The organism is Candidimonas sp. SYP-B2681, assembly GCF_003971065.1.
Classification (GTDB): domain Bacteria; phylum Pseudomonadota; class Gammaproteobacteria; order Burkholderiales; family Burkholderiaceae_B; genus Pollutimonas.
The window spans coordinates 113,507-169,639 of record NZ_RYDV01000006.1 but is presented as its reverse complement, the minus strand read 5'-3'; the positions used below and the strand labels follow the sequence as shown (position 1 = coordinate 169,639).

55 protein-coding genes and 1 pseudogene (2 of these 56 only partly in view) are annotated in these 56,133 nt (G+C 56.5%); 25 read left to right on the top strand and 31 right to left on the bottom strand.

From position 1 onward, the window contains the following. Positions 1-1,072: the 3' portion of a dihydroxy-acid dehydratase gene (gene ilvD / locus EKL30_RS13695; RefSeq protein WP_126707792.1), read on the top strand. 614 nt of this gene lie to the left of the window's left edge; only the last 1,072 of its 1,686 coding nucleotides appear in the window; the start codon falls outside the window, past its left edge; the stop codon is at positions 1,070-1,072. Here ilvD and EKL30_RS13690 read toward each other — a convergent pair. Further along, the gene (locus EKL30_RS13690) at positions 1,069-1,767 is read right to left on the bottom strand and encodes a pirin family protein (protein ID WP_126707791.1); all 699 of its coding nucleotides are present in this window, start codon (positions 1,765-1,767) and stop codon (positions 1,069-1,071) included. The genes ilvD and EKL30_RS13690 overlap by 4 nt on opposite strands. Before the next feature lie 152 nt (positions 1,768-1,919). Between EKL30_RS13690 and EKL30_RS13685 the strand changes: the two genes are divergently transcribed. Further along, complete coding sequence (locus EKL30_RS13685) at positions 1,920-2,816, top strand: LysR family transcriptional regulator (RefSeq protein WP_126707790.1); 897 nt, start codon at positions 1,920-1,922, stop codon at positions 2,814-2,816. Positions 2,817-2,921: 105 nt separating this feature from the next. Here EKL30_RS13685 and EKL30_RS13680 read toward each other — a convergent pair whose 3' ends face one another. Next, a complete protein-coding gene (locus EKL30_RS13680; protein WP_126707789.1) occupies positions 2,922-4,121 on the bottom strand; it encodes an MFS transporter in 1,200 nt (399 codons plus the stop codon). Positions 4,122-4,272: 151 nt separating this feature from the next. On the opposite strand from EKL30_RS13680, the gene nadE reads away from it, so the two are divergent. After that, a complete protein-coding gene (nadE, locus tag EKL30_RS13675; protein WP_233583120.1) occupies positions 4,273-5,109 on the top strand; it encodes an ammonia-dependent NAD(+) synthetase in 837 nt (278 codons plus the stop codon). A gap of 54 nt (positions 5,110-5,163) precedes the next feature. Here the strand turns inward: nadE and EKL30_RS13670 are convergent, their stop codons facing one another. From EKL30_RS13670 to EKL30_RS13655, 4 genes are all read right to left on the bottom strand, one after another. After that, a complete protein-coding gene (locus tag EKL30_RS13670) occupies positions 5,164-6,711 on the bottom strand; it encodes an acetolactate synthase large subunit (protein WP_126707788.1) in 1,548 nt (515 codons plus the stop codon). A gap of 54 nt (positions 6,712-6,765) precedes the next feature. Further along, the gene (locus tag EKL30_RS13665) at positions 6,766-7,764 is read right to left on the bottom strand and encodes a tripartite tricarboxylate transporter substrate binding protein (protein WP_126707953.1); all 999 of its coding nucleotides are present in this window, start codon (positions 7,762-7,764) and stop codon (positions 6,766-6,768) included. Positions 7,765-7,804: 40 nt separating this feature from the next. Continuing rightward, positions 7,805-9,355, bottom strand: a complete 1,551-nt coding sequence (locus tag EKL30_RS13660) for a gamma-glutamyltransferase family protein (protein WP_126707952.1) — start codon at positions 9,353-9,355, stop codon at positions 7,805-7,807. A gap of 87 nt (positions 9,356-9,442) precedes the next feature. Next, a complete protein-coding gene (locus EKL30_RS13655; RefSeq protein ID WP_126707787.1) occupies positions 9,443-10,411 on the bottom strand; it encodes a tripartite tricarboxylate transporter substrate binding protein in 969 nt (322 codons plus the stop codon). A 153-nt stretch (positions 10,412-10,564) separates the two neighbouring features. On the opposite strand from EKL30_RS13655, the gene EKL30_RS13650 reads away from it, so the two are divergent. The 6 genes from EKL30_RS13650 to EKL30_RS13625 all read left to right on the top strand — a co-directional run bounded on the left by EKL30_RS13650 (position 10,565) and on the right by EKL30_RS13625 (position 16,447). Beyond that, positions 10,565-11,389, top strand: a complete 825-nt coding sequence (locus tag EKL30_RS13650; RefSeq protein WP_233583111.1) for an IclR family transcriptional regulator — start codon at positions 10,565-10,567, stop codon at positions 11,387-11,389. Next, positions 11,379-12,248 (top strand): LysR family transcriptional regulator, encoded by an 870-nt coding sequence (locus tag EKL30_RS13645; RefSeq protein ID WP_126707785.1) that lies wholly within the window; start codon positions 11,379-11,381, stop codon positions 12,246-12,248. The genes EKL30_RS13650 and EKL30_RS13645 overlap by 11 nt, the downstream gene beginning before the upstream one ends. Positions 12,249-12,430: 182 nt before the next feature. Next, entirely contained in the window at positions 12,431-13,105 is a 675-nt protein-coding gene (locus EKL30_RS13640; RefSeq protein ID WP_126707784.1) for an RraA family protein, read from the top strand. A 22-nt stretch (positions 13,106-13,127) separates the two neighbouring features. Continuing rightward, positions 13,128-14,156: a hydroxyacid dehydrogenase gene (locus tag EKL30_RS13635; RefSeq protein WP_126707783.1), complete on the top strand. Its 1,029-nt coding sequence runs from the start codon at positions 13,128-13,130 to the stop codon at positions 14,154-14,156. A gap of 24 nt (positions 14,157-14,180) precedes the next feature. Then, complete coding sequence (locus EKL30_RS13630) at positions 14,181-15,179, top strand: tripartite tricarboxylate transporter substrate binding protein (RefSeq protein WP_126707782.1); 999 nt, start codon at positions 14,181-14,183, stop codon at positions 15,177-15,179. Positions 15,180-15,232: 53 nt separating this feature from the next. Beyond that, positions 15,233-16,447 carry an alpha-hydroxy acid oxidase gene (locus EKL30_RS13625; protein WP_126707781.1) on the top strand — a complete coding sequence of 405 codons (1,215 nt, stop codon included), beginning with the start codon at positions 15,233-15,235 and terminating at the stop codon, positions 16,445-16,447. Positions 16,448-16,490: 43 nt separating this feature from the next. Here EKL30_RS13625 and EKL30_RS13620 read toward each other — a convergent pair whose 3' ends face one another. Then, on the bottom strand, positions 16,491-16,913 hold the full coding sequence (locus EKL30_RS13620) for a PaaI family thioesterase (RefSeq protein ID WP_158618422.1): 423 nt from the start codon (positions 16,911-16,913) through the stop codon (positions 16,491-16,493). Between the two features lie 159 nt (positions 16,914-17,072). Here EKL30_RS13620 and EKL30_RS13615 point away from each other — a divergent pair, with 159 nt between their 5' ends. Both EKL30_RS13615 and EKL30_RS13610 read left to right on the top strand, forming a co-directional pair. Beyond that, positions 17,073-18,059 carry a tripartite tricarboxylate transporter substrate binding protein gene (locus tag EKL30_RS13615; protein ID WP_126707779.1) on the top strand — a complete coding sequence of 329 codons (987 nt, stop codon included), beginning with the start codon at positions 17,073-17,075 and terminating at the stop codon, positions 18,057-18,059. Positions 18,060-18,460: 401 nt separating this feature from the next. Continuing rightward, complete coding sequence (locus EKL30_RS13610) at positions 18,461-19,204, top strand: sulfite exporter TauE/SafE family protein (protein ID WP_158618421.1); 744 nt, start codon at positions 18,461-18,463, stop codon at positions 19,202-19,204. 23 nt (positions 19,205-19,227) lie between these two features. Here the strand turns inward: EKL30_RS13610 and EKL30_RS13605 are convergent, their stop codons facing one another. The 4 genes from EKL30_RS13605 to EKL30_RS13590 form a co-directional block, all read right to left on the bottom strand. Further along, complete coding sequence (locus EKL30_RS13605) at positions 19,228-19,725, bottom strand: CinA family protein (protein ID WP_126707777.1); 498 nt, start codon at positions 19,723-19,725, stop codon at positions 19,228-19,230. 83 nt (positions 19,726-19,808) lie between these two features. Then, positions 19,809-20,741 carry a 3-hydroxyacyl-CoA dehydrogenase family protein gene (locus tag EKL30_RS13600; RefSeq protein WP_233583109.1) on the bottom strand — a complete coding sequence of 311 codons (933 nt, stop codon included), beginning with the start codon at positions 20,739-20,741 and terminating at the stop codon, positions 19,809-19,811. A 67-nt stretch (positions 20,742-20,808) separates the two neighbouring features. Further along, positions 20,809-21,783: a tripartite tricarboxylate transporter substrate binding protein gene (locus EKL30_RS13595; protein WP_126707776.1), complete on the bottom strand. Its 975-nt coding sequence runs from the start codon at positions 21,781-21,783 to the stop codon at positions 20,809-20,811. Positions 21,784-21,867: 84 nt separating this feature from the next. Continuing rightward, a complete protein-coding gene (locus EKL30_RS13590) occupies positions 21,868-22,992 on the bottom strand; it encodes a mandelate racemase/muconate lactonizing enzyme family protein (RefSeq protein WP_126707775.1) in 1,125 nt (374 codons plus the stop codon). A gap of 178 nt (positions 22,993-23,170) precedes the next feature. Between EKL30_RS13590 and EKL30_RS13585 the strand changes: the two genes are divergently transcribed. Beyond that, a complete protein-coding gene (locus EKL30_RS13585) occupies positions 23,171-24,034 on the top strand; it encodes a LysR family transcriptional regulator (protein ID WP_126707774.1) in 864 nt (287 codons plus the stop codon). Here the strand turns inward: EKL30_RS13585 and EKL30_RS13580 are convergent. After that, positions 24,024-24,965, bottom strand: a complete 942-nt coding sequence (locus tag EKL30_RS13580) for a 2-hydroxyacid dehydrogenase (RefSeq protein ID WP_126707773.1) — start codon at positions 24,963-24,965, stop codon at positions 24,024-24,026. The genes EKL30_RS13585 and EKL30_RS13580 overlap by 11 nt on opposite strands. 42 nt (positions 24,966-25,007) lie before the next feature. Next, complete coding sequence (locus EKL30_RS13575) at positions 25,008-25,943, bottom strand: dihydrodipicolinate synthase family protein (protein ID WP_126707772.1); 936 nt, start codon at positions 25,941-25,943, stop codon at positions 25,008-25,010. Positions 25,944-26,073: 130 nt separating this feature from the next. Between EKL30_RS13575 and EKL30_RS13570 the strand changes: the two genes are divergently transcribed. Further along, complete coding sequence (locus EKL30_RS13570) at positions 26,074-26,949, top strand: LysR family transcriptional regulator (protein ID WP_126707771.1); 876 nt, start codon at positions 26,074-26,076, stop codon at positions 26,947-26,949. Positions 26,950-26,986: 37 nt separating this feature from the next. Here the strand turns inward: EKL30_RS13570 and EKL30_RS13565 are convergent, their stop codons facing one another. Together EKL30_RS13565 and EKL30_RS13560 are read right to left on the bottom strand one after the other, a co-directional pair. After that, positions 26,987-28,735: an IlvD/Edd family dehydratase gene (locus EKL30_RS13565; protein WP_126707770.1), complete on the bottom strand. Its 1,749-nt coding sequence runs from the start codon at positions 28,733-28,735 to the stop codon at positions 26,987-26,989. A gap of 19 nt (positions 28,736-28,754) precedes the next feature. Further along, positions 28,755-29,696 (bottom strand): tripartite tricarboxylate transporter substrate binding protein, encoded by a 942-nt coding sequence (locus EKL30_RS13560; RefSeq protein ID WP_233583149.1) that lies wholly within the window; start codon positions 29,694-29,696, stop codon positions 28,755-28,757. Between the two features lie 261 nt (positions 29,697-29,957). Between EKL30_RS13560 and EKL30_RS13555 the strand changes: the two genes are divergently transcribed. From EKL30_RS13555 to EKL30_RS13540, 4 genes and pseudogenes are all read left to right on the top strand, one after another. Beyond that, positions 29,958-30,314: a PsiF family protein gene (locus tag EKL30_RS13555; RefSeq protein WP_126707768.1), complete on the top strand. Its 357-nt coding sequence runs from the start codon at positions 29,958-29,960 to the stop codon at positions 30,312-30,314. Between the two features lie 161 nt (positions 30,315-30,475). Next, the gene (locus EKL30_RS13550; protein WP_126707767.1) at positions 30,476-30,985 is read left to right on the top strand and encodes a DUF1993 family protein; all 510 of its coding nucleotides are present in this window, start codon (positions 30,476-30,478) and stop codon (positions 30,983-30,985) included. Positions 30,986-31,008: 23 nt separating this feature from the next. After that, entirely contained in the window at positions 31,009-31,686 is a 678-nt protein-coding gene (locus tag EKL30_RS13545; RefSeq protein WP_126707766.1) for a nitroreductase, read from the top strand. A gap of 131 nt (positions 31,687-31,817) precedes the next feature. Further along, positions 31,818-32,195: pseudogene (locus tag EKL30_RS13540) on the top strand (CoA transferase); the annotation flags it as partial. Between the two features lie 57 nt (positions 32,196-32,252). On the opposite strand, the gene EKL30_RS13535 reads toward EKL30_RS13540, so the two are convergent. The 10 genes from EKL30_RS13535 to EKL30_RS13490 all read right to left on the bottom strand — a co-directional run bounded on the left by EKL30_RS13535 (position 32,253) and on the right by EKL30_RS13490 (position 42,332). Further along, the gene (locus tag EKL30_RS13535) at positions 32,253-32,534 is read right to left on the bottom strand and encodes a hypothetical protein (RefSeq protein ID WP_126707764.1); all 282 of its coding nucleotides are present in this window, start codon (positions 32,532-32,534) and stop codon (positions 32,253-32,255) included. Positions 32,535-32,565: 31 nt separating this feature from the next. Then, positions 32,566-33,492, bottom strand: a complete 927-nt coding sequence (locus EKL30_RS13530) for a pirin family protein (RefSeq protein ID WP_126707763.1) — start codon at positions 33,490-33,492, stop codon at positions 32,566-32,568. Positions 33,493-33,560: 68 nt separating this feature from the next. Next, positions 33,561-34,445, bottom strand: coding sequence for a LysR family transcriptional regulator (locus EKL30_RS13525; RefSeq protein WP_126707762.1), 885 nt, complete (start codon positions 34,443-34,445; stop codon positions 33,561-33,563). After that, entirely contained in the window at positions 34,442-35,455 is a 1,014-nt protein-coding gene (locus EKL30_RS13520; protein WP_126707761.1) for a phosphonate dehydrogenase, read from the bottom strand. Before EKL30_RS13520 ends, EKL30_RS13525 begins: the two co-directional genes overlap by 4 nt. A 28-nt stretch (positions 35,456-35,483) precedes the next feature. After that, positions 35,484-36,281: a phosphonate ABC transporter, permease protein PhnE gene (gene phnE / locus EKL30_RS13515; RefSeq protein ID WP_126707760.1), complete on the bottom strand. Its 798-nt coding sequence runs from the start codon at positions 36,279-36,281 to the stop codon at positions 35,484-35,486. Between the two features lie 17 nt (positions 36,282-36,298). After that, positions 36,299-37,159: a phosphate/phosphite/phosphonate ABC transporter substrate-binding protein gene (gene phnD, locus EKL30_RS13510; protein ID WP_126707759.1), complete on the bottom strand. Its 861-nt coding sequence runs from the start codon at positions 37,157-37,159 to the stop codon at positions 36,299-36,301. A 24-nt stretch (positions 37,160-37,183) separates the two neighbouring features. Beyond that, a complete protein-coding gene (gene phnC, locus EKL30_RS13505) occupies positions 37,184-37,996 on the bottom strand; it encodes a phosphonate ABC transporter ATP-binding protein (RefSeq protein ID WP_370246272.1) in 813 nt (270 codons plus the stop codon). A 290-nt stretch (positions 37,997-38,286) separates the two neighbouring features. After that, entirely contained in the window at positions 38,287-39,534 is a 1,248-nt protein-coding gene (locus EKL30_RS13500) for an MFS transporter (RefSeq protein WP_126707950.1), read from the bottom strand. Between the two features lie 147 nt (positions 39,535-39,681). Continuing rightward, positions 39,682-40,608: a dihydrodipicolinate synthase family protein gene (locus tag EKL30_RS13495; RefSeq protein ID WP_126707757.1), complete on the bottom strand. Its 927-nt coding sequence runs from the start codon at positions 40,606-40,608 to the stop codon at positions 39,682-39,684. Positions 40,609-40,637: 29 nt separating this feature from the next. Next, entirely contained in the window at positions 40,638-42,332 is a 1,695-nt protein-coding gene (locus EKL30_RS13490; RefSeq protein WP_233583108.1) for a thiamine pyrophosphate-binding protein, read from the bottom strand. A gap of 213 nt (positions 42,333-42,545) precedes the next feature. Here EKL30_RS13490 and EKL30_RS13485 point away from each other — a divergent pair, with 213 nt between their 5' ends. Then, positions 42,546-43,535, top strand: a complete 990-nt coding sequence (locus tag EKL30_RS13485; RefSeq protein ID WP_126707756.1) for a tripartite tricarboxylate transporter substrate binding protein — start codon at positions 42,546-42,548, stop codon at positions 43,533-43,535. On the opposite strand, the gene EKL30_RS13480 is transcribed toward EKL30_RS13485, so the two are convergent. Next, a complete protein-coding gene (locus tag EKL30_RS13480) occupies positions 43,532-44,476 on the bottom strand; it encodes a LysR family transcriptional regulator (protein ID WP_126707755.1) in 945 nt (314 codons plus the stop codon). The two genes, EKL30_RS13485 and EKL30_RS13480, sit on opposite strands and share 4 nt — an antisense overlap. Positions 44,477-44,503: 27 nt before the next feature. Continuing rightward, positions 44,504-45,406 (bottom strand): LysR family transcriptional regulator, encoded by a 903-nt coding sequence (locus EKL30_RS13475; protein WP_126707754.1) that lies wholly within the window; start codon positions 45,404-45,406, stop codon positions 44,504-44,506. Positions 45,407-45,597: 191 nt separating this feature from the next. Here EKL30_RS13475 and EKL30_RS13470 point away from each other — a divergent pair, with 191 nt between their 5' ends. The 4 genes from EKL30_RS13470 to EKL30_RS13455 all read left to right on the top strand — a co-directional run bounded on the left by EKL30_RS13470 (position 45,598) and on the right by EKL30_RS13455 (position 50,148). Beyond that, positions 45,598-46,794: an alpha-hydroxy acid oxidase gene (locus EKL30_RS13470; protein WP_126707753.1), complete on the top strand. Its 1,197-nt coding sequence runs from the start codon at positions 45,598-45,600 to the stop codon at positions 46,792-46,794. Positions 46,795-46,820: 26 nt separating this feature from the next. Beyond that, the gene (gene garD / locus EKL30_RS13465) at positions 46,821-48,383 is read left to right on the top strand and encodes a galactarate dehydratase (protein ID WP_126707752.1); all 1,563 of its coding nucleotides are present in this window, start codon (positions 46,821-46,823) and stop codon (positions 48,381-48,383) included. A gap of 40 nt (positions 48,384-48,423) precedes the next feature. Beyond that, a complete protein-coding gene (locus EKL30_RS13460; RefSeq protein WP_126707751.1) occupies positions 48,424-48,822 on the top strand; it encodes a VOC family protein in 399 nt (132 codons plus the stop codon). 168 nt (positions 48,823-48,990) lie between these two features. Then, positions 48,991-50,148 carry a DJ-1/PfpI family protein gene (locus EKL30_RS13455; RefSeq protein WP_126707750.1) on the top strand — a complete coding sequence of 386 codons (1,158 nt, stop codon included), beginning with the start codon at positions 48,991-48,993 and terminating at the stop codon, positions 50,146-50,148. 10 nt (positions 50,149-50,158) lie between these two features. Here EKL30_RS13455 and EKL30_RS13450 read toward each other — a convergent pair whose 3' ends face one another. Both EKL30_RS13450 and EKL30_RS13445 read right to left on the bottom strand, forming a co-directional pair. Continuing rightward, a complete protein-coding gene (locus tag EKL30_RS13450; RefSeq protein ID WP_126707749.1) occupies positions 50,159-51,046 on the bottom strand; it encodes an NAD(P)/FAD-dependent oxidoreductase in 888 nt (295 codons plus the stop codon). A gap of 49 nt (positions 51,047-51,095) precedes the next feature. Then, the gene (locus EKL30_RS13445) at positions 51,096-51,731 is read right to left on the bottom strand and encodes a UdgX family uracil-DNA binding protein (protein ID WP_233583106.1); all 636 of its coding nucleotides are present in this window, start codon (positions 51,729-51,731) and stop codon (positions 51,096-51,098) included. A 335-nt stretch (positions 51,732-52,066) separates the two neighbouring features. Between EKL30_RS13445 and EKL30_RS13440 the strand changes: the two genes are divergently transcribed. Genes EKL30_RS13440 through EKL30_RS13430 form a run of 3 tightly spaced genes read left to right on the top strand, consistent with a single transcriptional unit; the run spans position 52,067 to position 54,767 of the window. Continuing rightward, the gene (locus EKL30_RS13440) at positions 52,067-53,341 is read left to right on the top strand and encodes a 3-isopropylmalate dehydratase large subunit (RefSeq protein ID WP_126707748.1); all 1,275 of its coding nucleotides are present in this window, start codon (positions 52,067-52,069) and stop codon (positions 53,339-53,341) included. Then, positions 53,341-53,859: a 3-isopropylmalate dehydratase gene (locus EKL30_RS13435; protein ID WP_126707747.1), complete on the top strand. Its 519-nt coding sequence runs from the start codon at positions 53,341-53,343 to the stop codon at positions 53,857-53,859. The genes EKL30_RS13440 and EKL30_RS13435 overlap by 1 nt, the downstream gene beginning before the upstream one ends. Before the next feature lie 50 nt (positions 53,860-53,909). Then, complete coding sequence (locus EKL30_RS13430; RefSeq protein ID WP_370246271.1) at positions 53,910-54,767, top strand: oxaloacetate decarboxylase; 858 nt, start codon at positions 53,910-53,912, stop codon at positions 54,765-54,767. An 18-nt stretch (positions 54,768-54,785) separates the two neighbouring features. Here EKL30_RS13430 and EKL30_RS13425 read toward each other — a convergent pair whose 3' ends face one another. Together EKL30_RS13425 and EKL30_RS13420 are read right to left on the bottom strand one after the other, a co-directional pair. Next, positions 54,786-55,553: a GntR family transcriptional regulator gene (locus tag EKL30_RS13425; RefSeq protein ID WP_126707745.1), complete on the bottom strand. Its 768-nt coding sequence runs from the start codon at positions 55,551-55,553 to the stop codon at positions 54,786-54,788. Positions 55,554-55,561: 8 nt separating this feature from the next. Next, positions 55,562-56,133 carry the 3' portion of a tripartite tricarboxylate transporter substrate binding protein gene (locus EKL30_RS13420; RefSeq protein ID WP_126707744.1) on the bottom strand. The gene runs 397 nt beyond the window's last position, so only the last 572 of its 969 coding nucleotides appear in the window; its start codon lies beyond the right edge, outside the window — the gene reads right to left on this strand; the stop codon is at positions 55,562-55,564.

The following is a 56,133-nucleotide window of genomic DNA, read 5'->3' as shown; positions in this document are numbered from 1 at the left end:
CATGAGCTCCTCGTTCGAGGCGCTGGGCATGAGCCTGCCGTATTCGTCGACCATGGCGAACGTGCACGACGAAAAAACGCTTTCGGCCGCCGAATCGGCCCGTGTACTGCTTAAAGCCATCGAGCTTGATCTGAAGCCGCGCGATATCGTGACGCGCGAATCAATTGAAAACGCCGTAAGCGTGATCATGGCCACGGGTGGATCGACCAATGCCGTGCTGCATATTCTGGCCATTGCCCATGCCGCTGAGGTGGAATGGACCATCGACGACTTCGAACGGGTGCGCAGGCGTGTGCCGGTTATTTGCGATTTGAAGCCTAGCGGCCATTTCCTGGCGGTCGATTTCCACAAGGCTGGCGGTGTTCCACAAGTCATGAAGATATTGCTGGATGCCGGCCTCATCAATGGGGATTGCATCACCATTACCGGACAGACGATCGCAGAACTTTTGAAAGACGTTCCCAGCACGCCGAGTGCGGATCAAAATGTTATTTTCCCGATCGACAAGGCGCTTTACAAAGAAGGCCATCTGGCCATCCTGAAAGGAAACCTGTCGCCCGAAGGTGCTGTCGCCAAAATCACCGGCCTGAAGAATCCCGTCATAACAGGGCCGGCGCGGGTGTTCGACGACGAACAGTCCGCCTTGCAGGCCATTCTTGACGGCAAGATCAAAGCCGGCGACGTCATGGTCTTGCGCTACCTCGGGCCCAAGGGTGGTCCCGGCATGCCCGAAATGCTGGCGCCAACGGGGGCTCTGATCGGCGCCGGTCTAGGTGATTCCGTTGGTCTTATCACCGACGGCCGCTTTTCAGGTGGAACCTGGGGCATGGTGGTGGGCCACGTTGCCCCCGAGGCCGCTGCGGGTGGTGTTATCGCCGTTGTGCACGAGGGCGATTCAATCACCATCGATGCGCATCAGCAACTGCTGGAACTTAACGTGCCAGCGGAAGAGATTGCAACGCGCCTTGCCAAGTGGAAGGCACCGGCACCTCGTTACACTCGCGGCGTTCAGGCGAAGTTCGCCTTCAATGCGTCCACCGCGAGCACGGGGGCGGTACTCGACCGGTTCTAAACCAGGTCGAACAGTAGTACTTCTGCCTTGTTGCCGTCGGACAGCGTAAGCATGGTTTCGTCGGAAATTTTCACCCCATCGCCGGCGGTGAGCGCTTGACCGTTAAGCGTCAATTCGCCGCGGGCGACATGCAGGTAGGCGTGGCGGCCGACTGCGATGGCGTGTTCGATACGTTCGGCGCCATCCAGCAAGCCCGCATATACCTTGGCATCCTGCGCGATGGTCAATGATCCGTCGCCGCCATCGGGCGAAGCGACCAAGCGCAATGTGCCGCGCTTTTCTTCCTGTGAATAACGTTTTTCCTGATAATTCGGCTTAATGCCGGAAAATTTGGGCGTGATCCAAATTTGCAGGAAGTGGACCGGTTCGGTGTGTGAGTGGTTGAATTCACTATGACGCACACCGGTGCCCGCGCTCATGACCTGGACATCGCCTGGACGGATAACGGAACCTGACCCCATCGAGTCTTTGTGTTCCAGGGCGCCTTCCAATACATAAGAAATGATCTCCATGTCGCGGTGGGCATGGGTGCCAAAACCCTCGCCAGGCTGCACGGTGTCGTCATTGATCACACGCAAATTGCTCCAGCCCATATGGCGCTGGTCGTAGTATTCGGCAAATGAAAATGTGTGGTGGCTGTTTAACCAACCGTGTCGTGCATGGCCGCGGTCAGCCGCTTTACGGATTTCGATCATTAGTTTCTCCAGTTTTGTAGAAGTTCTGCTCCAATGAATCCAGTTTAATATTTATTTAATTGATAAAATAGCGCAAAATACTGGCGTTAAATATCGATTAATTCGATGTTTAAGTGGCTCAGAACGGCATTCAATTACTAAAAGGACGTGCCATGCAAGGGCTGAAGACCACACTGGAGCAGTGGCGTGTACTGCAGGCCATCGTGCAGTACGGCGGCTTTGCGCAGGCGGCCGAAGCGCTGCATCGCAGCCAGTCGTCCATCAGCTATACGGCAGCCCGGCTGCAGGAGCAGTTGGGTGTATCGCTCTTGATCATCGACGGCCGAAAAGCCCGGCTTACTGAAAACGGCAAAGCGTTGCTCGCCGCTGCGCGCGAGCTCTTATCCGATGCGCAGCAACTGGAGCAGCTGGCCAGACGGCTCGAACAAGGCTGGGAGGCCGAGCTAAGGCTAGTCGTCGACGTGGCGTTTCCCACTCCGGTGCTATTGCAGGCCTTAAGTCAGTTCACGCGGGTGGCGCCGCAAACCCGCGTACAACTAAGCGAAGTGGTGTTGTCTGGGGCTGATGAGGCGCTTTTGGAACAACGCGCCGATATCCTGGTCGGTACGCGTGTGCCCGCCGGATACTTGGGCGATCTGCTGCTTAATGTCGATTTTATTGCTGTCGCGCACCCCGACCATGCTCTGCATCGCTTGGGGCGAAGCTTAAGTTCTGAAGACCTGAAGCGAGAAATGCAGATAGTCTTGCGGGATTCGGGCACCATTAGCCCGCGCGACGAAGGCTGGTTGGGATCGGCGCAGCGCTGGACGGTAAGCAGCATGGAAACTTCCGCCGCCATGGTTGCAGACGGACTGGGTTTTGCGTGGCTACCGCGCCATTTGATCGCTAAGCATTTGGAACAGGGCAGCTTATGGCCGCTACCCTTGAACGAAGGGCAACTGCGACGCGTATCGCTATACCTTACCTTCGGAAACGAAGCCAATATGGGCCCGGCTGCCCGGCAATTGGCCAAGATTCTTCAAACGGCAGTGCAGGGCGATGGCGACTGATTCCTTCCGTCCCGGAATCAAACGTGAACGCCATGTCGAAGCAGCGGCATTACTGCCGTAAGGCAAGCAAAGCCGACAAACTGCACGTTCGCCATAGCGACCGGACTACTTGATGAAGGCCGCCCGGTCGCGTAATAGTAGCCACAGGCACAGGCCCGCAGGTACGATCAGCGACGCATAGGCCAAGCTGTAGCTGCCGAAAACCGTGGCGATCACCCCAAACAGAGGCGGCCCCACGACGACACCGAGAAAGGTCATGGACAACGTACCGCCGGTGGCAACGCTGGCCTGACCCGTGGGGGCCTGGCGTGCGACTTCAGCCAGGTACACGCCATTCCAGCCTACAGCACTGCTGCCAAACAGCGACAGCACTACGATAATGACGACTTTCGAATCCGTGTACTGCAGCAGGGCCGTCGCAACCGCGCAGACCGCGATCAAAACCGCAAGAACGGCCAGCATATTCGCCGAACCCAGAAATCGGTCGGCCATATAGCCCCACAGAAGCCGGCCCGCGACGCCGGCCGCCTGCGCGATGGCTAACGTAAAGCCTGCCACGATCAGCCCGATGCTCAGGTCTTCGTGTAAAAACGTGACCAGATAGGTGGTCAGGGACAGTTGTGTGATCGAAAAAAGGAAAGAGACTGCTGCCAGGATGGTCAGGCTACGATGGCTGAACACCAGCTTCAGGGGCGCGGTCAATCCGTTGCCAAAAGATAATCGCTGGCTGCGGTCTTTGTCGGCGTCGAGCGGGGCACATAACGGCTGGATAAGCGCAGCGCAAAGCATGGTCGCAGCGGCTACGGCCAGGAATGCGCCTTGCCAGCCAATCAGTTCGGCCAAGCTGGGGACGATTACGCCGGCCAGCACACCGCCTAGCGGCACGCCCGTTTGCTTGATGGAAAAGACGAGCGACATGCGATGTGCGGGAGTGCTGCGTACCAGCAAATGGGAACTGGAAGGTGTGATGGGGCCATAGCCCAGCCCGACCAGGACGGCCCCAATGGCCATCGCCAGCGCAGATTCAATCGTGCTCATGGCGACGCCTGTGGCGCATAGCATGAGGCCAATCTGGCTCATGCGGATTGCGCCAAACCGCCTGACCGCTCCTCCGGCCAGCAAACTGGCCGCCATTGCGCCTGCATAGGCCAAGGCAATGTACAAGCCGACGTAGGCGGGCGATATGCCCAGGGCCGCAGCGACCGAGGGGGCCACGACGGGAAGGGTCAGCAAGGCCATGGCGGCCAATGATTGGACCGTTAAGGTGGCAGCCAATACAACGGATGCCGAGGGGGTAGAGCTCATGACGCAAATCCTGTTTTAGGTCTCGGATTGAGTTGCGGATCATGCCGTCATGATGCCGTGGCCGGACTTTACTTCGCGTATCATAACCTTCTGCTGCAGGGCGGATCGCCCGACTCTTTTTTGTATTGAGACCAACCGGAAAGGACATATCGTGTTAACTCCCGAGCAACGCGCCACGCAGCGCGACATCATTACCGAACTTCGTGTAAGCAGCGCTTTCGATGCCAAGCAGGAAATTGAGCGCCGTACAAACTTTCTAGCCGATTACCTCATATCGACCGGGCATCATGCCCTTGTTCTGGGCATCAGCGGCGGAGTGGATTCCCTGCTCGGCGGCTTGCTGTCGCAACGCGCCGTGCAAACAGCACGCCAACGCGGTCATAAGGCCACATTTATTGCCATGCGCCTGCCTTACGGCGAGCAGCGAGACGAGCATGACGCCCAGGCATGTATCGATGTCATTAAGCCTGACGAGATCGTTAAGGTGAACATCAAGCCGGCAAGCGACGCCATGCTTGCGAAGCTGCTCGAAGGCGAGGTGGAGTTTCGTGATGTCGCCCACCAGGACTTTCTATTGGGCAACATCAAAGCGCGACAGCGCATGATCGCCCAGTATGCCGTGGCCGGCGCGCACAGCGGATTGGTGGTGGGTACCGATCACGCCGCCGAGGCCCTGATGGGCTTCTTCACTAAATTCGGAGACGGCGCCGCCGACATCACGCCTTTGGCTGGGCTGGTGAAACGCCGGGTGCGGGCACTGGCGCAAACAATGGGGGCGCCGGACAAACTGGTCTTCAAGGTGCCGACTGCCGATCTGGAAACCTTGGCGCCTTTGAAGCCGGATGAAGATGCCTTCGGCATGACCTACGACGAGATCGACGACTTCCTGGAGGGCAAAGACGTTGCGGAAAAGGTGTACGACGTTGTGTTGCGAACGTACCGGAATACCGCGCACAAGCGTGCCTTGCCGGTGGCTCCGTCTGCCTAGAGTGTCTGAAACGGCGGCAAATGCCGCCGTGCTTTCTTTTTGCAGGTCTGGTCGCTAGATCACCGCTTCGATCAGAAACGGGCCCTTGCGCGCGAGTGCCGAGCGCAACAGGTCGGCGAAGCCGGTGGCATCGGTGGCGCGGGCCGCCTCGACGCCGGCGGCCTTGGCCATATGTACCCAATCGAAGGTGGGGTTATCCAGATCCAGCATCCGGCGAGCATTGCGCCCCGGTTCGCCAGCGCCGACCATTTTCAATTCGTTGTGCAGAATGGCATAACTGCGGTTCGCGAAAATGATGGTGATGACGTCAAGTTGCTCGCGGGCCTGGGTCCATAGGCCTTGCAAGGTATACATGCCACTGCCGTCGGCCTGCATCAGTATGACTTTTCGGTCGGGGCAGGCCACGGCTGCGCCGGTAGCCATGGGGATGCCAATACCGATTGCACCACCGGTAATCTGCAAAAAATCGTGAGGTGCTGCACCAAAGGTAGATTTGAACGAATCACGTCCGGAACTGACCGATTCATCACAAATAATGGCGTTTTCAGGGCTTAGCACGCCGATGGTCTGAATAATGGCCGCGGCGTTCAGTGCTCCGGTGGGTAATTGCGTTGCTGTGCGCTCCGACGTGAACGGAACGATGGTACTGTCGGCGCCTACCGCGTCGGCGAGCGCTTCCAGTGCCTGGCCCAGATCGTCGCCGGCGCGGGTCAGTGGGATGTTTTGGCAACTGTCGGGCACGAGTACACCGGGTTTGCCGGGATAGGCAAAAAACGCCACTGGTACCTTGGCGCCGATCAGTATCAGTTGCTCTGTGCCTTCGAGCGCCTTAAGGGCAAGGTCGACGCTGAAAGGTATGCGGTCGATCATGACACGCCCGGCGCCGCGTTCGACTCGCGCGTTGGATTGCTGAGCCATCAGGCGCGCGCCGGTCTTAATAGCGATGCGGCTGGCGGTTTCCAGCGCCTTGCCGCGCAAGGCTTTGCCTGATAGCAAAATGACGGTTTTGCGGCCGTTGCGCAAGGCTGCGGCCGCCGCCTGCAACGCGTCTGAATCGACTGGGGCCAGTGCCGCAACCGCAGCGCGCTGTATGGCCGCCGGAGCGTTCGCCCAGGCAGCATCGGCGGGCAGTATCAGTGTTGCGATGCCACCAGGGCCGCTGCGGGCGGCTTCAACCGCCGCTGCAGCCGATGGGGAAACGTCGTCGGACGACTGTATGCGGTGTACCCAGTTGGACATCGGCCGGGCCAGGCTTTCAATGTCGCTGGTCAGCGGGGCGTCGTATTGCAGATGATGGGTCGCATGGTCCCCAACGATGTTGATCATCGGGGTGTTGGCGCGACGCGCATTATGAATGTTGGCAAGGCCATTGGCCAGGCCGGGACCAAGGTGAAGTAGCGTTGCGGCGGGTTTGTCGGCCATGCGCGCATAACCGTCGGCGGCCCCGGTGACGACCCCTTCGAATAGGCCCAGAATGCAGCGCATCTGGGGTTTCTTGTCCAGGGCCGCTACAAAATGCATTTCCGATGTACCGGGATTCGCAAAACATACATCAACATCGTTCGCCAATAACGTGTCGCAAAGACTATCTGCACCATTCATGGGTAAAACCTTTCGTTTCTGATGGATTAAAAGTGGATCGATGACAAGCTGGAATTACTGCGTCTTGATGTCGCGGTCTTTGACCAGCTTGCCCCAGCGCTCGCGTTCTTTGCGCTCGAAAGCCGCCAGGTCATCGCCGACCAGCGTGCCTGCCTGTGCGCCCATGGCGATGTATTTCGCCTGTAGTTCCGGGGAAGCCAGGGCTTCTTTTGCAGCACCGATCAATTTGTCGACGGCTTCTTTAGGTGTGCCTTTAGGCGCGTAAAGCGCAAACCAGGCGGTTACGTCGACGCTTGGATAGCCGGACTCGGCAACCGTGGGGATATCAGGGGCGGATGGGGACCGCTTAGCCGAGGTAACCGCAATTCCACGAATTTTGGATCCGTCTTTGACCTGCGCCAAGGTGCTGGGTAAATTGTCTATCAGTATGGAGACCTGGCCGCCGATCAGGGCGGGCATGGACGCCGAAACCCCTTTGAAGGGAATGTGCAGCATCTCGATACCAGCGACTTGTTCGAGGTAGGCGCCGGTCAGGTGAACCGATGAGCCGACGCCGGGCGTGGCGTAAGTCAGCTTGGAATCTTTCGCCGCCTTTGCCGCATCGACCAAATCCTTCAGGTTCTTGATGTCCGATTTTGCATTGACCGCAAGAATATTGGGTGTGGTCACGACCAGCGCAATAGGCTCAAAATCCTTTTCGGGATTGAAGGACATGTCTTTGTAAAGGAACTGATTGATGGCTTGTGTGCCTATCGTTCCCATACCTATGGTGTAGCCGTCGGGCTTGGCCCGCGCAACGACGCCCATGCCAATGTTGCCGCCCGCACCTGCGCGATTCTCGACAACGATGGTTTGCCCCAATTTGGCTTCCATGGCCTGGGCTATGGTGCGGGCTGCGATATCAGTCGTGCCCGCGGGGGGGAAAGGCACAACCAGGGTGATGGGCTTATCGGGGTAGGCAGCGGCGTGCGCCGTCATCACCGTTGCCAGCGTGGCGAGTGTGGCATACGCCAAACGTTTAAGCGCGTTTCCGCCTCGGGGCGTGTGTTTCATTATCATCGTTGTCTCCTCTTTTGCTGCATTATGGGTCGGTTTAGTATCCGACTGCTTGCCCGTCTCGACGGGGATCTGATGCGGCGATATAACCGCCATGTTCTTGACGCAGAATCACTTGCGCGGCGCCGAAGTCCAGGCTGTCGGGGCTTTGCGGCTCGATACGATGGCCGGCGGCTTGCAAGACTTCAAGTGTCGACGTGGGGACACGCGATTCAAGCATTACCCGCGGGCCGGGCTCTACGCGAAACCTTGGTGCATCGATTGCCGCCTGGGGGTTGCGCTGCAAGTCCACCAGTTGTTGCATCATCTGTACGTGACCCTGAGCCTGCATGTTGCCGCCCATGACCCCAAAGCTGGCGAAAGGTTGGCCCTTGCGTGTGATGAAAGCGGGAATAATGGTGTGCATAGGGCGCTTGTTCGGTGCGACCTGGTTGCGGTGACCCGGAATCAATGAAAAATTGCGGCCGCGATTATGCAGCGCGATGCCGGTGTCGGGCACGACCACGCCCGATCCGAAACCGTGATAATTCGATTGAATGAAGGACACCATCATGCCACTGCTGTCGGCGGCAGTAAGGTAGACCGTGCCTCCTTGTTCCGGCAAGCCGGCAATAGGTGTAGCGGCGCGCTTGTGGTCAATCAGCGCTGCGCGACGGCGCAAATAGGCAGGGTCCAACATTTGCGCGGTCAGGTCGCCCATGCCGATGGGGTCGGCAACATGCTGGTGCAGATCGGCGAAGGCCAGTTTCATTGCCTCGATTGGCAGGTGGAATAAACCAATGGGGTCGTCGGCCTGCGGTGGGTCGAAGGTGTCGAGCATGCCCAGGGCCATCAGCGCGGCAATGCCTTGTCCATTCGGAGGCAACTCATGCAGCAGGTAGTCGCCCCGATACTGCATGGCGATGGGTTCTACCCAATCGCAGGAATTGTTCTGTAGATCGGCAGCGACCATTGTGCCGCCGGTTTGCGCGGCAAACGCGGAAATCCGGTCGGCCAGTTCGCCTTCGTAGAAATCTCGGCCCAGTGTGTCGGCAATGCGTTGAAGGGTGCGGGCCTGTGCGGGAAAGCGCCAGATATCGCCGGCCGTGGGCGCAGCCCCATTAGGAAGAAACGCTTCCGCGAAACCGGGTTGGTCTTTAAGACGCGGCGCTTGTGTTGCCCACTGCCGTGCAATAACCGGCGATACGGCAAAACCGTTAGTTGCGTAGCCGATGGCGGGTTCGAACAAGCTGGCAAAGGGCAGATTTCCGAAGCGCTTGGAAAGCTCGGCCCAGCCGGCGACCTGGCCCGGAACCGTGACCGTATCCCAGCCTAATTCCGGCATCGCATCGCGGCCCGCGAAACGTTCCGGTGTCCAGGCCGCTGGCGCACGGCCCGACGCATTCAGCGCATGTAGTTGACCTTGATCCCACACCAATGCAAAGGCGTCACCACCAATGCCGTTCATGACGGGCTCGACGACCGTCAGCGTAATGGCTGCCGCCAGGGCGGCGTCGATGGCGTTTCCGCCCGCCAAAAGCATACGTAAACCAGCTTGGGCAGCCAGGGGCTGCGACGTGCTTACGGCGTTGGGCGCCAGTACAGGCATGCGTTGGCTTTGGTTGGGGAAATTCCAGAATAAGTTGGATGACACAGGGTGACTCTCTGTAGAAGTTAAGGCGGATAAAAGCGTGTGTTATTGAACGGTGATGTTGGCGCGCTTGACTAACGCATCGATAACAGGGCTTTCGGTACGAATCTGCTTGGCCAAAGCTTCGGCTGAGCCATCGCCCGGTTCAATACCCATATCAAGCAAGCGTTGACGCACAGCGCTGTCTTTCAAAGCGGCTTGCAGTGCCTTGCGCAATGTGTCGGTAACGACCTCGGGTGTGCCTTGTGGGGCGACCAGGCTGAACCATGCTGTCATTTCGAAGTTGGGATAGCCCAGTTCGCTGATCGTGGGAAGTTCGGGTAGGGACGACAATCGCTTTTTGCTCGTGATGGCCAGAACGTCGACTTTGTCGCTTTTGGCCTGAGGCATGCCGGTGGCGACCATATCAAAGAACAGGTCGATATCGCCGCCTATCAGCTGTGGCAGAGCCTGGGTCGACCCCTTGAAGGGCACGTGCAGCATTTTGATGTCGGCCACTTGCTGGAAATATTCAGCGGCCAAATGCGACGAGGTGCCAGCACCGAAGGAAGCAATGCTTAGCGTGCTGGGGCTCTTCTTGGCAAATGCTACGACGTCTGCAACGTTGTTGAATTTATGTTTCTTGCTGGCAAGCAGAACCATGGGGCCGATGCCTATCATGCCGATGGGCGCGAAAGCGTCGGGGTCGTACGATAGCGTCTTGTACAAGTAGCGATTGGTGACCAATGTGGAGTTGGTGGCGAGTAAAACGGTATAGCCATCGGGCTTTTCGCGCGCGGCATACGATGCGCCTATTGTGGTGGCCGCGCCCGCCCTGTTTTCCACGATCAAAGACTGCCCCAAGGTCTTCCCCATATGCTCAGTGAGGACCCTGGTCAGTGCGTCGGTGGCACCTCCGGCGGGAAACGGGGTCACGACGGTAATCGGACGTTCGGGAAATGGGGCAGCGCTTGCAACGTTGACCAGAGTGGCAAGTACGGCAGTTGCCAAGATTCGAGCACCGGCTTTGATCATTTTGTCTCCATATCTGTTTTATGTGCAGTTCGTGGATAAAGACTTTCTTGTCAGCGGAGTATTGAGTCCCGTACAATGGAATTCAGTTTCACTCTAATAACCAATATAGAAGCAGTCGGCCAGGAATGCAAACCTTTTTCCAGAAATACCTTAATGCCTACTGATACCAGCGCTACCGGGCAAGCGCATGGGCGACCGGCCCGCCGCAAGCGGCAAGCGCTACAGACGAGCGAGACATCGCCCGATTTTGTCGAGGCTCTGGCGCGCGGCTTACGCGTCATGCGCTGTTTCGGGCCAGGCGTTAAAACGTTGGGAAATCTGGATCTGGCTACATTAACGGGATTGCCTAAATCCACAATCAGCCGCATCGTCTACACCCTGACCGCCATGGGGTACTTGCGCTATCACCCTGATACCGGGCGATATTCGCCGGGCTACGGGGTACTGGCCCTGGGCTTTGGGTTGCTGGCCAATCTTGAAGTGCGGCAGCTAGCACGACCGCTGATGGAAGAATTGGCTCAGGCGACCGGCGCGGCCGTGGCGCTGGGGGCGTTCGACGGGCAGGCGATGACTTATGTCGAGGCTATACATGGCTCATCTGCCTTGTATTTGCGTTTGCCCGTAGGCCATAGGCTGGGGCCTGACAGTGCGATGGGACGTGCGTATATGGCGGCTTTGCCAGCGGCCGAGCGTGACGTCGTGCTGGCCAGTTTCGAGGGGCAGGCCGTTGCGCCTGACGTCCTCGAACAGGCTGGCCGCGACTTAAGTGAAACGGGTTGTTGTTTCGCCATCGGCGACTGGCAGCAAGGTATCAACGCCGTGGCCGCGCCTTTTGCAACCATTACGGGTGAAGGATTCTTTGTGATGAGTTGTGGCGGACCTGCCGGTGTATTGCCCGAAGAACGCCTGCGGGGCGAGGTAGCAGGCATGCTGCGGGAAACGGTGAAGAAGCTATCGCAGGCATCGCATGAATACTGATTATTTGGAAAGCTTCGTTAAGGTGGTCGAGTACAAGTCGATTGCGGAGGCGGCGCGGCGCCTAAATATTACTTCTGGGGCGGTTGCTGCAAGAATAAAAAACCTGGAAGAAGAGCTTGAGTCGACTCTAATCCTACGCTCAGGTCAAACGGTAAAGCCGACCGAAGCAGGGATGCGCATTTACGAAGGCGCCAAGGCGCTCATCCAAAATGCCAGGGATTTGCACGCTATTGCGAGTACGGGCTCGTTAGATGGTGAATTCAAGCTCGGTGTTTTTCCCTCTGCATTGACCACGCATTTACCCGTATTAATGGAAAAATTTTGCCAGACTTATCCACGGCTATCCATTTATATAGCCTATGGCGTATCCGCCGAACTGTACCGGAAGGTTCATGATGGCCAACTCGATATTGCCATTGTCATTGAGCCGCCCTTTGCGTTAAGCAAGACATGTGTATGGCAGCCCTTGCAGGAGGAGCCTTTGATAGTGATCGCACCCCCGGTCTTGGGTGGACGGGACGCGCATGACCTGTTACTTTCTGAGCCCTTTATAAGATATGACCGCGCGGCCCATAGCGGAAAATTGGTCGATCGTTATTTGAAGGATAACAACATCGTTCCAAATCAAAGACTGGAAATCGATAGCCTACTGACAATAGTCTCCTTAGTGGAACGTGGGGTGGGAGTATCTCTCGTGCCCGACTCCTTTTCAATCTGGTATCAGACGAGCGGCATCGTTAAAATTCCGTTGCCCGAAAGGACGCCAATTAGACGGATCGGTTTAGTCTGGGCGAAGCATGGGCCCCGTACCGCTCTGGTGGAAGCTTTGGTTCAGCATGCTAAAGAAGTATTCGGCTAAGGCCGCTGCTAAAAGCAATTCTTTTGGCACTAGACAGCAGAATTATTATGCTCCGATAACCGTTTCCACTACTAGAATTCATCCAGTTCTGTTCCGTGGCGGTTGATAGCAAAGCCGTGTTCTTGCCTCTCAAAACGGAACAATCCATAGATCAATAAATAATTCACGGGTGGGTTACGACTATGCTGGGTTTTCGGATATTAGAGCTTAAACGTCGCGTCGACGAGCGCTGGGTGAACAAGTTTCGCGAGATTCCAGTAGCGAATATCAGTGACGTCATGACGCGATTAACCGCCGGCGGGGCCAGCCTGCGCCCCATGCATGCAATAGGAAAACTCTCGGGCCCGGCGTTTACGGTAAAGACACGTCCCGGCGACAATTTGATGGTGCATAAGGCTTTAGCGATGGCGCAGCCAGGCGATGTCATTGTTGTTGATGCCGGAGGCGATCTCAGCAATGCGATCATCGGCGAAATCATGACGAGTACGGCGCAGAAGCGCGGCATCGCAGGCATAGTCATTAACGGCGCCATCCGCGACGTGGGCACTATCGGCAAAGGCGATTTCCCCGTATACGCGGCTGGCGTCACTCATCGGGGGCCCTATAAAGATGGGCCTGGCGAAATAAACGTTCCGATCAGCCTGGGCGGAATGATTATCGAGCCTGGCGACCTGATCGTTGGCGACGAAGACGGCTTGTTGAGCATTCCATTTGATCATGTGGAAAGTATTTATGCTGCAGCCCACGCCAAGAACCAGGTCGAAGAAAAAATGCTCACAGATATTGCCAACGACACCTTGGACATATCGTGGATAGACGCATCTTTGGTCCGTCTTAAATGTGAATTTGTGCGTTAGCCCTCGCTTCCATTGAGCCAATATGACTATTACTCTGAAAAAAGTGGTCAGACTGAATCTGTGGACCGATTCTGTTTTCGACGAAATTTTGGGCGCAAGCGCGAATGTCAGCCTGAAGGTTTTAAATATCGGTGATTCGCCGGACATCAATTGGCCCCATTTGAGCCAGGCTGATATCTACCATATTTCAGCAGCAAAGGACGAGGTGCCGCCTACCTGGCTCGTCACGCAAGAGCTGATACAACGCTGTCCCAATCTAGTGTGTGTTTCCACCTCGGGAGCAGGGTACGACACCGTCGATGTGCGAGCATGCACGGAAGCCGGTATTGCGGTGATGAACCAAGCGGGTGGCAATGCCAATTCAGTCGCTGAACATACCATTGGGCTGATGCTCGCCGTGTTGCGACGCATCGTGGAGTCAGATATCAGGCTCAAAAGGGATACGGGATTCTCGCGCGAGGACCTGATGGGCCACGAACTGAATGGCAAGGTCCTGGGCCTTGTTGGGCTGGGTCACATAGGAACGCGGACAGCTCAGCTTGCCGCTGCATTTGGCATGCGGGTGCTGGCATACGATCCTTACCTAGACGAGTCGCTTATTTCAGCGCGGGGCGCGCAATCTGTTTCACTTGAAGAACTCTTGGCATCCAGCGATATCGTCTCACTTCATTGCCCTCGTACTCACGAGACCAACGGCTTGTTTGGCGCGGACGTGTTTAAGAAAATGAAACGGGGCGCCTACTTCATATCGACAGCCCGTGGGGGCATTCATGATGAGTCGGCCTTATACGATTCTTTGGCTTCGGGTCACCTAGGAGGGGCGGGCCTCGACGTTTGGCTGATAGAGCCGCCACCCGCCGATCATCCTTTACTGAGTTTGAGCAACGTGGTCTCGACTTATCACACAGCGGGCGTGACTCATGAAGGGAGGAAGAACGTGGCGAGAATGGCTGCCGAACAAATCCTGGAAGTTTGTCATGGGCAAGCGCCGGCTCGCCTTATTAATAAAGAGGTTTTACCGAATTTTTTAGCGCGGCTCAATATTTTGTAGTCCATCATAAGACTGGAGACATACATGAATCAAAATTCTAAAACAATGATTAGCCGAAAACTGATAGCGCTTGGCGTAATGGCGTGTGCGCTGTCTATTGGCTCACTGCTGCCCGTGGCTCAGGCAGCCTATCCCGAACGCCCCATTAATATGGTGGTGTCCTACGGTCCAGGCGGTGGCACAGACCTGGTTGCGCGCGCTATCGCGCCCTACATTGAAAAATATTTGGGCAATGGAGCACGCATCGTCGTACTTAATCGTCCTGGCGCGGGTGGTGCTATTGGATTCGGCGAGGTCGCACGCGCAAAGCCAGATGGTTACACCATAGGTTTTTTGAACACGCCCAACATGATTACCATTCCTATTGAGCGAAAAAGTCAGTTCCACTGGACAGACTTTGATCTTATCGGGAACTTAATCGATGATCCCGACAGCTTCGCGGTTAATAGCAAGGGGAATATTAAATCGCTTAAGGATCTGGTCGACTACGCGAAGGCCAATCCGGGCAAAGTCACCGTTGGCACGACTGGTGTAGGTTCCGACGACCATCTTGCCATGCTATTGTTTCAGAAGGGGACTGGTACGAAAATGACCCACGTTCCCTACAAAGGAGCAGGCGAAGTGCGCAGCGCGATATCAAGCGGCGAAATCATGGTCGCTGCTATGAACATTGGCGAAGTTCTTGCCTACATAAAGGGCGGATCACCGATGCTGGACCTTGGTGTAATGGGCGAGCAACGTGCGGACCTGGCTCCCGATTTACCCACATTCAAAGAGCAAGGTCACAACATAATTATGGCGTCTTTGCGCGGTATCGGCGCGCCGAAAGGGTTGCCTGCGGACGTTTCCGCGAAGCTTGTTGGGGCAGTCCAGCAGGCTGTGAACGATCCGGGATTTCGTGACCAGGCCAAAAAGCTATTCGTCCCTTTACGCTACCTGCCTCCCAGCGACTACAAAGCCGAGCTCGAAGCGAATGAGAAACTGTTCAAAAAATTCTGGGAAGAGACTCCTTGGTCTGAATAGAAGTCCTGCGACCGTCATTTCAAACCATACTCTACTTTAATGAACCAACAATTATGTATTCCAAGAAAAGACTTGAGCGACTTTTGTGTCTTGATGATTTCGAGGTAGAGGCGCAAAAGTTTTTGCCCAAGTCGATTTTTGGTTATGTATCGGGCGCGACCGAAACCAACTCCTCATTTCACGACAACCGTGCGGTATTCGCCGAACTGGGATTTGTGCCACGCGTGTTATCCGACGTCTCGAAGGTGAATACCGAAGTTACTTTATGGGGAGACACGTACTCGTCGCCCGTCGGTATCGCGCCAATGGGGCTGAGCGCCATATCGGCATATCGGGGCGACTGCGTGCTGGCAGAGTCCGCTCTTGGCAAGAATGTACCGATGATCATGAGCGGCTCTTCTTTGACGCGCCTGGAAGATGTCGCCACCATCGGAAAAAACGTATGGTTTCAAGCCTATTTGCCAGGCCGTGATGATCAAATTATTAGCTTGATCGAACGCGTAGCCGCTGCGGGATACGAGAAATTGGTTATCACCGTTGATACGCCGGTAGCGGCGAATAGGGAAAACAATATTCGTGCCGGTTTCTCAACGCCCTTACGACCCACAATGAAGCTGATGTTGGATGGAATCCGTCACCCTGGATGGACCATAGGTACTCTTCTACGCACTGTGTATAACAGCGGGATCCCCCACTTCGAAAATAATTACGCTAGCCGGGGTGTACCTATTATTTCGCGCAACGTATTGCGAGATTTTTCCGACCGGGGGCATCTTAATTGGGATCATTTGCGCCTAATAAGAAAGCTTTGGGCTGGCAAACTAATTGTGAAAGGCATCATCGCGACCGAGGATGCGAGGCTGGCTGTAGCCAACGGCGTCGATGGCATCATTGTGTCGAATCATGGCGGTCGCCAACTGGATGGCACCGTGTCTCCCTTGCGTGTGCTTCCAGAAATCGTGGAGGCCTGTCCCACAATACCTATCATGATGGACAGTGGAATCAGGCGCGGTACGGACGTCTTGAAATCGCTCGCCCTCGGCGCCAAGTTCGTATTTGTCGGCCGGCCATTCGGATACGCGGCCGCAATAGGCGGAAAAAGGGGCGTGGACCATGCTTTGGATCTGCTTTGCGCCGAGGTTAGGCGCAATACGGCAATGCTCGGTCTTACGGACGTAAATAGTATTACCAAACACAGTATTCGAGCCTTATCGAGTAGCAGCGTTTTCTTTCAGCGGCTTGACCCTTACAGCGCGTCCGTAAGCTAGTGCTGGACCGCGAGTGATACGGGTATGGCTCTATCGGGGCCAGCTAGCGTCCGCCCTTGCGTTCCACGATGGCAAACACGCCACTCGCCCGAAAGATTTTTTCTTCATTTACGTACAGGAAACAATCGGCGAACGCCATTCGCCGCCCTTGTTTCTGTATTGACGCCCGCGCCACGACCCAGTCGCCTATTTTTGCGGCTTTGAAGAACTCGCTGGTCAGGCTTACGGTGACTGTACCGACTTCGTCGCCATAGGCGTCGGCGACAGCGTCACCAAGGGCGCTGTCGGCAATTGTGACCAGCAGGCCACCGTGAGTGATGCCACGAAGATTTCTGTGCTTGTTAGAAATACGTAGCGCCAATTCGATCTGTTTGCCGTTTTCTACTTTTTCATAGAAAGGGCCGCATAGATTGGTGAATTCGCTGTTATGGTGGCGCTCGCGATAGCCGTCTGGAATGTCTGTCATTGGAATGCTCATGTTGCAAAAGGGCTGGTTCAGCCAGCCGTGATCATATCGCTATAGCGGCCTGGATGAAAATCGCAAGTTGCGCGCCGGGTGTCCAATGCTAAGCTAAGGCGCTGACAGAAGCTGTTTATTAACAAGTAATCAGGGAGAGACAAAATAATGATCAAAGCCAACACGACACGAAAAACCACGTTTGCTGCGCTGATGATAAGCGGTATTGTGGCAGCCGCTTCCAACGTGCCTGCGCAGGCTGCCGCATGGCCCGAGAAACCTATCGAGGTGATCGTCCCGTATACCCCGGGCGGGTCCACCGACACCGTGTCTCGTGTCGTGATGAAACGCCTTTCTGAACGTCTGGGCCAGCCGGTCGTCATTTCCAACAAGCCGGGTGCAAACAGCACCATCGGCACCGCCACAGCCGCCAAGGCCAAGCCCGACGGCTATACCTTTGTGATGGTGTTGGCCGCCTATACCGTAAACCCGCATCTGTATAAGCTGAATTATTCCTTCAAAGACTTCGAACCCATCTCGCATGTGGCCGATCTGCCCTTGTTTTTGTTCGTCAGCGATAAGCTGCCCGTCAAAACGGTGGCTGAACTTGTGGATTACGGGAAAAAGCATCCAGACACACTCACCTATGCGTCGAGCGGTGCGGGCTCCAGTGCGCACTTAACAGGCGCCAATTTCGGTTTGCAAGCGGGTCTGGCCATGACCCATATTCCCTATAAAGGCAGCGCCCCGATACTCACCGACTTGCTTAGCGGTCAGGTGTCCATGGTGTTTGACCCGATTCTGGTTCCAATGCAATACGTGAAGCAGGGCAAACTGAAGGCGTTGGCGATTACTTCTGCAAAGCGTTGGGATGATGAACCCAATATTCCCACCATGGGCGAGGCGGGCTTCCCGGGCTTCGAAATGAATTCGTGGGCGGCCTTGCTGGCCCCAGCCGGCACGTCAAAAGACATCGTCGACCGCGTATCGAAAGAGATCGCTGAAATTGTTCAGGAACCAGAGGTAAAGAAAACGTTCAAGGATTCCGGCTTCGTGCCAGTCGGTAGCACTCCGGCAGACCTGAGCAAGCTTATTCAAAAAGACACAGTCATGTATGGCGAAATCATCAAGAAAGCCAATATCAAGTTGAATTGATGCGGGGCTGATAGCAAAGCGCCCCGCGGTCCTTTACGGAACCGCAGGGCAACGAAACACCATGTTGGCGCCTTCGGGCGCCTTAATTTTTTACTTCTGCCGCCGGGGTGTCGTCGACGTGCTGCGTGGAAGAATGGAGTATTCCACTTTGGGCTGGTCGCCGGTCAGGGTGTGCAGGAACGCGGTGATCGCTTTCCCCTCATGACGCCGAACGGAAAATAGCCTTGTCCGCCGACGTTGACGCCAGGGAAGCCAGGACACACAGCCTCTATTTCGCCCTATCGTTCGAGGTCTGAAGCGCTCGAGTCGTCTCCGATATGGTCAGCGCACCTATCGCGTCGACGACTATAATCTCGAACCGTCAATTCCAACAGCTCCTCTTTCGATTCATTGGACATACCTTGCAGATCGGATTCCTGGTATTAATCGCATTTTCCGTGCTGGGCACGTCATTCCTTTCCGGAGTATTCGGCATGGCCGGCGGGATGGTGCTAATGGGCATCCTGATTGCCTTTCTGCCCGTACCGGCTGCCATGGTTCTGCATGGCACCGCGCAGATGACGTCCAATGGCTGGCGCGCCATTATGTGGCGGCGTAATGTGCATTTCCGGATTTTCGCCCGTTATATTGCTGGCCTGCTGGTGGCCGCCGCCATGTTTTCGTTCATGGCGTTTGTCCCCGACAAGGCCTTTGTGCTGATCGCCCTGGGCATCATCCCGTTTTTGGCTGTCCTGGTGCCGGCGAAGTTCGTTCCGCAAGTAAACCGCCGTTTCGGGGCAGAACTGTGCGGCTTCCTGAATACCGTAATGCAGTTTATTGCTGGCGTTTCAGGGCCACTGCTTGATGTGTTCTTTGTGCGCAATCAGATGGACCGGCGAACCATCGTGGCGACCAAAGCCGCATGTCAAACGTTCTCACACATGGCCAAGCTGGTGTATTTCACCAGTATTTTGGGCGACGAGGTCCAGGCCGATGAATGGGCCATGGGCATTGCCGTGGTGATGGCCATCATGGGCACCAGCCTTAGCAAACTGGTACTCGAACGGCTTACCGACCATCAGTTCCGGCGCTGGACGCAATGGATAGTCATGACGATTGGCGCGGTGTATCTGGCCCAGGGCTTCTATGTGCTGTGGTCGCGCTAGTTCAGGCGGCCGTTAAGGCTTGCTTACTGCTTCCGTAGCTGCGAGAAGTAATGCGGGATGCGCTCAAGGGCGTATTCCGCGCTGGCCTGCCGGATCGACGTTCTATCGCCCGAGAAACGACACGTTTCGCTGAATACGACGGGCGGACCTCCGGCCCCATTGGGCTGGAACGCCCACGCAAAGCATTGGGTTCCTGCCGGAACGGCGTCATCGGTATTATCGGTGACGCCGGTGTTGGAAACCGCGACATTGGCACGGCTCTTTCCTAAAGCGCCTTCGGCCATTTCCCGTGCAATCTCTTCGCTGGTCAAATTGAATTCGTCCAGCGTTTCTTGCTTGACCGCTACGCAGTTCTTCTTGGCGTCGGGCGAGTACACGACAAATGCACAGTCGAGCAGTTCACCCGCGCCTGGAATATCAGCCAGTGTCGCGGCGATGAGTCCTGCCGTGCATGATTCGGCCGTGACCAGCATTAACGATTCGGACCTCATGAAGTCTGCCACTTTCTCGATGCTTGCCATGCTGTCCCCTTGTGCGTCATAAGTTCGCGTTTATTGGCGCGGACAGCAAGCGGCATGCCGATCGTTGTGCCTTCCTTAAGGGGTCAGTCGTTGTCTTCGTCGCGCAAAATTTGCATGGCTTTTTTCAACGCAGTTTGATAACGAGACTGGGCGCGTGCAATGGAGTCTTCATCCCAGTCATAAAACCCTTTACGACTGGGCGACTTGACGCCGTAATGCCCCTGCGAGACCAGATTTTTCATCAGTGGGCTGGGCTCGGTGTTTTGGTGCAGCTCTGGGTAGATGGAGGCGGCAGCCGCGCAATGAATGTCTATGCCGGCCAGGTCTTTTTGCAGCAAAGGGCCGGCGGCGATATAACGGAAGCCAAAACCATAACGCACCGCCAGGTCGACGTCTTCGGCGCTAGCAAAGCCTTCATCGACGAGCGCAATCGCTTCGCGCATAAGCGCGTGCTGGATGCGATTGGCCAGAAAGCCGGCGACGTCCCGTTTGACTTGTACCGGTTTTTTACGCACTGAGCGCATGATATCGCTGACTTCCTGGGCGCGTGCCTCGTCGGTATGCACACTGCGTACCACTTCAACGGCAGGCACCAAATGGGCGGGCATAAAGAAGTGCAGGTTAAGCATGCGCTGGGCGCTGGTGCAGTGTTCGGCGATTTTGCTGATGGGCAAGCCCGACGAATTGCTGGTCAGGGGTATGTCGGGGGGCGCGAGCTTCTCGAGTTCCTGGAAGACCTGTTGTTTGACGGAGAGTTCTTCCAAGACACATTCTATGACGATCCGTGCATGGGACCAGTCGATGTTGGCCAATGACGCCAGCGCGTCAACCGTGCCGCCCTGCCTGTGGATGCCGGTTTCAGCCGCGGCTGCAGGTACCGCGCTAGTCAGGCGCGCCCGTACTTTTTCGTTGGTCTCCACCACCTGCGCATTCCAGCCGGCGGCGTAAAAAATGCCGGCAATGTCGCAGCCCATGGTGCCGCCGCCAATGACTACAACAGAATCATTCAGTGCCAATGTCGTCTCCTGAAAAGAATAATGGGGCCGCGTTGACGACCCCTGGTAACTAAACCGAGTAAAGCGCTTACTGTATCTTGATGTCAGCCGCCTTGATAAGTTTGCGCCATTTGTCGATTTCCTGTTGCTGGAAAATCGCAAATTCGGCCGGCGGCATACCTGAAGGCTCCACCCCCATCGTGTTCAGCTTGTTGAGAACTTCGGGGCTTTTCAGTGCCAGGCTGATCGATTCGTAAAGCTTGTCGATAATGGGTTTGGGCGTGCCTTTGGGAGCGAAAATCGCTTGCCATGCCCGCATTTCATAATTGGGCAATCCCGCTTCTTGCATGGTGGGTACATCGGGCAGGCTGGCGAGTCGTTTTGGCGAGGTAACGGCGAGGGCGCGAACCGTGCCTTGCAGGACGTGCGGTACGACGGTGGGGCCTTCGAACATCATGCTGACCTGGCCGCCAATAATATCGGGCAATGCCGACTTGCCGCCGTAGGGTACGTGCACTGCCTTGACGTCTGCTTCCGAAGAAAGCAGTACGCCAGACATATGCTGAGTCGTCCCGATGCCGGACGACGCATAGGTCACAGTTTCGGGCGCGGCCTTGGCCGCGGCGATGACGTCTTTGAGGCTCTTGAAGGGACTGTTCTTTGCCACTACGAGCGTATTGGCATTGAAGCCAATGACAGTAATGGGCTCGAAGGATTTCACAGCGTCGTACTGCATATTCGGGAACAGGCCGGCGTTGATGGCATGAGATGCAATGCTGCCGCCCATAATGGTGTAGCCGTCGGGCTTGGCTTTAGCGACATAGCTGGATCCGATCATGCCGGTGGCGCCAGGCCGGTTCTCGACCACCACGGGTACGTTCAGCGTTTTGGCCATCTGGTCGGCAATAATGCGTCCCAGCGTGTCGGTATTGCTGCCGACCGGAAAAGGCGAAACATAGGTGATGGAACGCGTTGGCCAATCGTCGGCGGCATAAACAGGCTGAATGCCCAGCAAGGCCGTCGATATGCATGACAGGATCAGGGCTTTCTTGAACTTGAACATTTTGTCTTTCTCCGGTTTTTATTTATGTAATGTTTTTTCTTCACGGGGCACAGCGGTTTTGGCCTTGCCATGCCCCAGCCTGCCTTACTTGACCGTTTCCCACTTAGCGAATTTAGCCACGAATTTTTCGTCGAATCCGAATCCCAGGCCAGGTTCTTGATGCAGTATCACTTTGCCGTCTTTGTGTGAAAGCTGACGATCAACCAGATTGCGGAAATTCAGCACCTGGTCATTCCAGAAGAATTCCACATACCTGGCGTTAGGCGTACTGGCCACCAAAGGCGCATGCAGGTCATGGAACCAGTGCGGGCACATGATCAAGCCATAACTGGCGGCTGTCTGGGCAATTCGTCGCCATTCGGTGATGCCGCCACATACTGCGGCATCGGTCTGCAGAATCGATGCCGCACCCTTGTCCATCAGTTCCTTGTGGTACCAGCGGCCGTAGCCGATTTCAGCCGTGGCGATAGGCACGGTGGTCAATTTGGCGAGCCGTGCATGGTTGTCGATATCGTCCGGCAGAAACGGTTCTTCGAAGAAATAAGGATCGTATTGTTCGAAGCGCCTGACATACTGCATGGCCTGTGTGGTGTCGACCCAGGCGTTGTTCATGTCCATCATCAGTTCGACGTCGGGGCCTATGGCTTGCCTGGCGGCTTTCAGTCGTTCTTCTTCTTCGCGGGGCGACAGCCGGCCCGATTTCATCTTTACTGCCTTGAAGCCTTTGTCGACATAACTGGCCATTTCCTCGCCCAGATGCTGAGGCGTTTTGCCGTCCAGGTAGTAGCCGCCGCTGGCATAGGCTGGTACCGCGTCAAGCTCTACGGCGCCCATAAATTTGTGCAACGGCAACTGATGGGTTTTCGCGTTCAAATCCCACAAAGCAATGTCCAGGGCGCTAAGGGCTCGCATAACCGTGCCTGAACGTCCTTGCAGCAGCGCTTCCTGATACATTTTCTGCCACAGGCCTTCGACCGCGTAGGAATCGCTGTTGATCAACACAGGAGCGAATAATTCCTTGACCGCCTGACTGAAAATGGCGCCGCCTGCACTGCCGACATAGCAAAACCCTATGCCTTCCACGCCGTCCGTCGACCGGACCTTGACCAAACCATAATGCCTGGTGCTGACGGTTCTGTTTGAAAATGATGTCACGATGTCGAGCGGAACCGCGACGGCGCAAACTTCTATGGACTGGATAATTGGCATAGAATCTTTTCTCTTCTCTGGCTAGGTTAAGTTAATGACTGCTCCCAGCTATTCTTGTAGATATGTGTAAGAGGAACAATGTTCTTTCGCTGCCTTCAGAAGTAAGAAAAACAATCTTTTGACCTCCGGTAGCATGTATTTGCAACTCTAGGCCAGATACCGATTCCCCGGGAGGAATGTGGACACGCGTTTCATAGAGAGTTTTGTACAAGTGGTGGAACTAGGCTCGATTGCTGCCGCCGCGCGGTTTTTGGATCTGACTCCGACGGCGGTATCGTTAAGGCTTAAGGCGCTCGAGGCCGAGGTAGGCACCACCCTTATTGAAAGGTCGGGCAGGACAGTCAAACCGACACAGGCCGGCAGCAAAGTGCTCAAGCAAGCCAGGCTCATCCTGGTCGAGGTGAAAAACTTTAGTTCCCTTGCCAGCAACAATGAACTGCCCGCGGGCCCGCTCACCTTGGGGGCCACGCCTTCCGCACTGAAAGGCATGCTTCCTCCGGTGCTAAGGAAGTGGGTCGATACCTATGAAAACATCGACGTCCTGATCGAGCCGGCCGCCTCGACCGTGCTGTATGACGGGGTGCTGCGTGGCGATCTGGATGCCGCTATCTTGGTGCACCCTTTATTTGACATGCCGAAAACCCTGCACTGGAGAACTTTAAGAACGGAACGCCTGGTGTTATTGACGCCTGTGGGCATGGAGGGCCGCGACCCGTTTGCCATTATTAACGAGAACCCTTTTATCCGATACGACAGGCGAGTCGTTGCGGGCAAAATGGCCGACGATTATTTGACTTCGCATAATGTGCATCCGAATGCCCGGCTTGAACTTGACGGTATCGACTACATTGCCGATCTGGTCAAAAGCGGTTTGGGGGTGTCGGTGCTTCCCGATTGGGCGTCCGGGGACCAGATCGAACCAGCCCTGACACGCCACAGCCTTCCGGAACCCGTTCCAACGCGCAGCCTTGGTTTGTTATGGCTCAGGGCGAATCCGCGCGAGAAACTGGTGCGTGCTTTTCTGGATTTGGCTATCCCGTAACCGGAGTGACTGCCTGCCCGTACGTGAAATAACGGGTCAAATTTTGGATGGCCAGTTCGGCCATTTCCATGCGCGTTTCGTGCGTGGCGCTGCCCATATGCGGCGCCAGCACGACGTTGCCAAGCCTACGTAAGGGACTGTCGGCCAGAGGCTCTTCATTGAAAACGTCGAGTGCGGCACCCAGAATAGTGCCATCGCCCAGCGCCTTGCATAGATCAGCCTCGTTGATCACGCTGCCGCGCGAAATGTTGACCAATACGCCGGCAGGCCCAAGGGCCCGCAGAATATCGGCGTTGATAATCTGATAAGTATCTGGGCCGCCGGGGCAGCATACGATCAGAACGTCCGCATACGAGGCGAGGGTTTTCAGATCGTTGAAATAAACGGGTTCGACTTGCTGTTGAGTTCGGCCAAAATACGCCACGTCAACATCGAAGGGGGCAAAGCGTTTAGCGATTTCCTTGCCGATTCGTCCAAAGCCGACCATACCGATTTTCTTGCCAGCCAACGTGGTGCCCAGGGGAAACGGGCGTGTTTGCCATGCTCCGGTCCTGACGAACTGGTCGGCCTGCGGCAGGTGGCGCAGTATTGCCAAGAGCAACCCAATGGCCAGTTCGGCCACGGCCTTGTTAAGTACATCGGGTGTGTTGGTCACCACAATGCCACGGCTTTTTGTATAGGCCAGCGGAATCCCATCGTAGCCCACCCCATTCGTGGCGATAATGCCCAAGTTCGGAAGTCGTTCGAGTAATTCCTGCGGAATGCGATAGTTCGAACGCGTAACGATGCCTTCAATGCGGTCGTGTAGTGCCGGATCGACGTTCAGATCGTCCGGATCGTAGAGCTGAAAAACCTGACCGAGCCGATGGGCGATCGATTCTGGAAAAGCGCCAAACGTGAGCAAGGGCGGGAAACGGGTAGGCAGGGTCATGGTCGTTGAAACGGCGCCCGAAACCCGGGCGCCTTGCGGTCTTTAGCTAGCGTGTGCCAGTGCTTTGGAGTTGTTGATCTGGAAGTTGATTTCAGTTAACTCTTTTATCAGCTGGTTGTTCTGTTCCTGATTCAGTTCGACCAAGGGAGGCCTTACTGTGGCCCAGGCCGGGTCTTGCGCTTGCCAGGCAATGGCCGCTTTCATGGCGGGAATCATGGGCAGCTTCTGGAATACGCCTCGCACCGTATTCAGGTCGGCCTGCTGAACATCCGCGTCGTCTTGTTGCCATGTCGCATAAAGGTGCGCGATGGCCGATGGATTGACATTACCGGTGGCCGTAATACAACCTGCGCCGCCGTGGCGCAAGGTTTGCAGCAGAAAGGCCTCGCTGCCAGCGAAGACATCGAAGCCTTCCGGCTGGAACTGCTGCAGCATGGCCAGTGTGTTGTCCCAATTTCCCGAACTGTCTTTGATGCCCGCGATGTTTTCGGGATACGCCTTCAACAATCGTTCGATAAGCGCCAGGCTGATGCCGACCTGGGACACCGGGGGGATATGATAAAGATAGATCTTCAGGCGAGTGTCGGCAACGCCGTCGATGATGCTGGCGTAGTTGCGATACAGACCTTCATCGCTGACCCCTTTGTAGTAGAAAGGGGGAAGCATCAAGACGCCACTGCAGCCCAATTCGACCGCATGCCTGGATAATTCGATTGAGTCGGTAATCGAGCAGCAGCCGGTGCCGGGCATCATCTTGTTGGTGGGTAGGCCATTTTCCACCAGTACGTCCAGAAGTTGTCTTTTTTCGTTCGTAGATAGGGAGTTTGCTTCAGAATTCGTGCCGAATACGGCCAGACCAACGTCCTGTTCGATCAGGGACGTGCAATGCTTAAGAAATCGCGGCTTCGAAACAGAATAGTCAGGGTTGAACGGGGTCAGGACGGGGGATAGCACCCCGCGTATTTTCGAATTCGTCATATGGTCTCCGCAAATTGATTCATGCACTGAACTGTAAAAGTATGGCTCGAACGCGCTTTAAGTTAAAGTGGTTTTCGCTTGGTTTAGACAATAGATTTTTTTGCTTCCTTATCACTTACGATCGGACATCATGGACACAAAATACATGCAAAGCTTTGTCGCCGTGGTCGAAGCGGGCTCATTTGCCGGCGCTGCCCGCCAGTTGGACTTGACCTCGGCTGCCATTGCAGCACGTATCAAGGCCCTTGAAGCCGATTTAGGCGTTGCGTTGGTAAAGCGGTCCGGCCGGTCGGTAAAGCCGACCGAAAGCGGTATCCGAATCCTTGACGACACGCGGGCCGTTATCCGTAGCATCCGCGATCTTCGCGCCATGGCGATCGACGGCGGCCAGCCCGGCGAATTACGCATAGGGTGCTTCGTGTCGGCATTGAATATCATCCTGCCCCCGATACTAAAGCGTATATACGATATATATCCCAATGCCTCGATTTTTGTGACGCCGGGGGCATCGGTCGACCTTTGCCGCAAAGTGGCTAGCGGCGAACTCGACGCTGCCATCGTGGTGGAACCCCAATTCGCCGTGCCGAAAAACTGCATATGGCAGGCCTTTATGGAAGAGCCTCTGGTCGTCATGGCGCCGGAGTCCTTGAAACATGAAGGGGCCCATCATCTGCTGGCGACGCAACCTTTCATTCGATACGACCGTGCCGTGTATGGGGGCCAACTGGCGGACCGCTATTTACGGGATCACCAGATACGCCCCAAGCAACGCTTGGAAATCGACGGGATTTTTGCGATTGCCTCTTTGGTTCATGAGGGGCTGGGTGTTTCGTTGATCCCAGATTGGTCGTCGATGTGGAAATCGCTGGCGATCGCCCGCGTGCCCTTGCCCGGACGAGCCCCCGTGCGCAGGAACGGCCTTGTGTGGAATGCACAAGGCCACCATGCCAGGATGGCCGCTTCGGTCTATGTCGAAGCCAAGGCGGTGTTCGCCCAGAGCCTGTAGCCATACGGGTCAGGCAGCAAACGCCGACGGCCCGATTTCATTCGCCCGAAGCCGGGTCAGCAGGGCGGACGGCCCGCAGAAAGTCGAAATCGACGCCTTGGTCTGCCTGCGTGACGGTATCCAGGAATAGCTTCTTGTACCCCCTTTCGGCAGTGGGAGGAGTGATCGGCGATAGCTCGCGGCGCCGCTGCAATTCCGCGTCGCTGACCAGCAGGGAAATTTCCCGTTTGCTGACGCTTAATCGGATGCGGTCACCGTTTTGCACATAGGCCAGGGGGCCTCCTATGGCTGATTCCGGAGTCACGTGCAACACTATCGTGCCAAAGGCAGTGCCGCTCATGCGACCGTCGGAGATCCGGACAATATCTTTTATGCCCTGGATGGCGAGCTTTTTCGGGATCGGGATATAGCCGGCTTCGGGCATGCCTGGTGCACCTTTCGGGCCAATGTTTTTGAGCACCAGGACGTCGTCCTTGGTAACGTCGAGGTCATCGCTATCGATTCTGTTTGCCAGGTCGGCGGCGTTTTCAAACACTACGGCGCGACCTTCGTGTTCCATCAGCCCGGGGTCGGCAGAGGACTGCTTGATGATGGCGCCGCCCGGCGACAAATTCCCTTCGAGCACCGCCATGCCGCCCTGGGGATAGATTGGATCGTCCATGGTCTTGACGACATCCTGCGCAAAGCCCGGCCCCGCCAGTTCAATTTCTTCGCCAAGCGTACGGCCAGTTACTGTCAGTGCACTCAACTTCAGCAATGGTTTCAGTTGGCGAAACAGCGTGGCCATTCCACCCGCCTTGTGGAAATCTTCCATGTAATGCTGGCCCGAGGGTTTCAGGTCTAGCAATACGGGGGTGTCCTTGCCCATTCGATCGAGCTTCTTCAGGTCGATATCCAGGCCGAGGCGTCCGGCAATGGCAGCCAGATGCACAATGCCGTTGGTCGAGCCGCCAATGGCCAGCAATACTCGCATGGCATTTTCGAAAGCATCCTCGGTCAGGATTTTATCGATGGTCAGGCCCTGCCTTGCAATTGCCACGGCTTGGGCACCGGTAAGTTCGGCGATACGCATGCGGTCCGCGGTAACGGCGGGCGGGCTTGCGCCGCCGGGTACCGTCATGCCCAGCGCTTCGGCAATACAGGCCATCGTGCTGGCGGTTCCCATGACCGAGCAAGTTCCGACGCTGGCAACCAGCTGATTGTTAACGTCGGAAATTTCTTCATCGTCTATTTCTTCGGCGCGATACTTACCCCAGTATCGCCGGCAATCGGTACAAGCGCCCACCCGTTCAGAGCGGTGGGAGCCGGTCAGCATGGAACCGGTAATCAACTGAATGGCAGGAATTCCGGCCGATGCTGCGCCCATGAGCTGCGCGGGCACGGTTTTGTCGCAACCGCCAATCAACACCACGGCGTCCATAGGTTGCGCCCGTATCATTTCCTCGGTATCCATCGACATGAGGTTACGCAGATACATACTGGTCGGGTAGGCGAAACTTTCGTGTATGGAAATTGTGGGAAAGTCCATGGGCAAGCCACCCGCCAGCATAATCCCCCGTTTGAGCGCTTCGATTAGCTGCGTCACGTTGCCGTGGCAGGGGTTGTAAGCGCTGCCGGTATTGGCTATTCCGATTACCGGCCGATCGAGGGCCGAGTCAGAATAGCCTGCGCCCTTGATAAAGGCTTTTCTTAAAAACAGGGAGAAGCCATTGTCGCCGTAGCTGGTCAGGCCTTTGCGCAAACCGCGCGCGTCAAGGTCGAGTGTTGCCGGGAGTTTCTTGGTCATGGACTGAATCTTTCTTCGGTTAATTAACGGTAATTTTGCCGTCGTGGATGACTTTCGCCCACTGATCGATCTCGGCGGTAAGCCGCACTTTGGACGCTTCAATATTTAATGGGTCGGCATATACGCCTTGTTGCAGCAATTGTTCTTTGACTTCAGGTTTGGCCAGAGCAGTGGTCAAAGCCTTGTTGATTTTTTCTAGCACGGGTGCAGGAGTGCCGGCGGGAGCCATGACTCCAAACAGCGAGCTGACGTTGAACCCTGTAAACCCTTGTTCTTTGGCCGTCGGGATATCCGGCAGCATCGAAACGCGTTCGGGCGTCAATACTGCCAGGGGCCGTAATTGACCTGATTTTATGAACGAGATCGCGGCAGGAACGGTTTCCGTCATGGTTTCAACCTGGCCTCCGACCAGGTCCGTCATGGCGGGGCCACTGCCACGATAGGCAACGTGCGTGATATCGACGCCCGCAATTTGTTTGAACAGTTCCATTGCCATGCGCTGGGGTGCACCCGCCCCTGATGATGCGAAATTAAGCTTGCCGGGATTCTTCTTGGCATAATCGACGAGTTCTTTCAGTGATTTGACCGGCAGGGATGGGTTGACGACCGCCACCAATGGCACAAACCCCACCACGCCGGCGGGGGTCAGGTCTTTTTGGAGATCGTACTGCAATTTGCCCTTTTCCAGCGTGGCCATCACGGAGTGGGATGTCAGTGCGCCCATCAGTAAGGTATAGCCATCGGGCTTGGCGCGCGCCACTTCGGCTGCGCCGATATTTCCTCCGGCACCGCCACGGTTTTCAATCACGACCTGGTTGCCGATTTCGTCACTTAAATTCTTGCCAACGATCCGCCCGATTACGTCGGTTGCGCCGCCGGGAGGGTAGGGGATGATGAGCCGTATTGGCTTATCGGGGTAGGCCTGTGCGGATGCCGTTGTACCCAGCGGAGCCGCCAACATGAATATGGCCAGTGAAGCGCTGAGTATCGTGCGTGTGCCAGCTTTTTGAGTTGTCGTCTGAAACATGATTGCCCCTTGAATATGTCTTATGAATGTTTCCTGAAATCCCCTTATATGTTCGCAAAATTGGTGAGCGGGAATGCCAAATATCTTTTTGTTCGAACGAAAAAATTTACGTAGCTCGCCAATCAACTGTTGCGTCCGGACTGATTTAGATGGACTATACAAACGGCAAACCCGCCGCTTTTTTAAGGTGACGTTATGACACTTTTTACGCGACTTTTATTGACCGCCGCTTTATTAGGCGGCTGGGCTGCGGGCCCAGCCTATTCGGCATCCGCCGCGGCGCCCCAGGCTGCTGAGTCCACATCGGGCGCTTCGAACGCTAAAACTCCCCAGCAAGAACGCATGGTGACGTGTAATCAGAACGCCAAAGGCAAAAGCGGTGAAGAGCGCAAAGCCTTCATGAGCAGTTGCCTCAAAGGCGAAGTGACGACATCGAAAGAGCTAAGCGCCTCGCAACTACGGATGAAAAACTGCAATACCGAGGCGACCACCAAGGCGCTAAAAGGCGATGCCCGTCAATCTTTCATGAGCATATGTTTGAAAGCGAAATAAACCAGGTCGAGTCTTTGACTTCACCCAGCGCTGCGCCGGAGAAGAAGTTTTTTTGAATCTGAGGCCCGCATGTATATTGAGCGTGCGGGCTTTTTTTTGCACTTTCCGACCGTAGTTGCGGTGATGCCTATAATCATGTCACTTCTATACAAGGAATCACCATGACAATTTCGCTTTACGCCGCTTCAGTTCCTGTTTTCAAACAAATGCTAAACAGCGTGGACGGTATCCTGGCCAAAGCCGAAGAACACGCTATTGTCAAGAAAATCGACCCTGACGCCTTATTGCAAGCGCGGCTTTTTCCGGACATGTTTCCCTTGATTCGCCAGGTGCAGGTCGCCGCGGACTTTGCGCGCGGCGTTTCGGCACGCCTTGCCGGTGTCGAGGTTCCCAAGTTCGAAGATGATCAAAAAACCTTTGCAGATCTTCACGAGCTTATCGCCAAAACTTTGGGTTTTATCGATAGCGTTACTCCGGAACAGATTGACGGCCATGAAGATCGGGTTATCGTTACACGCCAGGGAACGCCTAAAGAAAGGAATTTCAGTGGCCAATCGTACTTATTGACTTACGGCCTGCCGCAGTTCTTTTTCCATGTCACGACGGCCTACGCCCTCCTGCGCCATAATGGCGTCGAAGTCGGTAAGCGTGATTTCATGGGTCAATACTAGGCATCAATTCGCCGGGGACATACATGAATCAATTCGACATCGTTTTTGAGGCCATCACCTCGCGCCGTAGTGTGAGGGGTTTCTTGCCCGAACCTGTCAGCGACGAGCTGATCAGCAAAATTTTGTCGGCTGCCTCGTATGCCCCCAGCGGCAGTAATATCCAGCCTTGGAAGGTGCACGTAGTCACGGGCGCCAAGCGCGACGAGCTGTCGCGGCTTCTGCTCGATGCTTTCGAGCGCAAGCTGCCTGAATCGCGCGAATATGATTACTATCCTGTGCAATGGCGCAGCCCGTATATTGATCGCCGGCGCGAGACCGGGTGGGGCTTGTACGAGATCCTTGGCATAAAAAAGGGCGACCGTGAGGCATCTTCACAGCAGCACGGACGCAACTATCAGTTTTTTGGCGCGCCTGTGGTGCTGATATTCACGATAGATAAAGACCTGGAGCAAGGCAGCTGGCTCGATTACGGCATGTTTTTACAGAGCATCATGATCGCAGCACGTGGCTGTGGCTTGCATACTTGCCCGCAGGCTGCCCTGGCCAACTATCCCGACATCGTAAAAAGCACTTTAGGTATTGGCAATGACCAAACGGTAGTGTGCGGAATATCCATGGGCTATGAAGACACCACTTGTGTCGCCAATCAGTTTCGACCAGAACGCATCCCTCTGGAAGATTTCGTAATTTTTCATTCCTGATTTCTGCCGCCACAGAAACCGCATCGATTGAGCGGCGCTTACGTCATTGGCGAACGTCGCCTTCGAAGATTTGAACTGGCTTCTTGTGTCCTCGCTTTGTAGACTGATCGTCTATCTAGTTGAGGGCGTCGATGGTTGGAAATGCATTGAAGGGCGTACTCGTCCTGGATTTATCACGCATCCTGGCGGGGCCTTGGTGCACCCAAAATCTTGCCGACCTGGGTGCGGAGGTGGTCAAAATCGAGCGTCCGCAGGGCGGCGACGACACACGGGGCTGGGGCCCACCTTACTTTGAATCAGCCGACGGATCCGACTTCATGTCGGCTTACTTCGCCTGCTGCAATCGAAACAAGAAATCAATCTGTCTGGACTTCACGTCTGAGACCGATCGTGCACAGCTCGTCGAGCTTGCGCGTACGGCCGACGTGCTTGTGGAAAATTACCGGGTAGGCACGCTGAAGCAGTACGGCCTGGATTATGAAAGCCTCAAGGCCATTAATCCGAAGCTTACGCCACAAAGGAGTCTAGGCTGGCGCTAGGCCAGCCCCTTTACGGTATGAAAGCAGCTATATCGTCGACTCTTTCAATAACGTGACGCCTTTGATTTGTAGCAGAAGGTGATCGGCTTCCTTATGGTGGCTTATAAGTCCGTCGTCCATGGACCATTCAAGAATTTGCTTCGCCTGATCTTGATCGATACCCAATTTCTTGGCGCTCTCAAACCAGTCTGACAGACTTATGGAGCCTTCATAGTTATTGGGCAGGCCGCGCATTATCCGGATCCAGCTCTCTTTACTCGGTTTGGCTGACGCGTCTTCGGTTGATGGGTTGGGGATATCGTTACTCATTGGGATACCTTCTTTATCGTTCGCTTAAGGCTTAAGGATATCGGACCGGCTTGCCAGGAAGATCGGGCAAGGGAATAAATTCGGTTTCATTGGGCACCTTGGGGAAGCGCTGATCGCGCCAATCGTCCTTCGCCTGTTCGATACGTTCGGCCGAACTCGAGACAAAATTCCACGTAAGAAAGCGCGGGCCATCCATCGGTTCGCCGCCAAGCAGCATGAATCTTGCCGGTGTCGGTCCTGCGGCAGTCAGGGTGACATGCCTTCCTGGCTTCAGTACCAATAGCTGACCGGATTCGAAAACTCCGTCCTTGCCAAGGTCAAGTGTTCCCTGCACCACATAAATAGCCTGTTCACGGTATTCGGGGGGTATTTCCAGTTGGGAGCCCGGTTGCAACAGCACGTCGACCTGGAATAGGTTCGACAAGATCGGCACCGGCGAGCGACGCCCGAAAAAACTGCCTGCAATAATACGAGCTGACACCCCTTTGTCTTCTTCGATCGGCAGGTCGCGTTTTCCGGTATGAAGGAAAGCCGGTTCCGTTTCTTCGTGCGCCTGGGGCAGGGCGACCCAGCATTGCAAGCCAAACAAGGAAGATTCCAGTTGGCGGTCGTGTTCGGCCGTACGTTCCGAGTGCACGATGCCGCGGCCCGCTGTCATCCAATTGACGTCGCCTGGCTGTATGGACTGCACGCTGCCCAGGCTGTCCCGATGCAGGATTTCGCCATCAAACAGATACGTAACCGTAGCTAATCCGATATGGGGGTGAGGCCGGACATCCAGGCCGCGGCCGGGCGAAAAAACGTGCGGCCCCATCTGATCAAGAAAGACAAACGGCCCGACCATCCGCCGCTGCTTGGATGGCAGGGCGCGCCTTACTTCAAAGTTGTCGCCCAGGTCATGCGTGCGCGGCACAACCACCACTTCAAGCGCTCCGTCGGGTAGAAGTTCTTCTGGCATGGCGTAAGCTCCTGATCAAAAGTTGGTATCAGTCTCTCGTCAATAGTACGTCAATCGTGTCTTGTGTGTCAGTGCTCCGGAATCCGGAAATCTACGTTGTGCGACAACATGAAGTGGACAAACGCTCCCGTCGCTGCGTTTTTCCGCGCATATTCCCGGCAAATGACATACAGCTCTTTTTGTAGCGGTTTTCCTTCGAATGGAATGGCGCATAACAGGCCGCTACGTATCTCGTTCACAACGCAGGCGGCCATGACCAGTGATATTCCAAGTCCTGCCTGTACCGCGTGCTTCACCGCTTCGGTACTTCCCAGTTGCAACGACGTCCCGATTTTTTTGGCATATTCGCCAAAATACTGGCCTAGAAGCCGGCCGGTTCCGCTGCCGGCTTCGCCGCCAAGCAATACCTGATCGTGCAAGAACTCACGAGTAATGCTCGGCATGCCGGCCCACCGGTGTCCGGGTGGAACAATAAGGACGAGGTCCTCTCGGCGCCAGAGTGCGGCGGAAAATCCCGGCTGAGGATCCCACCACTCCATGATGGCCACATCAATTTCAAAATTTTGCAGTTTTTCTACCATGCTGGGATTGTTGCCAATGACCACATCCACGGTATGCGGCAATGTGTCCATAAACGCTTTTAAATAAGGCGGCAGCAAGTAAATGCCGGTATTCGAACTGGCGCCGACAATCAGCTTGTTATTGTCAAATACTGTGCATGCCCGCGCATGGGCCTTGACCAGATTTTCCGCATAGGGCAGGAACACCCGGCCTTCCGGAGTCAGCACGCTGCCGGCGTGATTGCGCTCAATTAGGATGACGTTTAGCGTCTCCTCCAATCGCCTTACATGCTGCGTAACCGAGGACTGAGACAAGCCTGTGTACTTGGCTGCCTCACGAAATCCATTATGTTTTGCCACGGCCAGGAACGTGGTTACACGTTCCACGTTCATCCTGCTGGCTTTTCTTGAAAAGCTGGCGCATTAATCGCCCCGGATGGCCGTTCGCCGCGTAAGACCTGAACGATGTTGCGCGCCGCTTCGCGTTCGATGTCCAGGCGGACTTGTTGAACGGCGGAGCCCAGGTGCGGCGTAAAAAAGGTTTGACGAGTATTGTCCAATAAAGCCTGTGGGATGGCCTCGGGACGATCGGCTCTGGACCATTCTTCCATTTCGAAGACATCGGCGGCATAGCCGGCCAGCTGCCCGCTGCGTAAGCCATCGAGGGCAGCATGCTCGTCGATAACCGAGCCGCGGCAGGCGTTGACAATGTAGCTGCCCGGACGCATTTTTGCGATCGCGTCGGCGCCCAGCAGGTGAAACGTTTGCGGCGTCATGGGCAACATGGGGATTACGAAGTCGCTTGTTGCCAGCAATTCGCCCAGATCTACTTGTCGGGCGCCCCATGCCTGGCTCTGGTCGTCTGGCAAGGGGATATTGTCGCAATACACAATGTTCATGTCGAAACTGGATAGGCGTTGCGCGATGGCGCGACCCACAGCACCCATCCCAATAATGCCCACGGTACGGCCGGTCAGGCCCGTCCCATAAAGTTCGGGCCTCCAGCCGCGGAAACCTCCACGTCGAATGCGCCGGTCGCCCTCGGCCAAGTGGCGCGTCAAGCCCAATAGCAAACCGATCGTTAATTCAGCCGTCGGAATCGTCAGCAGATCCGAGACGATGCTGAACCAGATGCCGCGTCGCGTGCAGGCTTGAACGTCAAAATTATCATAGCCTTTAAGCGCCGCACTGACGATTTTCAGTTTCGGGCAAGCTGCCAGAAACTGCTCGTCAATGCTGTCTGGCATAAACACCATCAACGCATCGGCGTCGGCCGACCGGGCCAGGATCTCGTCCCGACTCAATGTGTCGTAAGTGGTGTTGGCCGTGACGTTGGCGACGGCCTCAAGGGTCGTGATGATTTCTGGGTGAACCCAGTGTGTCAGTACAACGTTTGGTTTCATAAAGCCTACCTTTTTATAGTGGTTTTTTTTACTTGAATTTACTGCGTAAGCCCGAGCTCATTGCATCTACGAGGGTGACCATGGCCAGAATGACGATCAGAATTGCCGATACTTCCTGATACTGCATAATGCGCAGCGAACCCATTAATTCGAACCCTATTCCCCCTGCGCCAACCATGCCCATTACCGTTGAGGCACGGAAGTTGTACTCCCAGCGGTAAATCGCCGTATCGGCCATCTGGGGCAATACTTGGGGAAAGATGCCATGCAAAATAACTTGCAGGGGACTGCAACCGGCGGCTCGGGCGGCTTCCACGGGCGCCTGATCGGCGTGCTCGATGGCTTCGGCGAAAAACTTTCCGACCATCCCGATAGAATGTAGTCCCAGCGCGAGCACCCCGGGCAGGGCGCCGAAGCCTACGGCGGCCACGAAAATAATCCCCATGATTAGTTCCGGTATCGATCGCAACAAGTTCAGTAAGCCGCGCGCTAACTGATAAACAGCTGGATGGGGACTGGTATTTCGAGCCGCCAGGATCGCAATGGGGATCGACAACACAACGGCAATGGCGGTGCCCGCCACGCTCATTGCGAGAGTGTCCAGCAAAGGCCGGGTCCAGCTGGTGATCTGACTGAAGTCGGGTGGGAACATTTCTCCGATAAGACTGAATAAACTGGGCACGCCTTCGCTCAGGCGTTCGGCGTCGAATACGCCGACGTAATACAAGCAGCCAATGACGACTATCGCGATCGAGGCTATTTGTGCCAAAGATCGATTCCAGCTGCGTCGCTGCTGTACTAATAGGTGATCGAATTCAACTTGCATGGAGGCGTGCCCAACTATCAGAATTTAGAGAGATCAAGGTTCAAGATGGAGCCCAGGTCGCGCACGGCGTCATAGTCCTTGTCTGTCACCGCTCCGAATCCTTCGGCTTTGAAGGGTTTCAGTACGGCGGGATCAGTCATTCCAAGGAAGGCAGTACGGATTCTGTCCTTCAATGCCGGATCCAGGTTGGAACGTACGGTCCATGGGTACTGCGGAAAGGGTTTGGATTCGGTCAGGATCTTCACCTTTTTGGGGTCAATCATGCCGCGTTGCACAAGTGCCTCGAATATGGGCTTGCTTAGTCCGCCGGCCTGCGCATGCCCGTTCTGCACCGACAGGGCAACGGCGTCGTGCGAGCCCACAAAGTGCTCCTTGTAGTTCTCTCCGGCCTTCAAACCTTTCTCCGCTAGAACGGACTTGGGAATCAGATGGCTAGAGGTCGAGGCGATGTCGCCATAGGCGACGTTCTTTCCGGCGATGTCGGAAATGTCATTGATTCCTGCCGCAGTGTTGGCCACCAATACGGACTGGTACGTCGTGCTGCCTTTTTGCTTGAGCGCTGCGAACGGTTCGATCTCGCTTTTCTGTTTGGCCAGGACATACGACAAGGGACCAAAGTAGGCCAGATCAAGTCGCCCGTGGCGCATCGCTTCGATCATGGACGAATAATCCGTGGTGACGACGATATCGATTTTTTTACCCAGCTCTTTTTCCAGATAGTGCTTAAGAGGCTGGTTATTCTTGATGACGGTGGACGCACTTTCGTCAGGCAATAAAGCCACTTTCAATGTGTCTGGGTTCGGATTGGGCGCTGCATGCGCCGCGCCGCCCAGCAGCGTCAACGATACGAAACTTAATGCGGTAAATAACTTCTTCATCTTCATTCCTTGGTGTTGGGAAAATCAGGAGGAAACAGCGGGGACTAGCGGGATACCGTTAGAACGCGTGTCGCGCTCGATGCTCGGATCTCTTGCTTGGTAAAGTTCAGCGACATTCGTCGAGGTCAGTGCGTCGGGCGCGGCATCGAACACAACCCGACCTTGGGCAAGTCCGACAATTCGGTCGGCATAGCGTTTGGCCAAATCAACCTGATGCAGGCTTACAACCGCGGAGATCCCATCTTCTTTGCAAATCCGGTGCAAAAGGGTCATGACCTTATCGGCTGTCGCCGGATCAAGACTGGCCACGGGCTCGTCCGCCAACATCAACCGCGGCTGTTGGGCCAACGCCCGTGCAATGCCTACTCGTTGTTGTTGTCCGCCGCTCAGCGCGTCGATGCGCGCCATGGCCTTGTGCAGTAAACCAACCCGCTCAAGGCTCTGCAGCCCGATGGTTTGCTCTTCTCGCGATAAGGGAAACATGCTGCGCCAGACCGAGTGATACCCGAGCCGCCCCATCATCACGTTTTGCAGCGAGCTGAGCCTGGCAATAAGCTGATGTTGCTGGAAGATCATGCCGGTCTGGCGACGATGTTGTTGAAGCACTGTCCGATTCACCAAGGGCCCTAGCGATGTGACGACAGTTCCTTGATGAAGTGGATGCATCAGGTTCAGGCAGCGCAGTAACGTAGATTTACCGGCACCAGAGGCACCCAGCAAGACGGTAAATTCGCCTTGCCTGAAATGTATTGACGTGGGATGCAGCGCGACGACTGCACCAAACTGCACGGAAACATTGTTAAGTTGGATCATGGTCCTCTCGCGGTTTTTTGTAATCAATCTGGCTTAGCGATTACAAAATCGAATCAAGAGACCATGGTAGTCACGCTTTATTACGGCGGCATGACGAAGGCGTCAGTACGTGGAAAACGCGCAAGGGCAGCCATCAGCGCTGCTGATCAAGCGTTAGCCCGGACGGGAGTTGGGTTTACGAGCGGATGGCACCGCTGCGCGGTGGTTATGGCGCCCAGAGCGCGCTGGGCTGCCAGGTAAAGCAAGCTGTTCCCGGTGGCTTCGTCACAGACAGCCACCATGGCAATGGGACTAAGTTAGGTAAGGCCTACTATCTAGTGGGAAGCCGCCAATGGTCGTGCCGTAAGGGTGAACTCTTTGGGAGGCAAAAACAGCACAATCGCGGCGGCAATGATCAGTAGGCCACCTGCGCTGCCGAATGCGATCCAGTGGGTTCCGAACGCTTCGTAACCCCAGCCGCCCAGCCAAGAGCTGATCATGGCGCCAACCTGATGACCCAGGTACGCGCAGCCATAAAGCACACCGACCAGCCGCACCCCGTAGATATCGGCCAGGATGGCCGACGACATGGCAATGCTGCCGGCCCAGACAATGCCACCCAGCGCAGCGGTAGCGTAGAGTTCCCAATGGGCACCTGCGAGCAACAGACCAAAAAAACCCAGGCCACGGACAAAGTAAATGACCGCCAGGAGCTTTTTGCGTGGCACGATGTCTGAAATGCGGCCAAGCACCAGCGTACTGAAAATAGCCACCAGGCCTATCAGCCCTACGCCCATGGAACTCGTCGAGGCATCGAAGCCATGGTCCATCAGCATGGGAACGCCGTGGGTACCCAATAAATTCATGCTGAATCCACAGGCGAACAGGCCAAGGGTGATCTTCCAGAATGGTGCAGTACGCAGGGCTTCGCGCAATTTCAGGCTTTCTGGCTGGACACGCGGCTTGCCGGATTGAGCGGCGACGAATTCAGGCGTTTGATCGCCGTGCATCGGTGCGTCGTCACGAATCACGAATAGGATCATGGGCACCGTGATCACGGTATATATTGCGGCAAAGCCGATGATCGTCGCCTGCCAGCCTGCTGTCTGAATGGCCATATTCAATAGCGGCGTCATGATGGCGATCCCGGCCATCGAACCGGTGGACAGAAAAAACAGCGCCATGCCACGACGACGGATGAACCACTTGGTCAGTACCGGCGTCAGCGTAACCGGGCTGGCCAGGGCAAGACCCAATGACAACAGTATGCCGAACGACAGCAAGAAGCTTAGCGGGTCGCGGGCGTTGACGGTCCAGATGCATGCCGCCACGACCACAGCGTTGCCCAGCAATAGGACCGGTCGGGTGCCGTGCCTGGCCACCAAATAACCGGCCAGCGGCATGCCCAGGCCATAACACAGCATGCCGATCGCAATGATGCCAGAGAGCAGGCTGCGACTGAATCCCAGGTCGTCGGCCATCGGCAGGAAAAAAGGCCCGATACCCATGCGCATGCCAACAGTCAGCAACGTCAAGATCGTTGCCGCGGCGACGATATTCCATCCAAAATACCACCTGCCCATAGGGTTTGCCGCCACTTCTGTCTCCTGCGATGTCTCTAATGCCCGATGTCGTTTATGTATTGTCAGGCGGGCCAATTTTTTATGCGCTTAGTAGCACTGCACAACATTGGAAACTATACCTGAATAGCAGGTGCAGGCTCGACACTTTTATGCAGAAGGAGACCGGTTGATGCCCCAGGTCCTGACCAGTTTCTGCAGCCTTTCTTGTTGCTCTGCGGTTAGAGGCCAGGCGGCTGGCGGCCGTGTTGGGCCGCAATCCTCCCCAATAAGCTGAAGCGCCGCCTTGACGCCGGTAACATTAGTGCCGTTCAGTTCCTCCGTGCGAATCGTTTCAAATTCCTCTATTTGGCGGATAAGCCGCATTGCGCCTGGATAGTCGTTGATACGTAACGCTTGCAGGATAGCAACGGATTGAGTTGGCCATATATTGATGAGCCCGGACGTGAATCCTTGCGCGCCTACCGCACACAGGGCGGGCGCCCAGGTTTCGGCCAGGCCCCCGACCCAGACGATGTTGGGATCGGCACGTTGTATGGCTTGCGCCAGTTTCATGGGGCTAGGTGCTGCCCATTTCACGCCGGCAACAGCAGGAATCTCGGTCAGGCGCACAATCGCGTCGATGCCGATTGCGTCATTGCGCAAGTAGAGCATGACAGGAAGCCCATCGGCCGCGTCCGCAACGCGCTGAACGTAATCGAAAAGTCCGCGCGGCGAGACAAAGGGATCGGGCGGTTGATGCACCATGATCGCGTCGACGCCGGCCAGTTTCGAGGCTCGGGCCAGGGCGCAAGCTTCATGCACGCTGCGCCCTACACCGTTGACAACAGGCACGCGGCCGGCAGCCATTTCAGTGACGGCCTCCATCATGGCTTGAGCTTCGGCTTCTTGCAGAGCATAGAACTCACTGGTGTTGCCGTTGATCACCATGATGTCGACGTTGGCCTCGATCGCCCGATCGAGAATCGGACGCAGTTTCGTGGGCGCGATCTTGTCATTGGCATCGAAGGGGGTTACCAGTATTCCCGATATTCCGGTGAACGCCTCGCGCAACGAATTTGAAATGCCGATTGTCATATTGTTCCTTTGTAAAGAGAGGAATTGCCTTAGTCTGCGAGGCGCATCGCTGGTGTTATCTGGCGCGGATCCGTGCGAAGTTCCAGCAAGGCCAGGCCGCCTGTATCTTGGGCGCGCAGGAAAGCAGCGGCAAAATCGTCTGTGTCTGTTACCCGTTCCGCATAGGCGCCAAACGATCGAGCGAGCGCAACGTAGTCAGGGCCCTGAAGGCGTGTGCCGCTGATGCGGCCTGGGTATTCTCGTTCCTGGTGCATTCGAATCGTGCCGTACATGCCGTTATTGACCACCAGCACAATCAGCGAGGCGCCATACTCGGCAGCGGTTGCCAGTTCTTGCGGGTACATCAGGAAGCAGCCATCGCCGGCGAGGCATACAACGGTTCGTGTTTTGTCACGTAACGCCGCTGCGACCGCGGCAGGTAAGCCGTAACCCATTGCGCCGCAAGTGGGCGCCAGCTCGGTGCGTCCTGTGCGGTATTCATAGAAGCGGTGCAGCCAGACGGAATAATTCCCTGCGCCGTTGGTCAGGACGGCATTGTCTGGCAAAACCTTGGACAAGTGCTTAATAACCGCGGTCATGTCTACGCCATTGTGAGTGGCAGGCAATGCCGGCGCGGCGCTGAAGGACTCGTGTTCGATTCGGGCGGCTCGGGTCCATTCCGACCAAGAGGGCTCAGCAGGTGCTGCAGCGCGAGCAAGGTCCGCAAGGGCGCGGTCGACAGCGGCATGCGCTGCCAGATCAGCCTGGTAAACGCGTCCCAGTTCGCCGGCGTCGGCATGGATGTGTATCAGTTTCTGCTGGATCTGCGGCGGGACCAGTAAACCGTATGCGTCAGTCATCACGTCGCCCAGGCGCGTTCCGATGGCAAGAATCAGATCGGCTTCCCGGATCCGCTGCGCCAGCTTGGGATTCATGCCCAGGCTCAGGTGGCCGGCATAATGGGGGTCGCGGTTGTCGATGAGATCCTGGCGCCGGAAAGCGCAAGCGACCGGCAATTTCCAGCGCTGAAGAAATGTGGCCAGATCGTGACGTGCGGTCTCGTTCCAGTTGGGGCCGCCGACCATTACCAGCGGTCGTTTGGACTGCCTAAGTGCCAGGGTAATCGTATCCAGCGTCTCTGCCGCCAAGGCTGGCGTTTGCAGCGGCGTCGCGATGCACGGTGGCGTGTGACAGATATCGACCAGCATGTCCTCGGGAAGCGAGATCACCACCGGTCCCGGACGGCCGGATACGGCGGTATGAAAGGCGCGGGCCAGGATTTCGGGGATGCGATCGGCATCATTGATTTCCACCACCCACTTGGCCAGCGAGCCGAACATGGCCTGATAGTCGACTTCCTGAAACGCTTCGCGGCCTACGTGATTCCTGGCGATCTGACCTACGAACAGGATCATAGGCGTGGAATCTTGCTGTGCGATGTGCACGCCGATGCTTGCCTGCGTCGCGCCCGGGCCGCGGGTCACCATGCAGATTCCGGGACGTCCGGTCAACTTGCCATCGGCCTCGGCCATGTTGGCGGCGGCGCCTTCATGTTTGGCGACGATCAGTTCAATTTCCGGCGTATCGTAAAGCGCATCGAGCACTTCCAGGTAGCTTTCTCCGGGTACGCAGAACACGCGGTCTGAACCATGCGCACGTAGAGCGTCGACGATGGCTCGGCCGCCACTTCGCGGCGCAAGCGCCATGTTGACGGCATGGTCCGCTGATGCAATGGCATCCCTCATGTGAATCTCCTTAGTCATTCGATGTGCCCTTAGGCAGGCTGGCGAAGCAGTGTATAGAGACTTCGTCGCTTTCCGATATTGCGGCGGGGTCATTTCTGATATGAAGAAATCACATGGAGCCAAATTCGCGCCAACCGATAGAATCACCGCATTACTGCCTGCGGATGATGCACAATGAGGCACTACAACCAAAAAAATCGGAGACAGCACATTATGAGAAATCCCCAAAAAACCTTCTTTTTCTCCATGCTGGGCGCGCTCGCATTGGGGGCGGCTTCCTTGACACCGGCGGCTGCGGCGGACAAGTGGCCAAGCAAACCAATTACCTATGTCGTACCTTTCGCGCCTGGCGGGGCTACCGATATTCTCGGGCGCACCTACAGTCAAAGCCTTAGCGAGACACTGGGCGTCCCGGTAGTGGTCGAAAATAAGCCGGGAACCGGGGGCAGTCTGGGATCGGCCTATGCGTCGCGCGCCAAGCCGGATGGCTACACCCTGGTTGGTGGAACCATCAGTTCTCACGCCATCAATGTCAGTATCTATCCTTCCATCGGCTACGATCCCGTCACCTCGTTCAGCCCCATCATCCTGACGGGCACTCTGCCTAATGTCCTGGTCGTGCGCGCAGATAGCGACATCAAGTCGGTGGCCGATCTGATCGCCAAAGCGCGCGCAAAGAAAGAGGGTCTCACTTACGGTTCGTCAGGGGTGGGGTCATCCCAGCATCTGGCGGGCGCGCTCTTTGCCGGAACCATCGGCGCACAGATGCTTCATGTGCCGTACAAGGGCAGCAGTCCATCGTTGCAGGCCCTGGTCGCGGGCGACATTGACATGCTGTTCGATAACATCACCTCTGCCGTTCCTTTAATCGAGGGCGGGCAGCTGCGCGCGCTGGCAGTAACATCCAGCACCGCTGCGGATGCGCTGCCTGGCGTGAAGCCACTGAAAGAACTTGGCCTGAAGGACTACGAAGTGGTGTCTTGGCAAGCCGTCTTTGCGCCGGCCGGCACGCCCAAACCTATTGTCGACCAACTGTATAAGTCCATGCACGCGGCGTTACAGAAGCCAGCCGTACAAGAGCGTCTGAAAAACCTGGGCATGACGGTCTCCGGTGCAGGCCCCGACGAGCTGGGCGCTTTTCAGAAGGCCGAGGTGGCGAAGTGGGCTGAAGTCACACGCAAGGCAAACATCAAGCTGAATTAAGTCTTGGAAGGCCCGACGTAAGGCGTTACGCCGGGCCAGTTTCCTTGCGAGACTTGGTCGCCTACTACCTGACGTATCGACTGCAGGATATCCCACTGACTGATAACAGGCGGCCTATTGCGGGCCGTAGCGATGGCGATTTCGCGCATTACAACCGGTTCGACCAGTTTCGCAGCTTGTAAATTGCCCTGTGCAACTTCTTCTGCGACCGTGGCCAAGGGAAGTATGGTGCAGGCGATGCCTGCCTGAACCAGGTTTTTGATAATGGCGTTTGAACCATCACATTCCACCTCGATCTGCAAGCGCGTGTTGCAGTTCGCGGCCAACGTCTCGGCTAATTCGCGCAGCCCGTGCGGAGTACTGGGCAGAATAAGCGGGCTTTTCAACATGTGGGCGACCGAAGTCGTCGCGCCCAGCGGCGCACGGTCGGGCGGCGCCACGAAGTACAGGGGCTCATGCAACAGGACATCGACATCGACCACGCTTGCCTGACTCGGTACATATAGCAACGCGACGTCGATTTTTCCTTCCACCAGCCAGTTGATCAGTTGGTGGCCCAACGCCTCGACCATGTGCAGGCGTGTATCGGGAAAGCGGGCCCGCATCGATCGAGCAATAGCGGCGAAACTGCGTTGTGCCAGCGTAGGCTGGGCGGCGATCACCAAGCGTGACGGGCCCTCGTCGGCCAGGGTAACCGCCAGCTTACGCGTTTCATCTAGCGCCTCGACCACGGCCTTGGCGCGGCTCAGCAGCAGGACGCCGGCGTCGGTCAAGACAACGCCGCGACCGCTTCGATGGAAAAGGCGCACTTTCAACTCGGCCTCGAGCTTTGCGATATGGCGGGTCATGCTGGACTGCTCGATACCCAGTTCAATGGCACCGCGTGAAATACTGCCTGACTCCGCGATCTTGACAAAATATTCGAGCGCTATGGGATTCATGGTGATGTCTGCCGCCCCTGTGCATTATCAGTTTAGAAAGCTCACTGGAAGACCGAAGTCGACCACCTCTTCGAGCAAAGATTGGATGCTGCGCATCACGGGACGCGTGTCGTCGCGTCGCATCTGTAAGGAATAATGCAGCGGTTTGAGCTTAGGCCATCCCGACATCGATTGAAGAAGCCCGCGTGCAAGTAAAGGCGCAGCCCAGGCCTGGGGCAGGAAACCGATACCGACGGCTTCGATCAGTAGCGCCGAGACGGCGCTCCAGGTATTGCAAGTGAGGCTGCGTCCAAGCACGACGCCTGTGCGCGACAGCCACTCTTCCACCATGCGATGCGTTCCTGCACCCGATGGCATCGTGATCAAGGGCGCCATTTGCAGCAGTGCCGTCGAGTGCTCCGGATGCGCGCGTAGCAGCATTGGAGCTGCCACCCAGATAAACTGCGCTTGTCCTAACGGACGTGACACGATACTTCGGCGAGACGAGAACCCCGCCGCCAGCGTGAAATCCAGTTCACCGTTTTCCAACGCCTGCTCCATGGTGCTGCCGATTTCTACATTGGGTTCCAGTTGCAGAGCCGGATAGCGTTCGACGGCCAGGCGAATGAAACGAGGCAACCAGGTCTGCGACGCCAATTCGCCGACGCCGAAGCGCAGATGGCCTTGCAGCCCCGCTTCGTGTTTCACAATAAGTCGCAACGCTTCAGACTGGTCGAGCAGGGCGCTGACATGGGGAAGGATGGCATGCCCGGTTGCCGTCAGGGTAGCTCGATACGTATCGCGATCAAACAGCGGCTCTCCGAGCGACGCCTCCAACTCCGAGATTCGTTTAGATAACGTAGATACTGACAGATGGAGTCGTTGCGCCGCGACGGCGAAGCTGGCGCAGGTTGCGGCCCAGAAAAAGGCTTCCAGTTGCTTAAGAGTCATGCATTCCGGCGTGATGTGTAATGGTGAATTTTTTCGAACAAGATGATAGGAATATTTTCGCTATATATCCATAAGAATATTCCGTACCATAACATCGGTGCAGTGAACAAGCCGCATTCCTTTACAGATCTGTTTCGCCGTGCCCTTTATAAACGATTAACCGTCAACGGGATCCGTCCCGACTAGGCACTATGCTCAAGCGCATTTATAGTCTTAATGATTTTGAACGTCCGGCGCGCAAGAAGCTGCCCCGCCAACTGTTCAGCTACATCTATAACGGGGCCGACGATGAAGTGTCGATGAAGAATAATCGCGCTGCGTTCAACGAATATGTGCTGATGCCCCGCATGTTGGCGGGTGTGGCACAGCGCGAACAAAAAATAGAACTATTCGGACAAACCTTCGATTCGCCCTTCGGTATTTCGCCAGTAGGCCTTAGCGCGATGTGGGCATATCGGGGCGATGTCCTGCTGGCCGGCGCTGCGGCGCGGGCCAATATTCCGGCCATCATGAGCGGCGCCTCGCTGATCCCGATGGAAGAGGTCGCTCGGGCGGCGCCCAATACGTGGTTTCAGGCCTATATGCCAGGCGATGCGGCACGCGTCGATGCGTTGCTGGCGCGCATTAGCGTCGCCGGTTTCAAGACTCTCGTGCTTACCGTAGACCTTCCCGTAACGGTCAACCCAGAGAATTATCAACGCAACGGTTTCAGTTCGCCGCTCAAGCCCACGATGCGTCTGGCGTGGGAAGGCATTAGCCATCCACGCTGGTTATTGGGTACGTTCGGTCGCACTTTGCTGCGCCATGGCATGCCGCATTTCGAAAATTGGCGCGCCGAACGGGGCGCCCCCGTACTATCTGCCACGGTAGAACGAGACTTCCAGGCGCGTGACCATTTCAACTGGAGTCATGTGCGGCAGATTCGGGATGCGTGGAAAGGCAAGCTGGTCGTCAAGGGGCTGGTGCGATGGCAAGATGCGGTACTGGCCCGCGATGCCGGCGTCGACGGCATCATCGTATCGAACCACGGGGGTCGTCAGATCGACGGCGCTGTCTCGCCGATGCATGTGCTGCCGGAGATTGTGAAGGCAGTGCCCGACCTGGTGGTAATGATGGACAGTGGCATACGCCGCGGTAGCGACGTGTTGAAGGCCGTGTCGCTGGGCGCAAAGTGTGTGTTTGCAGGCCGCCCGTTCAACTACGCGGCGACAGTGGGTGGGCCAGCCGGCGTCGATCACGCCATCCAGATTCTGAAAACCGAAATCCATCGCAACATGGCCTTGCTGGGAATAAACCGGCTAGAAGAACTGGACGATACCTTGGTACGCCATGTATCCAGCTTATGGCCGGCTCGGCAAGCGGCAATGCAGTCCGCCGGCCACTTTTGATTCGTTATTTCCAAGGAACCCACTCCATGTCGCCAGAAACGCCCCATATGATCCGGATGCACGACAACGATAACGTCGCGATTATCGCCAACCATGGCGGGCTCGCGACAGGCGCAGTATTGGCCGACGGAACGGTTCTGCTCGAGCCCGTGCCGCAGGGGCATAAGGTAGCGCTGGCTGATTTGGCCATCAATGATCCGGTTTACCGCTATAACGTCATCATCGGACACGCCCGGCAGAACCTGCCGCGCGGCAGCTGGGTCAATGAACATAGGCTGGACATGCCAGAAGCGCCTGGCCTCGACGACCTTCCCGTTGCCACGGAAGGTGTGGTTCAGCCAGCGCTGGAAGGCTATGTGTTCGATGGCTTCCGCAACCCCGATGGTAGCGTCGGAACGCGTAACATCCTGGCGATCAGTACCTCGGTGCAGTGCGTATCTGGCGTTGTAGACCACGCCGTGCGCAAGATTCGTGAACAACTATTGCCCAAGTACCCCAACGTCGACAATGTCATTGCGCTTGAACACGTCTATGGCTGCGGCGTTGCCATCAATGCCCCCGATGCCGTGATTCCCATCCGCAGCTTGCGCAATATTGCCCGTAATCCCAACTTCGGGGGCCAGGCAATGGTCGTCAGTCTTGGATGCGAAAAACTGCAACCCGACTTGCTATTTCCCAAAGCGACCATCCCCATCCGCGATAGCCGCCAACATGCGGACCTGCAGGACGTTGATGTCATCTGCTTGCAAGACGACGAGCATGTCGGTTTCCAGAGCATGATTGACTCCATCGTCAACGTTGCCGACAAGAAGCTTCAGATTCTCAACCGGCGTCGGCGCGAACCGTGTCCGGCCTCCGCTCTGGTCGTTGGAGTTCAATGCGGTGGCAGCGATGCGTTCTCCGGCGTTTCAGCGAATCCGCTGGTCGGTTTTGCGGCAGATCTTCTGGTACGAGCAGGCGCCAAAGTCATGTTCTCCGAGGTAACCGAAGTTCGCGACGGCATCGCTCAACTGACGGCACGCGCGGCCAATCAAGATGTCGCCGATGCTTTGATCCGCGAAATGGACTGGTACGACCGCTACCTTGGGCGCGGCCTCGCCGACCGTAGCGCCAATACCTCCCCTGGCAATAAAAAAGGGGGACTGTCCAACATTGTCGAAAAGGCGATGGGTTCCATCATCAAATCCGGATCGTCCCCCATCGTCGGTGTGGTATCCCCGGGCGACCTGTGCGAGCGGCCCGGCCTTAATTTTGCGGCAACACCCGCCAGTGATTTTGTGTGCGGCACCTTGCAGCTGGCTGCGGGCATGACGCTGCATTTATTCACGACTGGACGCGGAACGCCTTATGGCCTGAAGGAAGTGCCTGTAATCAAGCTGGCCACTCGCAGCGACCTGGCCCGGCGCTGGCACGACTTGATGGACGTCAACGCAGGTCGCATCGTCGACGGTGACGCCACGATAGAAGAAATGGGCTGGGAACTATTCCATCTTATGCTGGATATTGCCAGCGGCCGCAAGCAAAGCAAGGCGGAGGCCCTGGGCCTGCATAATTCGCTGGCCTTGTTCAACCCGGCGCCTGTAACCTGACGTTCAAGCAGTTAAGCAGGTTCACTTCAAAGGGAAGCAAATGATCAGTCATCTGGACCACCTTGTACTTACTACCGCCCATGAACAAGACTGTATTGCGTTTTATACGGATATATTGGGAATGTCTCTGGAAAGTTTCATGGGTGGTACACCACCTGTTGAACGCAAGGCGTTCAAGTTCGGCAAGCAAAAAATCAATTTGCACATAAAGGGACGTGAATTCGAGCCTAAGGCTCATGCACCGACGCCGGGGTCCCTGGATCTTTGCTTTATTTCCTCTTTGCCCCTGGAGCAAGTCATTTCCAAGTTACAGGGCCGCAGCTGGCCCATTGTTGAAGGGCCAGTGGTACGCACCGGTGCAACCGGAAAAATTCGGTCAATCTATCTCCGGGATCCCGACCGTAATCTCATCGAAATTTCTGAACAAATTGAAGGTTGATGTCGGGCGAAACCTACGCCCAGTCGTAATTGCAAGAGCGACAAAATAGCGCTCCTGGTGGTGCTCTCTGAACACCAAAAGGGGTATCGATAGTGAAGGATGTTGCTCTTGCGTGGCCGGATCGGCATTGTTAGACTGAATTGATATCGGAATGATGGAGAAGACGCCATGTTCAGATGGTTCATGCACGTGCTGTTAGGGGCCAGCATGGCATTCGGGTTCACGTGCTATGCAGCCGCCGCGCGGTTCTCGCCCGCCCACGGTGATGTGACCCTGATCCAACAGCAAAAGCAGGCCTTTGTCGAGGCCTTGAAGCCGCAACGCGAGGGTAGGCCAGTGGTCGCGGTGGTCGCATTGAACGAAGGTACTGAACTAACCGATCTCCTTTTGCCACACGCCGTGCTCAAGCGTGCGGACCTCACCGATGTGCAGATCGTGGCCCCACGTCGCGGCCGTGTGGTTCTGTATCCCGCGCTGGAAATTGACGGCGCACAAGACTTCGCCAGCTTCGACAGATCGTATCCCAACGGCGCCGACTACGTAATCGTCCCGGCACTGCGCAGCGATAGCGTCCCGGCCATAACGGCTTGGCTGCAGCGTCAGGCAGCGCAAGGGGCGCGGATCATTGCAGTTTGCTCCGGCGCGCGCGTCGCTGGGCGGGCTGGGCTGCTTGATGGACGGCAATTTACGGGCCACTGGTATGACCGCCGGACGCTGCTTCGACGCCACCCCGGCGCGACGTACGTTCCGCAGCAACGGTACATTTACGACCGCGGCGTTGTTACCAGCACCGGCATCACCGCGTCGGTGCCAACCATGCTCGCACTGGTCGAAGCCATCGGTGGACGGGACAAGGCCAGGGATCTGGCCGACGATCTGGGTGTCGTCTCGTGGGGCCCGGAGCACGATAGTGCGCTGTTCGGCCTTAATGTCGGTCGTGCCTGGGCGTATGCACTCAACAAGGCGGCATTCTGGCTTGATGAGCGCTGGAGGGTAGACGTACAGGATGGCATCGATGACATTGCTCTGGCGTTGGCGGCAGATGCATGGTCGCGTAGCGGTCGCGTCGGTGTCCGAGCCACGTCCGACTCAAGCCCCGTCACATTGCGCAGCGGCTTGCTACTTATCACCGAACCGGCTGACGGCGACTTTACTCGTCTGCCGCTTTCGCCGGACCTCAAGCCGGTGCAGCAATTAGATCGGACACTGTGCGAGATTGCCAGGCGTTATGGCGACGCGCGACGCGATTGGGTCATGCAGGAAATGGAATATTCCGGCGTGGGCTCGGCGACGCAAGGTTCCCCGGGGTCTGCGCTGTCCTGCTAGGCTTGGCGGCTTATTCAAACACCAGCGACAAATGGGCTGCAACTCCAGCCAAGGCACCATCGCCAATCGCCAGGGCTACCGAGCCAGACGGCCTTGCGGCATCGCCGCAGGCGAACACGCCCGACACTGACGTTTCCTTGGACGAGCCCGTCTGAATATAAGGGCCTGCGGAACCTTCCTCGATCGCGCAGCCGAGTTGTTCGGCAATGGCGTTGGCCAGGCGGGTGCGCGGTATCGTAAAGAGGGCGCAAAGGGAAATACGGCGGCCGTCAGACAACTCCACGTCCGCCTGATCGCCGCCTATGCTCACAATTGGGGTCCTTTCTACCAAGGCGCCCCGGCTTTGCAACTGCGCCAATTGATTTGGCTCTGGATCAAATGCCTCGTTGACAAAGAAGGTGACCTTGCCCCAATCCGGGACCATCAGGCCGTGATGCATAGACGATTCCGATGTGGCTATTACGCCAATGTGCCCCTCGTCCAGTTCGTAGCCATGGCAGTAAGGACAATGGAATACGCTTTTGCCCCACCGTTCGGCCAAACCTGGGATATCTGGCAGGTGGTCCGTGACGCCAGTCGCCAGCACCAGACGCTGTGCCGAATAACGTTCGCTGGTATCAATGGTGACGACGAACTTGTCGCCTGCTGCCTTTGCCTGGGTGGCGCTGGCCCTGACACAGCGCACGGTGGGATAGGCCTGGATCTGGCGCAGGCCTTCCTCTGCGATTTCTGCGCCCGAATGGCCGTCGCGGCTCAGTAGGCCGTGGGACGTGTCGGTAAATCGATTGCGCCGTTCTCCCGCGTCGATGATGACGACATTTCGTCGCGCACGTGCCAGCTGTAGGGCCGCGGAAAGGCCGGCGTAGCTGCCCCCTATTATGATGACGTCGTCGTCCATGCCTATTTCCTTGTCGTCGTTATGATGCGCTTCCTGCGAACCTGATCGGCTAGCCCGGCGCGATATAACGAGACGCGTGCCGCAGATCGTCCAGCCATCTGGCGAAAGCGGCTTCACGTTCGTCGGGCGGTCCGCGAAGCAACGCCGAAGGATGAAGCGTCACCAGTATGCGCAGACCGTCGGGACGTACTACCCATTGTCCGCGCTGGCGCATAACGCTCACGGTGGGGCCGGCCAGCGCGCGTGCCGCCGTCGCGCCTAAGGCCACGACGGCTTCGGGTTGAACCAATTCGAGTTCGCGTTCCAGCCACTGCATGCAGACCTCGATTTCTTGTTGTGCCGGCGTTTTATGAATACGCCGCTTGCCGCGCGGTTCGAACTTGAAGTGCTTTACCGCGTTTGTCACGTAGATGGAATCGCGCGCCCATCCTAGATGCTCCAGCGCGCGGTCCAGCAACCGTCCCGAAGGCCCCACAAAGGGATGGCCCTGTATGTCTTCCTGGTCGCCCGGTTGCTCGCCAACAAGCATGAGCTTTGCCGACTCGGGGCCTTCGCCAAATACTGCCTGGGTCGCATGCTCGCCGATTGGGCAATCACGGCAGCGTTGCGCGCCATGGCGCAAATCGTCGATTCCCGCTTCAGGCGGGATTCGATCCGATTCGCGTGCTGGCATGTTGGTGGGCATGAACGTTTTCCTTTTGGTGCGCCGGAATGCAGCAATACACGTGCCGCTGTCCGAAGCCCCATGCACGGCGATATCGCTACGGTGCCGAAGTACAATCTTGTACCTTCACCTTGATCTCGGCCTCCCAATGACGACGTCCTTATCTTCCAGAATATTCCGCCCCATGTTGGCGACAGTGCTGCTTCCCGCAGCGTAGTAGGGAAAAGTAAGCTGTTCAGCGGAACGAGGGTGACATTGCCAGCCCCAGTCTGGGGGCGAGCACGCCAATTAACTTGTATTGATATAAGTACATATATACAATCAAAAGATCCTATCCAACCATAGCAGGGATTTTCATGTCGGCGCAGACGCTAGCTCAAAAACTGATCGCCCGGGCTTGCCACCGTGAACAGGTGGCCGTTGACGAGATCGTCACGTGTGATGTGGACTTGGCCATGTTCCACGATTCCAGCGGCCCGCGGCGTCTTAAGCCCATGCTGGAAAAGATTGGTGCCCAGATCTGGGATAAATCGAAGGTGGTCCTGGTAATGGATCACTACGTACCGGAAGAAGACGACGATTCGCGCCGAATCCTTAAGATAGCGCGCGATTGGGCCCACGAACAGCAATTGCCGCATGTGTACGATTCCATTGGTATTTGCCACGTGGTGTTGCCTCAGAAGGGGCATTTGCGTCCCGGCATGTTCTGCGTCGGGGGCGACTCGCATTCACCGACGGGCGGTGCTTTCGGTACCTATATGTTTGGCGTCGGCAGCACGGAAATGCTGGGCGTCGTCGTAACCGGGCAGATCTGGGTCAAGACGCCCGCGACCATTGTCATGCAGTGGTCCGGTGCGCTGGCCGAGGGCGTTACCGCCAAGGACATGATGCTGCACATGATCGGCTTATATGGCACGAATGGCGCGAACTACGGCGCCGTGGAATATACGGGCACTGCGGTGGCGGCCTTGTCGATGCAGGAGCGCATGACCTTGTCCAATATGAGCGCAGAACTCGGCGCCCAGGTCGGGCTGATTGCGCCGGATCAAACGACCATGGACTATCTGCAACTCGCCGGGGTCAGCGCTGACGTCGATCTAGACCACTGGAAAACCGACGAGGCTGCCGAACGCGATATCCGGAGGTTCGATGCTTCGCAGCTTGCCCCTATGGTGGCGGCGCCCCATAGTCCTGGCAACTCGCATCCGGTTGGCGATATCGCCGGAACGGCCGTGCAAGTGGCATACATTGGTGCCTGCACAGGTGCCAAGCTGGACGACCTTAGGGCCGCAGCCAAGATATTGAAGGGGCGGCGCGTCGATCCGGGCGTGCGGCTCATGGTCGCCCCCGCCACCATGCGCGACCAACAAGATGCGCAGAAGGAAGGAATTATGGATATCTTGGTCAATGCTGGCGCGCAGATTTTCGCTACATCCTGCGGTGCTTGTTCCGGATACGGGAATGCCCTCGCAGGGGCGTCCAACGTCATTTCCAGTACGGCGCGAAATTTCAAGGGCCGTATGGGCTCTTCCGATACCAATGTCTATCTGGCGTCTCCCTACACCGTTGCGGCGTCTGCCTTGACCGGACGTATCGCGGATCCGCGTGTCATCCTGGCGGAGGGCAAGTAATGGAAAGGCATCGTGTCTGGCGTGTTGGCGAGGGCGTCGACACCGATGCGCTCGCGCCTGGGGCCTACATGAAGCTAGAGCTGCCCGAAATGGCAAGGCATTGCCTGGAAAGCCGCTACCCTGGGCTTGCGTCGGCGCTGCGATCGGGCGACGTCATCGTGGCCGGCCCAAGCTTCGGAATCGGTTCGTCGCGCGAACAGGCGGTGGGCGTTCTGGTACAGCTTGGAGTCAAGGCCGTTATTGCACCGTCGTTCAGCGGCCTGTACTTCCGCAATGCGTTCAATCTGGGGCTGTTGGCGATCGTGTGTCCCGAAGCGGACCGAATCTCGGAAGGGAGCTACGTCGAAATCGACACCGAGCATTCTTTGCTGCGCCTTTACGACAAGCAAGATGTTGATGGCGACGCCGTGCACGCTCCAGAAATCTTGCAATGTCAGAGGATCCCGTCTTTTCTGGTTGAGATGGCCACGGCAGGTGGTCTGCTCGCCCAATTACAACAGAAGCTTTCCACCACTTAACGGGGATGTCGTCCCTGTTTTTTAAAGCAGGGGCCCTTCCTAGGCGAATGATGAAACCACTAAAAACACTTTTGCAAACTTCGGCTTGCTTGCTGGTCCCTGGTGTCTATGATTCTTTCTCGGCATTAATCGCCGGGCAGGCCGGGTTCCAAGCGGCCTATTTGTCTGGTGCGTCTATTGCTTACACCCGCCTGGGCAAGTCGGATGTCGGCCTGACTACGTATACAGAAGTGGAACAAACTCTGTCGCGTATTACCGATAGGGTAGATCTGCCCATTATTGTCGATGGTGACACGGGCTTCGGCAATGCGCTGAACGTGATCAGGACCGTGCGCGGGTTCGAAAAGGCGGGCGCCGCCATGATCCAGCTCGAGGACCAGACTTTTCCAAAGCGCTGCGGCCACTTGGCCGGAAAATCCGTTGTACCCGTGGCCGAGATGTGCGGCAAGCTCAAGGCGGCGTTGGACGCCCGCCGCAGCGACGAGACCTTGATTCTCGCCCGTACGGATGCTGTGGCGGTCGAGGGGCTGGAAGCCGCCCTGGACCGCGCCGAGGCCTATCTGGAATGTGGCGCTGATGTGTTGTTCGTTGAAGCGCTTCGAACCGATACGCAAATGCGCCAGGCCTGTGATCGCTTCAAAGGCCGCGTTCCGCTGTTGGCAAATATGGTCGAGGGCGGAATGACGCCGATATTGTCCGCCAGCGAATTGGGCGACCTCGGATTCGGTATCGTTATCTTTCCAGGAGGCGCTGCCCGCGCGGTGGGGCACGCTTTGCAAAGCTATTATGGCCAGTTGCACCAACACGGCTCGACGGCCGGTTCGGCAAACGCCATGCTTAACTTTGATCAGCTGAATGACTTGATCGGCACGCCGCAGCTCTTGGAAACTGCCTTGCGCTACGAATAAGGCGACTGACGTTTACGGCTAAAACGTGTCGTCGACGGTCCATGCGTCGACGCCTTTGGCCGGCTTGTTCGACAGCGCCATGCGGTATTCGAACGTTTCCGGGTTATATACGGCGATCAGGTATTCGACCGGGCGACCTTGCGTATCGCGTGTGACGCGCTTGATGCACAGCAAGGGCGATGAAATTTCCACATTCAATGCTTCGGCATGATGCGCATCGGCCGCGGTTGCTGTAAAGGCTTGTTCGGCGGAACCCAGCTTGATACCGAGCCCTTTCAATAGGGCCTGCAAAGGCGCACGAGCCATATCGTCTTCGCTGTAGCGCTCGCCTATATCATCGGGAACGTAGGTGACCAGGTAGGAAAACGGTGCATCGTTGTGGTAGCGCACGCGTATGGCCTTTTGTACCCTGCCGTTGGCTGGCAATTCCAGCTGGTGCCGGATGATCTCGCTGGGTGTCTCGTAGCTGAAACTTAGCAAGCGCGCCTTGGTGCCGCTGCCCATCTTGTTCAGGTGGGCCATAAGTTTATTGATGTCGGCCGGCAAGGGCTGGGTGGCCACGTTGCGCGGGATCGGAAAGGTACCCGAACCTTGCCGACGCTGGACCAGGCCTTCACGCTGCAGCAGTTCGAGCGACCGGCGGATGGTCAAGCGTGAAACTTGGTATTTTTCCGCCAGTACGTTTTCACCCGGCATCGCCTCGTCGTGGGCATATTGCCCGGTTTCTATTGCCTGCTTCAACAGGCGGTAGATTTTGTAGTAACGAGGCGTGGGGTTGTTGATCATTAGCTCGGTCAGTCGGCAGTAACACCGGTGAATTCTACGACTTTGGCATAACGCTTGATGTCTTCCGATACGAATTTGGCGAACTCTTCGGGCGTAGAGGTCACTACGGTGCCGCCTTCTGGAGCGATCAGATTGACGAAGCTTTCACGTTTTGCGCCTTCAGCCACTGCTTTATTCAGCTTTTCTACGCGCTCTTTCGAAAGGCCAGCCGGACCAAACATGCCGAACCATGCCTTCGATGTAAATCCTTCTACGGTTTTTCCGATCGGCGGCGCAGAGGGAAACTGCTTCATCGGTTCGGGGCTCGTGACGCCTAGAAACTTGATGCGATCACTGCCGTAAAAGGGCATGACGTTGACCGCGCTGGCAAACATCAAATCAACCTGTCCGCCCACGAGATCTTGCAGGGCCGGTGCCGTGCCCTTATAGGGTACGGTTAATGCCTTGATGCCGGCATCCATCTCGAAACTGGCCGTCGCCATGTGTAGCGAAGAACCCACGCCACCGATGGCGAATGAATATCTGCCCGGATCTTTCTTGGCCATCTTGATCAGGCCGGCGACATCCGATGCGGGGAAGT

Excerpts from the sequence above, each read along its gene's own strand:
- EKL30_RS13460 (WP_126707751.1), top strand. The coding sequence starts at position 48,424 with ATGATCAGTCATCTGGACCACCTTGTACTTACTACCGCCCATGAACAA.
- EKL30_RS13455 (WP_126707750.1), top strand. The coding sequence starts at position 48,991 with ATGTTCAGATGGTTCATGCACGTGCTGTTAGGGGCCAGCATGGCATTC.
- EKL30_RS13665 (WP_126707953.1), bottom strand. The coding sequence starts at position 7,764 with ATGAAACACACGCCCCGAGGCGGAAACGCGCTTAAACGTTTGGCGTAT.
- EKL30_RS13640 (WP_126707784.1), top strand. The coding sequence starts at position 12,431 with ATGCTGGGTTTTCGGATATTAGAGCTTAAACGTCGCGTCGACGAGCGC.
- EKL30_RS13605 (WP_126707777.1), bottom strand. The coding sequence starts at position 19,725 with ATGGCAAGCATCGAGAAAGTGGCAGACTTCATGAGGTCCGAATCGTTA.
- EKL30_RS13475 (WP_126707754.1), bottom strand. The coding sequence starts at position 45,406 with ATGACTCTTAAGCAACTGGAAGCCTTTTTCTGGGCCGCAACCTGCGCC.
- phnE (WP_126707760.1), bottom strand. The coding sequence starts at position 36,281 with ATGCAAGTTGAATTCGATCACCTATTAGTACAGCAGCGACGCAGCTGG.
- EKL30_RS13670 (WP_126707788.1), bottom strand. The coding sequence starts at position 6,711 with ATGAATGGTGCAGATAGTCTTTGCGACACGTTATTGGCGAACGATGTT.
- EKL30_RS13520 (WP_126707761.1), bottom strand. The coding sequence starts at position 35,455 with ATGAAACCAAACGTTGTACTGACACACTGGGTTCACCCAGAAATCATC.
- EKL30_RS13485 (WP_126707756.1), top strand. The coding sequence starts at position 42,546 with ATGAGAAATCCCCAAAAAACCTTCTTTTTCTCCATGCTGGGCGCGCTC.
- EKL30_RS13440 (WP_126707748.1), top strand. The coding sequence starts at position 52,067 with ATGTCGGCGCAGACGCTAGCTCAAAAACTGATCGCCCGGGCTTGCCAC.
- EKL30_RS13630 (WP_126707782.1), top strand. The coding sequence starts at position 14,181 with ATGAATCAAAATTCTAAAACAATGATTAGCCGAAAACTGATAGCGCTT.
- EKL30_RS13590 (WP_126707775.1), bottom strand. The coding sequence starts at position 22,992 with ATGCCAATTATCCAGTCCATAGAAGTTTGCGCCGTCGCGGTTCCGCTC.
- EKL30_RS13490 (WP_233583108.1), bottom strand. The coding sequence starts at position 42,332 with ATGAGGGATGCCATTGCATCAGCGGACCATGCCGTCAACATGGCGCTT.
- EKL30_RS13550 (WP_126707767.1), top strand. The coding sequence starts at position 30,476 with ATGACAATTTCGCTTTACGCCGCTTCAGTTCCTGTTTTCAAACAAATG.
- EKL30_RS13570 (WP_126707771.1), top strand. The coding sequence starts at position 26,074 with ATGGACACAAAATACATGCAAAGCTTTGTCGCCGTGGTCGAAGCGGGC.
- EKL30_RS13535 (WP_126707764.1), bottom strand. The coding sequence starts at position 32,534 with ATGAGTAACGATATCCCCAACCCATCAACCGAAGACGCGTCAGCCAAA.
- EKL30_RS13530 (WP_126707763.1), bottom strand. The coding sequence starts at position 33,492 with ATGCCAGAAGAACTTCTACCCGACGGAGCGCTTGAAGTGGTGGTTGTG.
- EKL30_RS13635 (WP_126707783.1), top strand. The coding sequence starts at position 13,128 with ATGACTATTACTCTGAAAAAAGTGGTCAGACTGAATCTGTGGACCGAT.
- EKL30_RS13555 (WP_126707768.1), top strand. The coding sequence starts at position 29,958 with ATGACACTTTTTACGCGACTTTTATTGACCGCCGCTTTATTAGGCGGC.
- garD (WP_126707752.1), top strand. The coding sequence starts at position 46,821 with ATGTCGCCAGAAACGCCCCATATGATCCGGATGCACGACAACGATAAC.
- EKL30_RS13575 (WP_126707772.1), bottom strand. The coding sequence starts at position 25,943 with ATGACGAATTCGAAAATACGCGGGGTGCTATCCCCCGTCCTGACCCCG.
- EKL30_RS13435 (WP_126707747.1), top strand. The coding sequence starts at position 53,341 with ATGGAAAGGCATCGTGTCTGGCGTGTTGGCGAGGGCGTCGACACCGAT.
- EKL30_RS13595 (WP_126707776.1), bottom strand. The coding sequence starts at position 21,783 with ATGTTCAAGTTCAAGAAAGCCCTGATCCTGTCATGCATATCGACGGCC.
- EKL30_RS13525 (WP_126707762.1), bottom strand. The coding sequence starts at position 34,445 with ATGAACGTGGAACGTGTAACCACGTTCCTGGCCGTGGCAAAACATAAT.
- EKL30_RS13690 (WP_126707791.1), bottom strand. The coding sequence starts at position 1,767 with ATGATCGAAATCCGTAAAGCGGCTGACCGCGGCCATGCACGACACGGT.
- EKL30_RS13580 (WP_126707773.1), bottom strand. The coding sequence starts at position 24,965 with ATGACCCTGCCTACCCGTTTCCCGCCCTTGCTCACGTTTGGCGCTTTT.
- EKL30_RS13565 (WP_126707770.1), bottom strand. The coding sequence starts at position 28,735 with ATGACCAAGAAACTCCCGGCAACACTCGACCTTGACGCGCGCGGTTTG.
- phnD (WP_126707759.1), bottom strand. The coding sequence starts at position 37,159 with ATGAAGAAGTTATTTACCGCATTAAGTTTCGTATCGTTGACGCTGCTG.
- EKL30_RS13615 (WP_126707779.1), top strand. The coding sequence starts at position 17,073 with ATGATCAAAGCCAACACGACACGAAAAACCACGTTTGCTGCGCTGATG.
- EKL30_RS13660 (WP_126707952.1), bottom strand. The coding sequence starts at position 9,355 with ATGCCTGTACTGGCGCCCAACGCCGTAAGCACGTCGCAGCCCCTGGCT.
- EKL30_RS13495 (WP_126707757.1), bottom strand. The coding sequence starts at position 40,608 with ATGACAATCGGCATTTCAAATTCGTTGCGCGAGGCGTTCACCGGAATA.
- EKL30_RS13470 (WP_126707753.1), top strand. The coding sequence starts at position 45,598 with ATGCTCAAGCGCATTTATAGTCTTAATGATTTTGAACGTCCGGCGCGC.
- EKL30_RS13620 (WP_158618422.1), bottom strand. The coding sequence starts at position 16,913 with ATGACAGACATTCCAGACGGCTATCGCGAGCGCCACCATAACAGCGAA.
- EKL30_RS13625 (WP_126707781.1), top strand. The coding sequence starts at position 15,233 with ATGTATTCCAAGAAAAGACTTGAGCGACTTTTGTGTCTTGATGATTTC.
- EKL30_RS13480 (WP_126707755.1), bottom strand. The coding sequence starts at position 44,476 with ATGAATCCCATAGCGCTCGAATATTTTGTCAAGATCGCGGAGTCAGGC.
- EKL30_RS13655 (WP_126707787.1), bottom strand. The coding sequence starts at position 10,411 with ATGATCAAAGCCGGTGCTCGAATCTTGGCAACTGCCGTACTTGCCACT.
- EKL30_RS13430 (WP_370246271.1), top strand. The coding sequence starts at position 53,910 with ATGAAACCACTAAAAACACTTTTGCAAACTTCGGCTTGCTTGCTGGTC.
- EKL30_RS13425 (WP_126707745.1), bottom strand. The coding sequence starts at position 55,553 with ATGATCAACAACCCCACGCCTCGTTACTACAAAATCTACCGCCTGTTG.
- EKL30_RS13685 (WP_126707790.1), top strand. The coding sequence starts at position 1,920 with ATGCAAGGGCTGAAGACCACACTGGAGCAGTGGCGTGTACTGCAGGCC.
- EKL30_RS13645 (WP_126707785.1), top strand. The coding sequence starts at position 11,379 with ATGAATACTGATTATTTGGAAAGCTTCGTTAAGGTGGTCGAGTACAAG.
- EKL30_RS13680 (WP_126707789.1), bottom strand. The coding sequence starts at position 4,121 with ATGAGCTCTACCCCCTCGGCATCCGTTGTATTGGCTGCCACCTTAACG.
- EKL30_RS13445 (WP_233583106.1), bottom strand. The coding sequence starts at position 51,731 with ATGCCCACCAACATGCCAGCACGCGAATCGGATCGAATCCCGCCTGAA.
- EKL30_RS13545 (WP_126707766.1), top strand. The coding sequence starts at position 31,009 with ATGAATCAATTCGACATCGTTTTTGAGGCCATCACCTCGCGCCGTAGT.
- EKL30_RS13560 (WP_233583149.1), bottom strand. The coding sequence starts at position 29,696 with ATGTTGGCGGCTCCGCTGGGTACAACGGCATCCGCACAGGCCTACCCC.
- EKL30_RS13500 (WP_126707950.1), bottom strand. The coding sequence starts at position 39,534 with ATGGGCAGGTGGTATTTTGGATGGAATATCGTCGCCGCGGCAACGATC.
- EKL30_RS13650 (WP_233583111.1), top strand. The coding sequence starts at position 10,565 with ATGCCTACTGATACCAGCGCTACCGGGCAAGCGCATGGGCGACCGGCC.
- EKL30_RS13450 (WP_126707749.1), bottom strand. The coding sequence starts at position 51,046 with ATGGACGACGACGTCATCATAATAGGGGGCAGCTACGCCGGCCTTTCC.